Genomic DNA, 55,343 nt, shown 5'->3' with positions numbered 1-55,343 from the left:
CCGCTTGTTCTGGAAGTAGGCGATGTCACCGGCGATGTAGGCCGCGTTGCCATCGCTCTTGATGACAACGCGATCCTGGTCATCACCGTATTCGGAACTGGCGATCCACCATGCGCCATCCTTCTGGTAGAGATCGCCCGAGTCCTTGAGCTTCGTCACGGCCTGCTCCACCGCGCCGGATTCGAACAACGAGCTCTCGTTGAAGTAGACGTCGAAATCGGTGCCGAACTCGTGCAGCGACTCCCTGATCTGGGCGAACATCAGCTCGACGCCCTCGGCGCGGAACAGCTCGAGCTGCTCGGGCAGCGGCAGCGTCGGCGCTTCCGGGTGCGCGGCGACGATCTTGTCGGCGATCTCACCTATGTAGATGCCCGCGTACCCGTTCTCCGGCGTCGGCGCGCCGGTCGCGGCGGCGACCAGCGACGCGGCGAAGCGGTCGACCTGCGCGCCGTGATCGTTGAAGTAGTACTCGCGGGTGACCTCGGCGCCCTGCACCGTAAGGATCCGGCCGAGCGCGTCACCGACCGAGGCCCAGCGGGTACCGCCGAGATGCACGGGGCCGGTCGGGTTGGCCGAAACGAACTCCAGGTTGATGCGGGTTCCCGCCAGGGTCTCCGACGAGCCATAACTCGCACCGGCCGCAAGCACCTGCGCGACGATCGCACCCTGTGCGGCGGCGGCGAGCCGGATATTCAGGAAGCCGGGACCCGCCACGTCGGCGGAGTCGATGCCGTCGGTCGCGGCGAGCGCGGTGGCGAGCCAGGCGGCCAATTCGCGTGGATTGGTTCCAGCCCTCTTGCCAACCTGCATCGCTACATTCGTGGCATAGTCACCGTGTTCCGGATTACGGGGGCGCTCCACGCTGACCTCGTCGGGCAGGACCGCAGGGTCCAGTCCATGTTCGACAAGCACCTTCGCCGCAGTTGCGCGAAGGAGATCTGCAAGGTCAGCTGGAGTCACGAGTCTCTATCCTATGGTCTGGGCGGGTGTACACCTCGAGTGGGCACCGCACTGCCAGCGGATCCATCACGTCGAAAGAGCACAACGAGCAATGCCGAGCACAAGTGCCAAATCGGCCAAGGCCGTCCGGGCAGCAGGGAAGTCGTCGTCTTCGCGTAAAAAGGGCGGCGGCAAGAGCCCGCTGAACAAGAAGCGCCAGATCCCGTGGCTGGCCATCGGCGCTGCCGCGGTCATCATCGCATTGGTCGGTGTGCTCGCCTACAGCCTGGTCCCGAAGTATCGGGACAAGGCCGACCTCGAGAAGTACACGCCGACTGCCGAGCGCAAAGACCCCTCCGATCAGATCCCGGGGGTGGCCAAGCATGAGTACCCGGCCGGTCTGCACGTCTCGGAGGCCCAGCGGGTGGCCTACGACCAGAGCCCGCCGTTCGGTGGCCCGCACGACCAGGCCTGGGCGAACTGCACCGGTGTGGTGTACAGCAAGCCGATCCGGCTGGAGAACGCGGTGCATTCGCTCGAGCACGGCGCGGTGTGGATCACCTACAACCCGGACAAGGTGGATCCGGCCGGGATCGACAGCTTGAAGAAGAAGGTCGAGGGCAAGCAGCAGACCCTGATGTCGCCGTACCCCGGTCTGGCGTCGGCGGTGTCGTTGCAGTCCTGGGGCCATCGGCTGAATCTGGACAGCGCCGACGACAAGCGGGTCAACCAGTTCCTCACGGCACTTCGTGCCAATCCGTACGCCTATCCCGAAGTGGGCGCGAGCTGCTCGAACCCGTCGTTCGACGCCAATGACCCGTTGCCGTTCGATCCGACTCCGCCCGGGCCGAATGCCGTACCGATGGACGGCAAGGGCCTCGAACCCGATCAGACCGAGCTGGGTGGCGGCGCGCCGGGTATGCCCGGCGGCATTCCGGGCATACCCGGTGTCCCCAGCTTGCCCGGAGTTCCAGGTGCACCCGGTCTGCCCGGCGCGCAGATACCGACGCAGCCCGCACCCGGCCAACCGGCGACAGGCCAGTAGGTGGCCGAGGCAGGCGCCGGGCCGGGCTCGACCGCTCCCGACAGTGACGGTGGTCGCGGTCCGACCGAACAGAGTCCGACCGCGACACCCAGCGATGACAGCAATGTCGATTCGTCCGAACAAGACCCCACCACCTCCGACGACGACGATCCAACCGAAGATCCCACCATCTCCGGCGATGACGACGACGACGCAAGTTTGAGCGCACAGTTCCGCCGTCAGCGCACCGCTCTGGTGGTCATCGGCGCGATCGGCATCCTGCTGATCGGTTTCGCCGTCGGCGTCCTCGCGCGAATTCCCTTGGACCGCAACGCCGAACCCGACCCGAGCTCCGTCGATATCGGTTTCAGCCAGGACATGTCGGCCCACCATGCCCAAGCGGTCGACATGGCGGGTGTCGCGCTCATCGGCTCCACCGACAATGATGTCCGCAGGCTCGCCTACGACATCCTGACCACCCAGCAGGCCCAGCTCGGCCGAATGCAGGGCTGGCTACAGCTGTGGGGCGAGCCGATGCAGAACGCCGACGGGTATATGGGCTGGATGACCGAACCCACCGGCGGCCACGGCCACTCCGGCCCGGCAAGCACCGCGGACCACCCGATGTCCGGCCCGATGCCGACTATGCCCGGCATGGCGACCAACGCGGAGATGACGGCGCTGCGCCAAGCCACCGGACCGGCCCTGGACACGATGTTCCTGCAACTGATGTTGCGCCACCACCAGGGCGGCATGTCGATGATCCAGTACGCGGCCCAGCACGCCGAGACCACAGCCGTGCGCAGCTTCGCGAGCACCATGGAAACAACCCAGCGCGGCGAAGCCCAGCTGATGACCACCATGCTCGCCACCCGCGGCGCGCCCCCTCTCCCAGTGACCTGAAAGGCGATACGCGTCGGTCCGCCCGCGAAACCACCCGGCCCGGCGCGCTTTTTGGCGGACAGCGGCCGATGCGATACGCTTGCCCCGCCCGATCGACCGCCCTAACCGGCGCCGACCGAGAACTATTCCGCCCTCGTAGCTCAGGGGATAGAGCGTCTGCCTCCGGAGCAGAAGGCCGCAGGTTCGATTCCTGCCGAGGGCACCTACGAAAAGGCTCCGAACAGCGCATCCGCTGTCGGGGCCTTTTTCGCATCGAGATTTACGATGCCCGCCGAGCCCGACGTCATCTCCTGATCGACGTGCACGGCATCATCCTGCATTTTCGCCGCCCGTGGCTCCGCCGCCCTGAGGCCATCCGCACGCGGTCGCTTGCCATCATCGCGTGCGTTGTTCGGTTTCATTCGCCGGTCCCGGAGTGCCGTAATCTTCGACGCGGGCCGGGGGTTGAGCGGAGGATGGGACGATGACATATCCGCCGAGCGGACAGCCGCCGCACGGACCATCACAGTACGCAGAACAGCAAGGTCAGCAAGGGGATTCGCAGGGTCAGCCACAGCTGGGGCACCCTCCCTACGGGTACCCGCCGCAGGGTGGCTACGGGTACGCCGCCGCGCAGCAGCCGGATAACCCGCCGCCGCCGAAGAAGAAGCGGACCGGCCTGTTCATCGGACTGGGGGTATCGGTGTTGATCATCGCGGGCGGGATCGCCGCGGGCGCGGTGCTGACGGTGCAGGGTAAGACGCCGTTGTCCTCCGATGAAAAGAAGATCGAGGTGGCAATCCACGACTTCTACGACACGCTCGGCAAGGATGGTTTCCGCGGCGCGGCGAGCAAGGCCTGCACCGCGGACCGGGCCGAGTTCGACTCGCTGACCGAGGAGCAGAAGCAGGCTTTCGATACGGCCGAGGTTTCGGTGACCATCGATAAGATCGAGGACATCGTGGTCACCGGAGACAAGGCGACAGCGCACATCGTCGGGAACCTCACCCTGTCGATCCCCGGCGAGACACCCAACACCGACGACAGCACCAACGAGCACCTGCAAAAGGAAGACGGTAAGTGGAGGGTCTGTTCCGCGGACGCGGGCAAGAACTGATCGCGGACCGCCTATGAGTTGCTGCGGTCCATCTCGCAGAACCCTGCTCGCCGCCATCGGTCTTTCCGCGATACTGCCCGCGACCGGCCTGGTCCGGTCGAGTTCGGCTCGGGCGCAGCCGAATTCGCTGATCGCCACGGATCTGGAGGTGGTCACGATCACCGACCGGTCGGTGATCGTGACCTGGACGACGATGGCGCAGGATCCAGCGGGGCGACCGGTACCGGCGGACTCCGACGCCGAAGTCCGCATCGGCCCCGCCGACTCCCCGCGGGCTCCGGTCGCTGTCTACGCCGACGCCGAGCCGACCCCATTCCACTACGCGGAAATCGACGGCCTCGAACCGGGACGCGGCTACCGATTCGAGGCGTGGTCGAACGGCGTGCGCGCGAGGCCTGCTCTCACATTGACCACGCTGACACCGGGAAGCCCCGAATTCACCGGCGAATTCACCACCTTGGTTCCGCCACCCGGCCGTCCGCTGCGCACCATCGCGCTCGCCAACGATGTGCACTACGGCGAGGAGGTCAGCGGCCTGGTCATCGACGACCTGCCGCCCGGATTCCGGCAGGAGTCGGACCTGCCGCCGTACCCGGAGGTCATGCTCGCGGCGCTGCTCGACGATCTGCGTCACCCCGACCGCAGCGCCGAACGGTTGATTATCGCGGGCGACCTGACCAGCGAGGCGACAGCGGCGCAATCGCGAGCCGTGCGCACCCACCTGGACGGGTGGGGCGCGTTGGGTCACGACTATCTCGTCGCCCGCGGCAACCACGATAGGCCTCACCTCGGTGCCGAGTATCAATCCTGCGCACCCGCGGCCGCCGATCATCGCGACTGCTGGGCCGACCAATTCACCCCTCGCCAGCAACTCGTCGAGCACGAGGTCGGCGGGCTACGGCTGATCGGCCTGGATACCAGCGAACTCGACGGCGCGGGTGGCAGCATCGAACGCCCACAATTCGATCACCTCGCCGAACTCTTACGCGCCGATCCGCACCGGCCCACGCTGGTGTTCGGCCACCATCCGGTGACCATCGAGTCGGGGCTCACCAACACCGCAGGACCCGCATTCGTGCTCAACCGCCCCGACAGCGCCGAACTGCAATCGCTCTACGAGCGAGCACCCGGCGTGTTTCTTCAGCACAGCGGCCATACTCACCGCAACAGGCGCACCCGCCCCGACGCGGCGTGCGCGGTCGAATTCCTCGAAGTGGCTGCGGTGAAAGAATATCCGGGCGGCTACAGCCTGCTGCGAATGTACGAGGGCGGGTACATGGTGAATTTCTACAAGACCCGCACACCGGCCGCCAAGCGCTGGAGCGCTACGACCAGAGCCGAGTATTTCGGCCTGCTACCGGATTACACGCTCGGCACCTGCGCCGATCGCAATCACGTTGTGCTGCGCGATTTCTCGGGGCTCGGATAAACGGCCCGATTCGAGCCGACCTTTTCGAGCGACCTGCAAGCAGTCGCTAGCCGACCCTTTCGAGCGACCTGCAAGCAGTCGCTAGCCGACCCTTTCGAGCGACCTGCAAGCAGTCGCTAGCGATCGCCGCGCATGGCAACCGCAGCAGGACCGATACCATCTGCGCACGTCCGACGCGGTATGTTGCTTAGGTAAGCCTCATCATAGGTAGGCGGACCTTGTTCGCTCGGAAGGACAGATCAATGGTGTCGGTCAGATGGAAATCGGTTTCGGTAATGCTCGCGGTCGCGGTCGCGGCACTCGGCATTACGGCCTGCTCGAATTCCTCGGACGACACCAACGAGATCACGGTCTACAACGCGCAGCACGAATCGCTCACCAAGGAGTGGGTGGACGCGTTCACCAAGCAGACCGGCATCAAGGTCACGCTGCGCCAGGGCGGTGACACGGCACTTGGCAACCAACTGATCGCCGAGGGCGCCGCCTCCCCCGCCGACCTCTTCCTGACCGAGAACTCCCCCGCCATGGCGCTGGTGGAGAACGCGGGCCTGTTCGCCGACGTCGACAAGCCGACCCTCGATCAGGTGCCAGCACAGTTCCGCCCTTCCACCGGTAAGTGGACCGGAATCGCCGCCCGCTCTACGGTTTTCGTCTACAACAAGGACAAGGTGGCGGCCGACCAGCTGCCCGCGTCGCTGCTGGATCTGGCACAGCCGCAATGGAAGGGCCGTTGGGGCGCCGGCGTGTCCGGCGCCGACTTCCAAGCCATCGTCGCGGGTCTACTCGCGCTGAAAGGTGAGGACACCACGCGCGCCTGGCTCAAAGGCATGAAGGAGAACGCGACCGCGTTCCAGAACAACGTCGTCACCATGAAGGCGGTCGACTCCGGCCAGCCCGACGGCGGCGTGATCTACCACTACTACTGGTACCGCGACCAGGCCAACACCAAGGAGAGCAGCGCCAACACCGCACTGCACTACTTCAAGCACCAGGACCCGGGCGCGTTTCTCAGCGTGTCCGGTGGCGGCGTGCTGAAGTCGAGCAAGAAGCAGGAATCGGCGCAGAAGTTCCTGGCCTTCATCACCGCGAAGTCCGGGCAGGAAATCCTGCGCGACGGCACCTCCATGGAGTACCCGGTGGGCAGTGATATCGCGGCCAACCCGGCACTGCCGCCGCTCGCCGACCTACAGGCTCCCGCCATCGATCCGAGCAAGCTCGACGCCAAGAAGGTGACCGAGCTGATGACCGAGGCAGGTCTGCTCTGATGCACGCTGTGGGGCGTCGCCCGTCCTCGAGCTGCGCATGGCCGGAGCGAAGGCGGAGGTACGCCTAACCGTGGCTGTTCGGACCGCTGTCGTTGCGTCCCGGGTCGGCAGACCAGGGCCTCTCGTCGCGACCGTCGCCGTGCTACTTGTCGCGGCGACGTTCGTGCCGCTCGGTTACATCGTGTCGACGATCTTCTCCACCGGCCTCGATCAGGCCGCGCAGTTGGTATTCCGGCCCAGAGTCGGTGAGCTGCTGCGCAATACGGCCGGACTGGTGGTCTGCACCGTGCCGATCTGTGTGGTGCTCGGCGTCGGACTCGCCTGGGTGGTCGAGCGCACGGCGGTACCGGGCGCGGCATGGTGGGGTCCGGTACTCGCCGCACCCCTCGCCGTGCCCGCATTCGTGAACAGCTACGGCTGGGTCAGCGTTTTCCCGACGATGCACGGACTGTCGGCCGGTGTCGTCATCTCGACCATGTCCTATTTTCCCCTGGTGTATCTGCCCGCGGCGGCGACACTGCGCCGCCTGGATCCATCGGTGGAGGAATCCGCGCGTGCGCTGGGTTCCGGCCCGGTCGCCGTGTTCCTGCGCATTGTGCTTCCGCAATTGCGGCTGGCGATTCTCGGTGGCGGGCTGTTGATTTCGCTGCACCTGCTCGCCGAATACGGCGCTTTCGTGATGGTCAGGTTCGATACCTTCACCACCGCGATTTTCGAGCAGTACCAATCCAGTTTCGCCGGTCCGGCGGGCAGCATGCTCGCCGGTGTGCTCGTGCTGTGCTGCCTGGTATTGCTCGCCGGAGAGGCGGGCGCACGCGGTAATGCGCGCTACGCGAGGATCGGCAGCGGAGCACCGCGCGCCGCGACTCGGGTTCGACTGGGACTCGGCACAATTCCGGTGCTCGCCGCGCTAACAGCGGTCACCGTTGGCGCGCTCGGAGTGCCGCTGTGGACGATCGGGCGCTGGCTGCGCCTCGGCGGTGCGAAGGTGTGGGATCTCGGCGAAATCACCCAGGCGCTCGGGCAGACCGTCGCACTCGCCGCGATGGCCGCCCTGATCACCACCCTCTGCGCGTTCCCGGTGGCCTGGATCGCGGTCCGCTCCACCTCCGCGTTCGCCCGAATCATCGAGGGCGCCAACTACATCACCAGTTCGCTGCCCGGTATCGTGATCGCGCTTGCCATGGTGACAGTCACCATCCGGTGGGCACCGCCGCTCTATCAGACCGTGGCCATGGTGGTGGCCGCGTACGTGCTGATGTTCTTGCCTCGGGCGCTGGTCAGCGTGCGGGCCGGATTGGCACAGGTGCCGATCGGACTGGAGGAAGTGTCTCGCTCGCTCGGGCAGTCCGGTGTTGTCACCTTCCTGCGAGTGACGTTGCGGCTCACCGCACCTGCCGCCGCGTCCGCGGGCGCGCTCGTGTTCGTGGCCGTCGCGACCGAGCTGACCGCGACATTGCTCTTGGCGCCCAGCGGAACTCGGACACTCGCCATGCGTTTCTGGTCGCTGTCGGGCGAATTGGACTATGCGGCCGCCGCGCCCTACGCACTGATCATGATCGTCGCCGCGGTCCCGGTGACGTATCTGCTGTTCACCCAATCCAGGAAGGCGGCGGGAGTATGAGCCGACTTTTCGTGGACGACGTCGCGAAGACGTTCGGCCACACCCAGGTTCTCGGTGGAATCACCCTGGAGGTTCCCGACGGCAGTTCTACCGCGGTGGTCGGCTCGTCCGGCTGCGGCAAGACGACCCTGCTCCGTGTGATCGCGGGTTTCGAGTCACCGGATGCCGGATCGGTGTCCATCGGCTCGGAAACCGTTGCCCGTGAACGATTCTCAGTGCCGCCCCAGCGACGCAATATTGGATATGTCGCGCAAGACGGCGCACTGTTTCCGCATCTGACCGTCGGCCAGAACATCGCGTACGGCCTGCGCAGCGGGTTGCGCGGGTTGCGCGGCAGCAAGCACCGGGTCGGCGAACTGCTGGAGATGGTGTCGCTCGACCCGTCCTACGCCGACCGCAGGCCGCACCAGCTCTCCGGCGGTCAGCAGCAGCGTGTCGCGCTGGCCCGAGCGCTGGCCCGCAAGCCCAAGGTGATGCTGCTCGACGAACCGTTCAGTGCGCTGGACGCGGGCCTACGAGTCACCACCAGGCAGGCCGTGGCCGAGACACTGCGCGCGGCGGGCATGACGAGCATCCTGGTCACCCACGATCAGGAAGAGGCGCTCTGCTTCGCCGAGCAGGTCGCGGTGATGCGAGAGGGCCGGTTCACCCAGGTCGGCGCGCCCGAGCAGGTCTACGGCGCGCCTACCGACCTGTTCACCGCGCGCTTTCTCGGTGACTACCTATTGCTCGACGCGATCGTCGACGCGGAGGTCGCCAAGTGCGTGCTCGGGCGTGTCCCGGTGCAGAAGTCCGCGCCGTCCGGCCCGGTGACCATCATGATTCGCCCGGAACAGCTTGTGGCCCACGTGGTTTCGGATACCGAACAGAGCAGCGGCGTGGTGGATGAGGTGGAGTTCCGCGGAGCCGACGTGATGCTGACCATCGCATTGGACGGTGACACCGACCCGGTGCGGGTGCGCCGAGCGAGTGTCGCGGCGCCGACCAAGGGCCAGCGTGTTCGCCTCGATGTGCTCGGCGCGGCGGTTGCCTACGAGCCAGTGGAATCCTGAACCGGGAGAGAAGCTCGGCTCGGTGATGGCGTTCACCGAGCCGAGCACCCAGGCAGCACCCTGACTGCTCAGAGCGAGCGGCGGGAATTGAACCCGCGTAAACGGCTTTGCAGACCGTTGCCTCAACCACTCAGCCACGCCCGCCTCGCATTGAATAGTGCCGTTTCGGGTCGGGCCCGCACACCCTTGAGCTCGAGCTGATTCCAACTCCCGGCGCCGCGAGCGCCGAGCCCCTGCCGGATGTGGCGGGATGGCGGCCGCCCGCATGGAATGATCGAGATCATGTCTCGGCCACGCCCACTTCCGCTCGACCCGATCGAGGAGGCCCATCGTCAGTGGGTCGGCCACGGCTGGGGTGATGTCGCCGACGGTATGGCCGCCGTGACCTCTCTCGTGCGGGCCCAGCAAATCGTGATGGCACGGGTCGACGAAGCATTGAAACCGACCGGTTTGACCTTCTCGCGCTACGAACTTCTGATGCTGTTGAACTTCAGCAAAACCGGCGGACTGCCGATGGCCAAGGCGAGCGCGCGCCTGCAAGTGCACCCGACGAGCGTCACCAATACCGTCGATCGACTGGAGGCTGCGCAGCTTGTCGAGCGGGTGCCACACCCCAGCGATCGACGCGCAACGCTGATCGAAATCACTGACGCCGGAAGAGAATTGGTCGCCAAGGCGACCGAGCAACTCAACGCGAAGGTGTTCGCGCTTCCCGGCCTCGCGCCGGATCGACTGCACACGCTGTTGCAGTTGCTCGCGGAGTTCCGCCATGCCGCGGGCGATTTCGACACCGGCGGCGAACCGGCCCGCTGGACGGCGAACGATCACTGACGTTCGCGGGCGAACTGGTCGGTCGATAGCTCAACTGGACGAACGCCCCGTAACGGTCCGGCATCCAACTAGCGAATTCCCAGCCATGTCGCCTTGGCAGCGGCGCGGAAAAGGTTCACCATAGAGCCATGGTGCTGGTCTTGGGGGTATCAGCGGGCGCTGGAGGCGCGCGCGCGATGCTGACACATTCCGATCAGCCACATCTCCCCCCGATCGATCGCTGCCAAGTGCCGCGACGCGCCGGTGGCGGCGTCGACGAACCCGTTTTCGAGGCAATTCGCCAGATGAGCGGTTCCGCGGAACGACGCGACGAGCTGATCACCGGAACCGCCGTAACCTGCCGCTGCCCACTGCACGCCGATTCCATCCGTGCCACCGCAGGCCGCATCAGGCTCACCATCATCGACGAACCACTTGCCCAGCTGCGGTATCTGCGCTTCACCGGTCTGCTTCCCGACTCCGGTTCGGTGATCCTCTACGACCTCGGCAGCTCCGGCCTGACCATCACCCACGCCGACTGCCGGACCGACACCATCCTGTCCAGCAAACGCAGCACGGTGCTCGGTGGTGACGGCTACGACGCACTGCTGCGCTGGCAATTGGCCCGCGGCAGCGTACTCACTGACAAACTGACCAGCCGCAGGCATCGCGAAGCCCTGAGCAGCACCCGGGTGATCACCGCGATGGACCCCACCACTGGCGGCCGTGCCGTTGTCACCCGCAGTGACCTCGCCGAACTGTGCGCGGCGAGTATCCATCATTCGGCATCGTTCGTCCGCCAGCTCATCGAGGAAACCGGTGTCCAGCCCGAGGCGATGGTCCTGCTCGGCGGCTGCACCCGCAACCCGAACATCCGCGACGTGCTCGGCGAGATGACCGACCTCCCGATCCTCTACGACTCCGAACCCGAATATGTCTCTGCCCGGGGCGCCGTTCTACTGGCCGCCGAACGCCCCAAAGGCGACCTTCGCATGGCCCGAATCCGAACGGGCGCAACCCTGCCCAGCCTCACCTCCGGCACCATCGGCCGCAGAAAACTCATCGCCGCGGTAGCGGTCACCGCAGCACTCGGCGCGACCATCGCCGGATTGCTTGCCGTGAACAAGAATTCGGCGCAGTCACCCGGCGGGGGGACCGCGCCGACTCCCGTAGAGGTCGCGGGCATTCCGGCAGCGCCTTTCCGCTGAGCTCAGCGGTTGGTGAACTTCGCGGGCCGCTTTTCGACGAAGGCCGACATGCCTTCCTTCTGGTCCTCGATCGCGAAGAGCGAGTGGAAGACTCGGCGTTCGAAGCGCAACCCCTCGGCGAGAGTGGTTTCGAAGGATCGGTTTACGGATTCCTTGGCGATCATGGTGACCGGCAACGACATCGAGGCGATGGTTTCGGCGACCTCGAGTGCGGTGGTGAGCAGGTCGGCGGCGGGCACGATGCGGGAGACCAGGCCAGCACGCTCGGCTTCTTCGGCATCCATGTTGCGTCCGGTGAGCACCAGGTCCATAGCCTTGGCTTTGCCGACCGCGCGGGTCAGGCGCTGCGAACCACCGATGCCCGGGATGACGCCGAGCTTGATCTCCGGCTGGCCGAACTTGGCATTGTCGGCGGCGAGCAGGATGTCGCAGATCATGGCCAGCTCACAACCACCACCGAGCGCATACCCCGCGACAGCGGCGATGGTGGGCTTGCGGAACGCGGCCAGCCGATCCCAGCGCGCGAAGTAGTCGTTCATGAACATGTCCATGTACGACTTGGGCTGCATCTCCTTGATGTCGGCACCCGCCGCGAAAGCCCGCTCCGAGCCGGTGATAACTACCGCACCGATCTCGTCGTCGCGCTCCAACTCGTCGAGCGCCCTGATGACATCGTCGAGAACCTGCGCATTCAGCGCATTGAGCGCCTTCGGACGGTTCAGCGTGATCCAGCCGACTCGGCCCTTGCGCTCCAGCAGAATCGTCTCGAAGTCCGGCCCTTGCACCCGGCCGTCACCCCCCACAGAATCGCTTCGCGATGCATCCATTTTCAGGCACCCTCTTGGTCGGATCGATTACGGATATCGGTGACGATAGCCGAGAAGTCCTTCCCGGCCTCGACCTGGTTGAACCGGGTGTAGATCTCGGCCGCCAGCGTGCCGAGCTGTCCGTCGACGCCGTTGTCGCGCAAGGCGTTCGCGGCGAGGCCCAGGTCCTTGGTCATCAGGGCGGTGGCGAAACCGGGCTGGTAGTCGTTGTTGGCGGGGCTGGTGGGGACCGGGCCGGGGACCGGACAGTAGCTGGTCAGTGCCCAACTCTGGCCCGAGGCGGTGGAGACGACGTCGAAGAACGACTGGTGGCTCAGGCCCAGTTTTTCGCCGAGTACCAGAGCCTCGGACAAGCCGATCATCGAGATGCCGAGCAGCATGTTGTTGCAGACCTTGGCGGCCTGGCCGACGCCGGGGCCACCGCAGTGCACGACCTTGCCGCCCATGACCTCCAACAGCGCAAGCGCGTCGGCGAAATCCTCGGCGCTGCCGCCGACCATAAAGGTCAGCGTGCCTGCCGCCGCGCCCGCGACACCGCCGGAGACCGGGGCGTCGAGCGCGCGGTGGCCCGCGCCGACGGCGAGTGCGGCGGCGGCTTTGGCGTCGGCGACGTCGATGGTCGAGGAATCGATGAACAGCGTGCCGGGTGCGGCGGCCGGGAGCAGATCCGCGTAGACCTCGAGGACCAGCTTGCCGTTGGGCAGCATGGTGATCACGACATCACGGTCGGCGGCGGCCGCTGCGGCAGTATCCACCACGGTGGCGCCGTCTCGGCGGGCCTGTGCCTGCGCGGTGGGGACCGGGTCGAAGGCGACGACGTCGTGGCCCGCCCGCACGAGGTTGGCGGCCATGGGACCGCCCATATGGCCGAGGCCGAGGAAGCCGATCTTTTTACTCACTGCTGACCCTCCGGAATCGTCGAACCCAGTTCGTACTCGCCCAATTCGGCGAAGTACGCGTCGATCTGCGCCGCGGTGACATCGGCGAGCGTCGCAGGCGACCACTGTGGGTCGCGGTCTTTGTCGATGACCTGTGCGCGGATGCCCTCGACCAGATCATGCGATGCCAGCGACGCGACCGATACCCGGTATTCCTCGTTCAGCACCGCTTCGAGGCTCGTCGCACTGCGGGCGTATCGCAGTGAGCGCAACGTAACCTTCAGTGCTACAGGCGATTTGCCGAGTACATCGGCGGCCGCCTTGGCCGCGGTCGGCGAATCGCTCGCCTGTAAGCGGGCGACGATCTCCTCGACCGAATCCGCGCTGTAGCAGGCGTCGATCCAGTCCTGATCGGCAACCAACTCGGATTCCGGTGCTTCGGTGGCGAATTTGGCGATCGCGATCTCCGCGGTCTCCGAGCGCAGCGTCTCCAGCAGTGCCGGAATACTTTCCGAGGGCACGTAGTAATCGGCGAAGCCGGTGGCGATGGCATCGCCCGCGCCCATCCGCGCGGTTGTCAGCGCGACGTGCGTGCCGATCTCGCCAGGGGTGCGGGCAAGCAGGTAGGTGCCGCCCACGTCGGGGATGAAGCCGATGCCGACCTCTGGCATGCCGATCTTGGAGCGTTCGGTGACGATGCGATGGCTGCCGTGTCCGGAAATGCCGACGCCGCCGCCCATGACGATGCCGTCCATGACGACGACGTAGGGCTTGGCGTAGCGGCCGATCAACGCGTTGAGAAGGTATTCGTCGCGCCAGAAGGCGGCCGTCGCGCTGGTCTCAGCGTCGCCGCCTGCCTTCGCGTCATGGTGGATGGCGACGATATCGCCACCCGCGCACAGCCCGCGCTCCCCCGCGCCGGTGACGACGACAGTGCGTACCTCGTCGTCCTCGGCCCACTCCCGCAATGCGCGCAACATGGCAAGCGCCATCTCATGATTGAGTGCGTTGATAGCTTTGGGCCGGTTCAGCGTGATCAGGCCGAGGCCGTCGCGCTTGTCGATCAGGATGTCGGGTTCAGTTTCGGTCATGCCGCTCCTACCACCGCGCGGGCGACAACCACCCGCATGATTTCGTTGGTTCCCTCGAGAATTTGATGCACCCGCAGATCGCGGACGAGCTTCTCGATACCGTATTCGGCCAGGTAGCCGTAGCCACCGTGCAGTTGAAGCGCCTTGTTGGCCACCTCGAAACCGGCATCGGTCGCGAATCGCTTCGCCATGGCGCACAACTCGACTTTGTCGTCGGCGTCCGCGTCCAAGGCGGCCGCGGCCCGCCACAGCAGGGTGCGCGCGGCCTCCAACGAGGTGCGCATATCGGCGAGCTCGAACTGCAATGCCGTGTTATCCAGCAGTCGGGCGCCGAATGCCTTGCGCTGGCCCATGTAGGCGACCGTCTTGTCCAGCGCCGCTTGACCTCCGCCGAGCGAGCAGGCGGCGATGTTCACCCGTCCGCCGTTGAGCCCGTTCATCGCGATCCGAAAACCGTTGCCCTCCATGCCGAGCCGGTTCGCGGCGGGCACCCTGACGTTGTCCAGGATCACCTGGCGGGTGGGCTGCGCGTTCCAGCCCATCTTTCTCTCGTTGGCGCCGAAGGAGATTCCCGGTGTGTCCGCGGCGACGATGAAGGCCGAGATACCGCTGGCACCCGAATCCCCGGTGCGCGCCATCACCACATACACGTCGGTGCTGCCCGCGCCGGAGATGAATTGCTTGACCCCCGTGAGCAAGTAGTCCTCGCCGTCGCGAACCGCCTTGGTGCTCAAGGCCGCCGCGTCGGATCCGACGCCCGGCTCGGTCAGCGCGTAGCTGCCGAGCCATTCCATCGAGGTGAGCCGGGGCAGCCAGTGGTTGCGCTGCTGCTCGTTGCCGTAGCTGTCGATCATCCACGCGACCATGTTGTGGATGGAGATGTAGGCCGCGATGGACGGGCAGCCGGTGGACAACTGCTCGAAGATGCGCACGGCGTCGAGCCTGCGCAGGCCCGAGCCACCCACCTCCTCACTCACGTAGATGCCGCCCATGCCGAGCGAGCCGGCCTTGCGCACCACATCGACCGGGAAGTGTTTCTGCTCATCCCATTCGAGGGCGTTCGGGGCGAGTAGCTCGTCGGCAAAGGAGCGGGCAGTGTCGCTGATCGCCCGTTCGTCGTCGTCGAGTGTGAACATGGCCTCAGTCCATCGTCGGGATCACGAAGGCGTTGCTCTCCTTGAGACCGGAGGGCCAACGCTGCGTCACCGTCTTGGTCTTGGTGTAGAAGCGGATCGAGTCCGGGCCGTGCTGGTTCAGGTCGCCGAAGCCGGAGCGCTTCCAGCCGCCGAAGGTGTAGTAGGCGATCGGGACCGGGATCGGGACATTGATGCCGACCATGCCGACCTGGACACGGGCGGAGAAGTCACGCGCGGTGTCACCGTCGCGGGTGAAAATCGCTACGCCATTGCCGTATTCGTGCTCGTTGGCCAGGCGCAGACCCTCTTCGTAGTCCTTGGCGCGCACCACGGTCACCACCGGGCCGAAGATCTCTTCCTGGTAGATCCGCATCTCCGGAGTGACCTTGTCGAACAGGGTCGCGCCGACGAAGTAGCCGTTCTCGCCGCCTTCCACGGTCAGACCACGACCGTCGACGACCAGCTCCGCTCCCTCTTCGATGCCGATCTCGACGTAGCTGTTCACCCGATTCACACCGTCCTGTCCGACCAGCGGGCCGAGGTCGGCGCCGGGGTCGTCGGAGCGACCGATATTGAGCTTGTGCACGCGCTCGGTGAGCTTGGCGACCAGCCGATCCGCGGTCTCCTCGCCGACCGGCACGGCGACCGAGATGGCCATGCAGCGTTCGCCCGCGGAACCGTAACCGGCGCCGATCAATTGGTCGGCGACATCGTCGAGGTCGGCGTCGGGCATCACGATCGCGTGGTTCTTCGCGCCACCGAAGCACTGCGCGCGCTTGCCATTCGCGGTCGCGGTCTCGTAGATATATTGCGCGATCGGCGTGGAACCGACGAAACCGACAGCCTTGACCCTCGAGTCGTGCAACAACGCGTCGACGGCTTCCTTATCGCCGTTGACCACGTTGAACACACCGGCGGGCAGCCCAGCCTCGAGGAACAGCTCGGCCAGCCGCAGCGGCACCGACGGATCACGCTCGGAAGGCTTGAGTATGAACGCGTTTCCGCACGCGAGCGCCGGACCGGCCTTCCACAACGGGATCATGGCCGGGAAGTTGAACGGGGTGATGCCCGCGACGACACCGAGCGGCTGGCGCATCGAATAAACGTCGATACCGGTACCAGCGCCCTCGGTGTACTCGCCCTTGAGCAGGTGCGGAATACCGGTGGCGAACTCGATCACCTCGAGGCCGCGCTGGATGTCGCCTTTGGCGTCCGGAATGGTCTTGCCGTGCTCGCTCGACAGCAGCGCGGCCAACGAATCCATCTCGTCCTGCACCAGACTCAGGAACCTCATCAACACCCGCGCCCGCTTCTGCGGATTGAACGCGGCCCACACCAACTGCGCCTCGGCGGCATTCGCGACAACCGCCTCGACCTCCGACTTACTCGCCAGCGGCACCCGCGCCTGCACCTCGCCGATATTCGGATCGAAGACATCGCCGAACTTGCCGGAGGTGCCGGTGACGTGCTTTCCGCCGATGAAGTGTGTGAGCTCGCGAACCATGCCAGTCCTCAGGGGTCGACGGGAGCGCGGAATCCCGCGCTAGATTTATGGTCATCCTATAGTTGGATGTCCAAGTAAATCCATCGCGTCGACAGAGATGTGGCATACGCCACTATTGGAAGGCCGAGGTCAGGCCGAAACACCCAGGTCAACGCTCTGAGCGCCGCCCGAGGTTCGAGGTGTCACGTCGAAATCCGGGCGTACGTCCGACCCGAGCCGGGTAGCCGGACCGGGCATATCGGGCAGTGACCAGGTACGGTTTGACGTCGACAGGTCCCGCTCGGGCGAGTCGCAGACCTTCATGTTGAAGCTACTCGAGGACGTCATGATCAAGCTCTTCTCCGCTGCCCTGCTGACCGCGACCGCGGCCGTCGCCATCCAGGTCCTGCCCGCCGCGCCCGCACAGGCGAAGTCCCCCACCTGCGCCAAGGCCATCGAGCTCATCAACGCCGCGATCGACATCAGCGGCGACTCCCTCGACGATGCCACCCAGCAAGCATTGTCCGAAAGGTTGTCGGGCATAGCGGTCCTGGCCGTCGGCGAGGAAAAGGACGCGATCACCGGCTACGCCAACGCGTTGGTCGATGAGAACATCACCGACCTGGATTCCGCCACCGACGAACTCAACCGCGTCTGCGCCTGAACCGTCGGCATTGCGACGCACTCAGGCGATCCGGACGCCGCATTAAACGCTCGATCGCGAATTCGCCATTGAAGATCAAGAGCGCCACTCTGCGGCGTATTGCCATTACTGGTCAGCCGCTCGCCGTTGCTCCAATTCGGCCCTGATCAGCGCGCGGGCCGATTCACCGGAGACCGATTGCCTGGCAAGCCTCTCGAAGGTTCGCGCATAGGCCGCAACCTCACGTGGCTGCGTGATCGTCTGTTCGGCACTGATGCCCTCAACCATCACCACACGGTCATCGAACATAATGAAGTTAGGGGCCGTCAGCGGCGGCAGAGCACGAGCCGGGATGATTCCGAAGGCCACACGCGGCAACCCCGTTACCGCAAGTAGCCTGTCCAACTGCCCGGCCATTACACCGTCGTCGCCCACCGTGGTTGACAGGACTTGCTCAGCGATGACGATCTGGAACTTGCGTTTGCCCTTGTAGAGGAACTGCTGCCGTTGTAGCCGCTGGGCTACACCTTCGTCCACGTCGTCGGGTACATTTTCGAATTCGACCACATCCCGCAGGATCGCTTCGGCATACTCTGCTGTTTGCAGGATTCCTGGGACGATGGTCGGCTGGTACATCCGCGTCAGCGTCGCCTTTTCGGCAAGCTTCACCGAGACTTGTTGCCGCCGTTTGGTGCCCGAACTGAGTATGCGCCGCCATTCGATATAGGCGACGTCGACATTGTTCAGCGTCGCAATCAGGTCAGCAAGTTGATCGTTCGCGTCGGCGTGCTCACAGTAGGTTCGCAGGTCGGCTACCGATGGACTCCTGATGCCGCGCTCGAATCGAGAAACCTTCGACTCGTGCCAGCCCGCTATGGAGGCGAGCTGGCGCGCTGTCAATCCAGCGTGTCGGCGAATCTCACGGAGTCGTTGCCCCAGCGATTCCCGTGCTTCGTGGACGCTATCGGTCACGGCCTGGCGTGCACGATGCTGAACTCTACGAACGGTGTTGCAAACTCCCAAAGCCGTTGTTTCACGGTTCGACAGTATTCCGCAATCCCGGGGTCGGTAGTACTGACCGGGTCTGCGGGCTTGCCATCCTCGTCGGATACGTTGAACACCACCAGTTGCCCATCGAACAACCACCAGTCGTCATGTGGAACCTCGTCGGCGACGAGATCCCTTGGCACATAACGAATATCATCACCTGCGTCAACGTTGTAATGGGTCACCGACAGTAGCCACCGCTGGTAATCGGTGAGCGGGATCGTAACCACACGAACCCGACTCATCACGACGCCCCGCGCAGCAGTCTCGCGCACAAGAGCTCGCCATTCCGGCGACGGATCGGGTAGCTCAGGCTCACCGTCCAGAAATCGGCGAAGCGGCTCGGACTCGTACGGCTCCGCATACGAGTCCTTGACCTCGAGATGGAACGCTTCACGCTGGCATTTACGGAACAGGTCAGGCCAGGGGTCGCCTTGCCGCAGTTGCACCGTAAAACGTCCTCTCCGTCTTTGGGGTTTCGATGGCCGTCTCATCCTCGGCCAAGTCCAGTTTGCCGAGCGTTTCGGGATCGGCAATCGGTCGACCCCCGAGGGTGAAAGTACCGCGTCCTGTGTCCGTCATGGATGCACCGACGAACGTACCCTGCTCAGCGAAACCAAGTAGCAGGTGCGGGATTTCAATGATTTCAGGTCGGTCGGTCCTCCATCCCTGAATGAGGTAACTGCCCTGGTCGGTGGCGTACAGGGACGGGCATCCGCTCCGATCCGAGCCGCCCTTACCGAGGAAATGTATGCGCATGGTCGCGATCCTCTCTCACTGAGTGCCGCGTTCGGCAGGCACTGCATTGATGTTCCCTCGAGTCGGCATGTTCCGACGTTGATTCGGTTCATCACGGCAAGTAGTGGCAAGTCCGTAGACCACGCTGAGTGCTGATCCTTAGCGTCATGGACGGCGCTTGGGGTCGGTGCCGGTCAACCCGGTCCCGAGCTGCCAACCAACACCGATACCAGGGAGTAACCGTGTCACTTACCGAGACACAGGCGAAGGTCTTGGCCGCACTGGCGGGACTGCCACCTACCAAGGCACTGACGGTGAATCAACTGTGCAGCAGAACAGGTTTCGCCGCATCGACCGTGCGGGCCATACTGGGTTCGCATTCGTATATCGGGCTTGCTACCGGCTCTCGCACAAGCCCGATCGAGTGGCGAATAACGGGTCGTGGCCGAGCGGTGCTCAGCGCGCCGCCTTACCGGAATTTTCTGTCGCATCGAGCCGACAGCACGAACGAGGCGAAACAATGAGGGCACGGCCGACCGCGATCGGATACCTCCGCCGCGATGTCTCCGGCATCGCACAGGAGTGGGATGAGATTCAGATTCGTAGTGTCGCAAAGCGACTCGGGTACGACCTCGCCAAGACCGTGGTTTTCGGACGCGAGACCGACCGTCCAGAGTGTCGTCTGCTGAACGTCATTCGAGCCGTGGATGCCGACGCGGTGATTGTGCCGAGCGCCGAGCATTTCGACGGCTCGATACCGGATCCATTGGTGCAGGCGTGCGACGTGGTTACGGTTTCGCCGGAGAACACCTACGCGAGATGGCCTTTACCGATCCTCGGCTTGCACGTGGACAACGCATGAACGAAACATCAAGGCGCAGATTATGTTCCGAGATCAAAGCGGATACCGCTGCGCAGCAGCGCGGTGGCGGACAGTCCGAATGTGTGGTGGAAGGTTTCGCTGAAGTGGGACGGTGTGGCGAAACCGGCGTCGGTCGCGCTTCGGGTGAGATCGTGGCCCGTCGCGGCGTCCCGGAGTGTGTGGATGATGCGGGCCCACTGCTGATAGCGGCGGAATGTGGTGCCACATTGCTGGGCGAATAGGCGGAGGAAGTGGGAGGTGGACAGGTCCAGTTCGGCGGCGGTCGTTTCGGCGCGGAACGTGCGATTCGGGTTCCGGCGGATTTCGGCGGTGACCCACTCGATTCGCGGATCGGTGGCCGGTGCGGGACCGGTGATCGCAGTAGCGAAGATTTGTTCCGGATCCACGTCGTGTCCACGACACTGCTCGACGAGCTCCGCTTCCCGTCGATGGCCGAGACCGTACGGCCCGGTGGTAGTCGTCATCTCCTGCGCGATCGCTACGGCGGGCGCGCTTGCGAGATCGACGAACAGCAGCAGGATCCACCGACCGGGGGCGTTGACGCGGTGCACCGCGCGGGCCGGCGCGAACGAGCTGCCGGTGCGGATCTCTCCGTGTGCGGCGGTCTCCAGGACGAACGGTCCGTCCAGGCCAACGCTGAGCACCGCGACGGAGGTGGAATGCGGGTCGACGCCGAGTTCCGGCCCGATGTAGCCGACGTGCCCCGGCCGCAGCCACACCACCGGCGATCGTGCCGGACCGCATATTTCCGAAAGCGCACCCGCGGTCACACCTGCCAGGGTATCGGTACGCGGCCCGGAACACGGCGGCCGACGAGGAGCACAACGAGCCGGGAGGGCCCCATCATGCGAGGAAAGATCCCACTGCGCGTCCGGATCCTGGACGCACTCACGACCCAGCCCGACTGGGATTCGATCACCCCGGACCAGGTCATCGCAGTACGCGAAGCACAGAACCGCAAGCGCCGGTCCGCGCTCGGCGGACTCGTCACCGGATCGGCCGATCGTGGCGCACGAATCACCTCACACGCACTCGATCTCCCGGGGCGTCAGCTGAACGTCCGCGTGTACCGGCCCGAGCGGGGAGGTTCGGCGCTGCCACTGATCGTCGCGTTCCACGGCGGCGGATTCATCGGCGGAGCCGCGGACCAGGACGACTGGCTCCTCAGTCACCTGGCGGCCAACTGCCCGGCCGTGGTCGCCTCGGTCGACTATCGGCTGGCACCTGAGCACCCCATACCCGCACCCGTCGAGGACGCCTATGCCGCCGTATCGCGCCTGATCGAGCTGGCCGCGGAGTGGGGAGCCGATTCCACTCGGATCGCCATGCTCGGTTCCAGCGCGGGAGCTTCGCTCGCGGCTCTCACCGCGATCAGGGCGGACGAACTCGGATTGTCGGTGCGCGCCCAGGTGCTGATCAATCCGCAGCTCGACTGGACCGACCACGCCTTCCAGTACCCCTCGTTCACCGAGAACGCGGACAGCCCAACCGCAACACCGGCCAATTGCCGCGCCGTGCGACGCATCGCGGTGCCTGCATCGTTCGACCCCCGTGTGATTTCACCGTTGCAGACCGACAACCTCGCGGGACTCGCCCCTGCCCTCATCCAATCCGCGGGTCTGGATCCACTGGAAGACCAGGCTCCGGCCTACGCCGACCGCCTGCGACAGGCGGGAGTCGAAGCGACGCTGACCCGCTACCCCGAAGCCGTGCATGCCTTCCTGAGCATGCCGGGCCTGGTCCCCGCGGCCCGTCCCGCACGCGCCGAGATCCTCGCCTACCTGCGCGACCACCTGCGTGCGACCGGGCCGCAGTCTCACGGTTCTTCGCGCAGCTCCACCACCGTGCCGGGGTGCGCGAGCGATGCCACCTTGATCGGGCCGCCCTTGGCTTGATCGATGAGCTGGCCCTGCCAGGCCACCAAGCAGGAGGCGATCTCGCTGTTGTAGGCGCGAGTGAGGATCGGGGCGATCGCCTTCGCGAAGTCGCCCTCCGCGCTGATCAGCTGATCCCGGTACGGTCCGTAGTACGGCAGAATTGCGTGCAGCACAACGGCTTCGACGCCCTGAACCTGCGAGATGAACGGATCGAGCAGCGGCTGATATTGCGTAATGATCGGGGCGATCTCGGCGAGGACCGGGCCTGCCAGTTGCAGAATCGGTTGATAGACAGAGCCGAGCGCGAAAGCTTCTGAGGAAAATGGACCGGCGAGCGGTGCCAGTCCGATGAGGGAGGCCAGACCGCCTTGCTGCTTCGGGGCGGGCCAGCCGAGTGGGCACGCGGGCTGGGTTGCCGCGGGTACGGCGGCGAACGGGTCGGCGGCGCCGGGTGCACCGGCGCCCAGCGGGATCGAGCCGTTCGGAGCTGATGCACCAGGGGACGCGGAGGCGTCAGTGCCCAGCAAGGTCGATCGGCCGGGCGATGCCACGCCCGTTCCAGGCACTGCCCCACCCGCGCCAGATGCCGCCGCTCCCTGCGCCGCGGAGGCGTCCGGGTTGATCGCCGAGGATGCGGGGATACCGGTACCGCCCAGCGGCACTGATACGGCAGGGCCCGCACCGCCCGATGCCGGTGGCACGGTAGGAGCTGTCTGCGGTGCGCCACCGGACACCGGAGCCCGGACAACCGCCGGTGCTTGGTCTGCCGAGGCCTGACCTGGCTCGATCGACTGCGCGGCGGCGTGCTCCTGCGTAATCACCGCGGTGGCAACCTCGTCGTCCTGTTCGACGGTCAGCACAGTGACCGCGACGGCACTGCTGATCACGGTCAACGCGGCCACCGCGCGGATGACACCGGCGAGGACCGGTCTGGTCGTCGTGCGGGAATTCATCGGGCCGTACTCCTTACTCATGTGGAATTCGTCGTTACGGCAGGCGGTATCGGCGCGACAAGCGACGTCCGCGCGCCAGGCGACGTCGCTGCCACCGGCGGTCATCGAGCGGCGGGCGGCGACGGTGCCGCGGGTGGTATCGGCGCAGGCGGTGTCGGAGCCGAAGGTGGTATCGGCGCAGGCGGTGCGGGTGCGGCCGGGCGATTCGAGGCCGCCGCGTCAGGTTCGAAGACACCCTCCAGATGCCATACACCGGTAAAGCTGTTGAATGGCCCGCCGACGATCAGGCTGGTCCACTGCAACGTGAACTCGTGGGTGCCCGGGTCATAGCTTCCTGTCGCGGAAGGTCCCTGCGCGGCATCGGATTTCGGCCGGTCGAACCACTGCTCGGCAACCCAGTCCCAGACCTGCTGGACCTGCTCCGCACCTGCGACCTGCGTGCCCTGCTTCTCCGGCGGCTTCGGCGCCCCCTGGTTGAACTCCTGGTCATTCCACGATGCCGCCCAGGAGGACAGGTCCGCAGTCAACTTGTCGCCGTCGCGCACCACAGTCGGCGGTGGTACTTGCCGCTGCGTCTGCGGATCGACCGGATTGGTGGAGATACCGAACTCCACGGCGAAGAATCTGGTCGGCTCGGTAATCGACGCAGACAGCGAATTTCCCTGTGCGAACCCCGGCTTCGGCTCACTCTGATACCCACCGATGCGCAGACCGCCCGCGGTGCCAGGCTCGAGCAAGGTAGTCGACCCACCCTGCGCAGGCGAATCGCCATTGGGCATATATGGCCCCTTCTCCGGCGTGCCACCAGGCTGGACCATACGAAACCACGTGCCGCTCACCGCGTCCCCCACGACCGCACCCGGCGCGAGCCGCAGCAGTCCGACCAGCGGCTCCGGTCCGCTGGACGCAGGCGCACCGCCGTCATCCGTCGAGCATCCGGGCAGCACCATCGCAAGCAGCGCAAGCACGGCCACCGCGATTATCTTGCGCGCCTTCATCTCCGGACACCTCCCGCTCGACTTCCAGGCACACTGGATCCGAACCGCGACTGCGCAGCCAGGAAGGTTCCAACACTCACCGCGCATCACCTCTCAACCTGGAAGGCTGCCTCGGCCAACCGGATCCAACTGCGGCCGTAACCACGGCATCTCGCATCGATGCGGCGACGATCGGCGATTCCACGGTGAGGCAGGTGCCTGCACTCATCTCGCACCAGCGCTCGATCCTGTCGAGGAATACGGTGAACCAACTCGTATCGGGCCGATCCGAGTCGGTGGAGTTCCAATGCTGTGCGGTCATTTCGACGCACCTTCCTGACTGTTCGAATCCGTCTGCGTGTTCGCTCGGCCAGGTTCGCGCCGTGTTGGTGCGCGGACTCCAGCTACGGCCACGGCGAGGACCGCGATGCCCGGCAAAAGGAAGAACCAACCCATACCGCGAAAGGCGGTGAATCCGAGTGGGTTCGTCGAATTGTTCAGTGCGACTACGGCATCGAAGTTAGTGACGTTGTCGTTCATGGCGCCGATGAGGGCGGCGAAGCGTGAAGTCATCGGCTGCCAGCGGGTTTCGAGTGCGGCGATGCCCGGTAGGTCTGCCCCTGGGTGGGCGGCGCGGACTGCGGCGGTGTACTTGCTGTTCAGCTCGCCGTCGGCGGCGACAAGAGTTACAAAGTAGCCCTGGACTTTTCGTACTTCGTCGTGGGTGAGGATCGGCCGGAATCCGTCGATGAGCGGTTGCGCCGCCGGTGCGGCCGGGAACACTCCGCCGAGGACAGGGACGGTGATCAGCGCGAATCCGGCGAGCGCTGCGGTCGAGCGCCACACCGGAGCCCTATTGCCTGACCGGGCCCGCCGGAAACCGAGCACTCCTGCGCCGATCAGCACCAGGCCGGGCAACGCGAGCAACCATGGCAACGTGCCGAACGGCGGTATCGCGGAGAGTTTTTCGTAGTTGTCCCGGTTGGTGTCGATCGCATCGATCATCTCGGACATGTCCGATCGAATGCTGGGGTAGTCGCGGACGAATTGCTCGATGCGCTCGGAGCGCGCCGGTTCTTGACCCGCCGACTGGAGCGCGAGCACGTTGGTTCTCGCGTCGTCGAGCACCTGGAGATCGGTGCGGTAGTCAGCGATGCTCGAGGACCTCACGTAGGGCGCGAATGCGCCGATCATCGCCTCCCCCTTGACCGCCCTCGGGAACATGCCCGTCCCGATCGGCGCGATGACCAGCAGCGCGCCGATCACGATGAGCACGACAAACGGCCACCGCGACGCCGGAGCAGGCGGCGGTGGCTCGCGATACGAGACGTAGTCCGCATAGGCGGGCAGTCCGGAGGTCCGCGACACCGTCATGTTCGTTTCCAGCCTGCGATGCGTTCGGCATTGAAGAACACACCCGTGGCCGCCACGGCAAGCACGAGCAGCCCCGGCACCAGCCACGGCGGAGTGCGTTGTCCGAGTCGAACTTCGATCGTCTCGGTGGCGAGGACGGGATCGGGGGCGGCCGAACCATTCGGTGGCACCGCACCAGCACCCGGCCGCGCTGCATCACCGTCCGAAGCGACGGACGGCGAACCCGGTGCCGGAATGCCCGGTCCCGAAGCAGCCGACCCAGAAGCACCCGGTGCCGAACCCACGGCGCCCGAAACGTCCGGCCCCGAACCAACAGCACCCGAACCTGGCGCGACAGCACCCGGCACGGGCACCTGCGCCGCTGCCGGTGCGACTTGTGGAACCGCACCACGGTACCGACCCGCCAAGTGCCACAGCCCGGTGAAGTTGTTGAACGGCCCGCCGACGATCTGGCTGGTCCATTCGATGACGAAATTCCCGGCACCGTCGATGCTGCCGCTGATCGGGCTGGTCTTGCCGGGGAGGCCGCCGCCGGGTTTGGGCGAGCCCTGGTTGAATACCTGATTGTTCCAGGTCACGCCCAGGCTGCTCAGGTCTCCGGATAGCGTCCCGCCGTCGGTGAACAGCTGCGGAACACCGGTGCCGCCGCCGGTCTGCGGGTCGGAGGGATTGGTCGCGGTCGCGAAGTCGACGCCATAGAAACGGACGGGGGTGGTCACCCGCCCGGACTGCGCGTTGCCCGCGCCGTCGAATGCCGCCGCGGGCTGCGGCTGATAGCTGCCGCTGACAAGGCCGCCGTCGCTACCCGCGGAGAGCGGGGTGACAGTCTGATCGCTGCACCGTGAGTCGCTGTTCTGTAGGTAGGGGCCGCCCGCGTCACCGGTCGGCAGGATCATCCGAAAGAAGCTGCCCGATACCGAGCCGTTCGCGCAGACACCGGGAGCGAGCGCGAACAGGCCGTTGAGCGGTGCCGGATCCGCGTGCGCGAACGGTGCCGCGACCGCCGAAAGGCCGAGGGCGGCGAGCGCGGCGGTGAGCCGATATGTTGTCCGTCCCATGGGTTTCGTCCTTCGAATTCGATGCGGGAAAGGCCCGGTTTCTCCGGCGCAGCTCCCCCCATCGGAACTCGAGCGGGACCGAATGTCGCCGATTGCGGTCACGGTGAACCGAACCTCTGAGGAAAACGTCCCGCCGACGCTCATCGGCCCCCCTTGCACACATCGTCGACCTCCCGACGGATCGGCCTCTGCCGCAGCACTTCCGGTCTCGGCCCGGCTCAGTACCCGCACGACCGACACACACGGCGCTACGCGGAGTTTGTCTGGCACTGTGACCGCCATCACCGTAGGATTAGTTTGACGTCCTAGTATCGGGCGCCAAAAGAACCCGACGGAGGACCACCGTGGCCGAGAGCACCGCGCTTCACACGCCGACCAACCCCGTCCGATTCGTGACGTCCGCCGCCCTGTTCGACGGGCACGACGCGGCGATCAACATCATGCGGCGCATCCTGCAATCGCAGGGCGCCGAGGTGATTCATCTCGGCCACAACCGGGCGGTACACGAGGTCGTCGCCGCGGTGGTCGAGGAAGACGTGCAGGGTGTCGCGGTCAGCTCCTACCAGGGCGGGCACATCGAGTACTTCGAGTATCTGGCCGCCGCGCTACGCGAGGCCGGGGCCGGGCATGTGCGGATCTACGGCGGTGGCGGCGGCGTGATCGTCGCCGAGGAGATCGCCCGCCTGGCCGAATCCGGCGTCACGATCTTCTCGCCGGAGGACGGACAGCGACTCGGTCTGCCGGGCATGATCAACGAACTGATCCGCACGTGCGATGTCGATCTGTCGACCGATCCGCGGTCGATCGATGCGGTGCTCGCGGGCGAACGAACAGCGCTGGCCAGGGTCATCACCTGTCTGCAACAGGACACCCTCTCCCCCGTCGACCGTGAAACTCTGACCGCGGCGGCGGCCGCGCGGTCGGTGCCGGTACTGGGTATCACCGGCACCGGCGGCTCCGGAAAGTCGTCTCTCACCGATGAATTGGTGCGTCGACTGCGCTCGGATCAGCAGGACAAGGTCCGCGTCGCGATCCTCGCCGTCGATCCGACCCGACGCCGCGGCGGTGGCGCACTGCTGGGTGACCGCATCCGAATGAACGCCCTGGACGGCGACCACATCTTCTTCCGGTCACTGGCCACGCGCGGCAATCACGAACTGCCGCAGAACATCGACGTCATCATCGCGGCCTGCCGAGCCGCCGGATACGACCTGGTGATTCTGGAAACACCGGGCATCGGTCAGGGCGACGCGGCGATGGTCGACCACGTGGACGTGTCGATGTATGTGATGACACCGGAATTCGGTGCGGCCTCCCAACTCGAGAAGATCGACATGCTGGATTTCGCGGATGTGGTAGCGGTCAACAAGTTCGAGCGCCGCGGCGGCGCCGACGCGCTGCGCGATGTATCGCGCCAGCTGCTGCGCAATCGCGAGGCGTTCGGATCGAGTCCGGAGGATATGCCGGTATTCGGCACCAGCGCGGCGACTTTCAACGACGATGGCGTGACCGCGCTGTACCAGCATCTGATGGGACAACTCGGCGAGCACGGCCTGCGGCTGGAACCCGGCGCGCTACCCAAGGTCCAGACCCGGGCTTCCACCCGATTTGCCCAGATCATCCCGCCCGCCCGGGTGCGCTACCTCGCCGAGATCGCCGAGACGGTGCGCACCTACCATGCCGACACCGCGCAGCAGATGGCTGCGGCGCAGCGAGTTCAGCGCGTCGAGCAGGTACTCGCGGAACTCCCCGACAACATGCCGGTGGCCGAATTGCTCGATCGCGCGCGCTCGGAACTGAGTACCGAGAACGCGGCACTGCTCGCCGACTGGCCCGCGACCGCCGAGAGCTATCGGGGCGCGGAGCAGGTGGTGCGGGTGCGTGATCGCGAGATCCATACTCCGCTACGCCGGGAATCACTGTCGGGCAGCAGCATTGCGCGGGTAGCACTGCCGCGCTACACCGATCACGGTGAGCTGCTGCGCTTCCTGCGATCGGAGAACCTGCCCGGCCGCTTCCCGTTCACCGCGGGTGTGTTCGCATTCAAACGCGACAACGAGGATCCGGCCCGGATGTTCGCGGGCGAGGGCGATCCGTTCCGCACCAACCAGCGGTTCAAGGTACTTTCCGAACATGCCGAGGCGACAAGGCTTTCCACCGCATTCGACTCGGTGACTCTCTACGGTCGCGATCCCGACGAACGCCCCGACGTCTACGGCAAGGTCGGCACCTCTGGGGTGTCGATTGCCTCTGTCGACGATATGCGGGCCCTGTACGACGGATTCGATCTCACCGCACCGACCACCTCGGTGTCGATGACCATCAACGGACCCGCACCGACCATCCTCGCCTTCTTCCTCAATACCGCGATCGACCAAGCACTGGAACGGTTCTCGACCACCGAGGGCCGCCGACCCAGCGCGGCCGAGGCCGCCGACATCCGGGCCGAGACGCTCGCCACGGTGCGCGGCACGGTGCAGGCCGACATCCTCAAAGAAGACCAGGGCCAGAACACCTGCATCTTCTCCACCGAATTCAGCCTGCGCATGATGGCCGATATTCAGGAGTGGTTCGTGCGCAACGAAGTTCGCAACTTCTACTCGGTCTCGATCTCCGGCTATCACATCGCCGAGGCGGGCGCGAACCCCATCAGCCAGCTGGCCTTCACCCTCGCCAACGGTTTCACCTATGTGGAGTCCTATCTCGCGCGCGGCATGCGGATCGACGAGTTCGCGCCGAACCTGTCGTTCTTCTTCTCCAATGGCATGGACCCGGAGTATTCGGTGATCGGCCGTGTCGCACGGCGCATTTGGGCTGTGGCCATGCGCGACAAGTACGGCGCCGACGACCGCTCGCAAAGGCTGAAGTACCACATTCAGACCTCCGGCCGGTCACTGCACGCGCAGGAGATGAACTTCAACGACATCCGCACCACGCTGCAGGCTCTCATCGCCATCTACGACAACTGCAACAGCCTGCACACCAACGCCTACGACGAGGCGGTCACCACCCCCACCGAGGAATCGGTGCGTCGCGCGCTGGCGATCCAGTTGATCATCAACCGCGAGTGGGGCCTCGCGATGAATGAAAACCCACTCCAGGGCAGCTTCATCATCGACGAGCTCACCGAACTGGTCGAAGAGGCGGTGCTGACGGAGTTCGAGCGGATCAGCGAGCGCGGCGGTGTGCTCGGCGCCATGGAGACCGGCTACCAGCGCGGCCGTATCCAGGACGAATCCATGCTCTACGAGCGCCGCAAGCACGACGGCTCGCTCCCGATCGTCGGTGTCAACACCTTCCGCAACCCGAACGGCGAACCGCACCGTGAACTCGTACTGGCCCGCGGTACCGAGACGGAAAAGAAGTCCCAGCTCGACCGCGTCCGCGAATTCCAGCACCGCCATCGCGACGAGGCCCACGACGCCCTTGCCCGCCTGGACGCCGTGGCCCGCACCGACGGCAACATCTTCGATGTCCTGATGGACGCGGCCAGGGTCTGCACGCTGCAACAGATCACCGACACCTTCTTCACCGTCGGCGGTCAGTACCGCCGCAACGTCTGAACCCGCACACAGTTTCCTTGCGGCCTAAGGCAGCTGAGCGGCAACGGCTACACGGAAGTCTTGGACGCGCGCGCCAGCAGTACCGCACCGACGATGAGAACTATTGCGCCGACGGCCAATACCGCGCCCGCCGCGCCGACGGCGCCGTCGGTCAGCTGCCATACCGCTTCCGCGGCGGACAGTGCGACGGCCGCACCGCCACCGATGACGAGCACTGCCGAGCGCTGCGCCGCATACAACGCGAAGCACGCGATGGCCACCATGGCGGTGAGCAGGTAGGCCGAGGTCAGATCAGTGTCTCCGGTGAGCTGAGCGCCGACCACCGAGATCAGGATCGCGATCGAGTAGCCGGCCCAGAGCTCCACGAATACGCCGATTCGGGTGAGCGCGAACCACAGTGCGCCAAGGACGAGTAGTCCAACACCGATCCACGGCTCGTCGACGTCGAACAGCACATCGAGCACGGCCGGTACCGCGCAGGCACTGAGAACAGCGCAGGTGACCAAGCCGGGCAGAGACCGGATCGCGAAGTAACCCACACCCGCCGCTACGGTGGCGACCACGGTCGCAACGGCCCACGCGGTGTCCTCGTTACCGTCACCGATTGCGGTGCCCACCGTCACGAGCAGCGACACCGCGGCCAAGGCGAACAGCACTGTCGCGAGCCGAAGACGGGCGGTGGGTCCGTCGACAGCGCCGTGGAACAACACGGAAACACCACCGGCTACCGCGATTCCACCGAAGACAAGCCCGATCGTCACCGCCGCGAAGAGGGTGGCCCGCACGATAGCCGCCAGGTCATCCCACGAGGTGGCGAGCACGAGCCCGCCGCCGCCCAAGAGCAGGCCGGCACCGATATACGCGGCGATCTCGGCGATCAGCTTGCCCGGCGGTGGCCGATTCCTGGCGTCCTCGGCAGCTAGCGCCGCCGCGACCGCGTCGAGCTGGGCCGCGGTCAACACCCCCTCGCCTACCAGCCGCTGTAAGGCCGCTGACGTCCTATGTCCTCCCTGCACCTGATCATTATCACCGCGCACGACAGGCAACCTCCGCGTTCGACGCGATCGCGTGACACCCGCAATTCGACGCCGACCCCGAGACCCGCTGGTCCGCGCAGCCGATTCCTCCCCGGGCTCGGCGGTGACGTGTGACAATCGCCGGAGCGGACGGTCGGCGTTGACGGGACGGGCACCATGGACCTCACGGGCATTCGCATCATCGATGCGCACATCCACCAGTGGGATCCGCTGGCGACGCCACGTGATTTCAGCGCCATGGCTCGGCTGTTCAAGTACCTGCCGCTGCCGATCGAGATCGCGATTCGGCTCGCGCCGCGGCGCGACCGCGAATTCGTCGGCGACCCAACTTTTTTCGCCCACCCGTACCTTCCGGCGGACTACCACGCGGATGCGGCGACGGTGCCGATCGAGGCAATCGTGCACATCGAGGTCGACTGGTCGGGTAAGGGAGCGCTGGCCGCGGCCGACGAAACCCGCTGGGTCGCCGAACTGCCCTTCGGCGGAGCCAATCCCACACTCGGCGCGATCCTCGGCCACGCGAATCCCGCGGCACCGAATTTCGCCGACCTACTCGACGCACATCGCGCCGCCTCTCCCCTGCTGCGCGGCATCCGCACCATGGTCGCCCACCACCCCGACCGAGATGTGCGGTCGTTCACCGAGAGCGAAAGCGCGCTCACCACCAAGGCATTCCTGGACGGCTTCGCAGCGCTGGCCGAGCGCGGCCTCTGCTTCGAGGCGTGGGTGTATTCGCACGCACTGCCGGATGTCACCGCGTTGGCCGCCCGCTACCCGGAAGTGCCGATCGTGCTGAACCACCTCGGCACTCCCGCAGGCATATTCGGCCCTGTCGGCAAACACACCGGTACAAACCCGAGCCTGCGCCGCGAGCTGTTCATCCGCTGGCGCGACGACCTCACCGCCCTCGCCGCGAACCCGAATGTAGTCGCGAAGGTCAGCGGTTTGATGATGCCCATTCTCGGCCACCCCGTCCCCCGACGCGGCTACCCGACCCCGGTCCCCGTACTGCTGGACCGGATCGCTCCGCTGGTGGAACACGCCCTCGACGCCTTCGGCGCCGACCGCCTACTGTGGGGCTCCAACTTCCCTGTCGACAAACCGATTACGACCATCGCCAACAGCGTGGAGGCTATGACCGCCGCAATCACCGGACACGGCGGCGGCAGGCCCGAACTCGAACAGATCTTCCGAAAAACCGCGCTGCGGGTCTACCGAATCGATTCGGATGGCCGACCGGCCGACTAGACCGTCTTGGGCCGCTGCGCCGCGAGCTGTCCTACCCGCTGACGAGGTCACAGATACTCGGCGACAACCTCGTAGACGGCAGGGTTTGCGCTTGCGACCTTCCTTGCGGCGGCTACCGACGGCAGCACCGCAGGGTTGGCTCCGGCGGCGTCGCAGGCTTCGGCGCTGTCCCAATGAGCGACGTTGACGAGTTGAAATCGGGCGTCGGGCAGTAGTGCCCGGTGCAGGCGTACGTCACGGAAACCGGGCGCTGCCCGCATGATCCGCGCACGTTCGTGCCAATTGTCGACAAATTCTTCGACCTGGTCGGCAGATATTTCGAAGACGTTGATGAAGGTGACTCCGTTGTCGGTCATGCGACCCACGTTTCCTGTTGACCGCGGGTGTTCTCAAGGACGGGTTGCCCACAGATCCGGCCGTCGGCGTTTGATGTGCACGTGGCCGGATCTGTGGGCAAAGTGTCCTTGTGGACATTCCGGCGGCTGCGCAGACTGTGCTCATGGAATCGAACGCTGGCGACGTCGTGGTGGCGATATCGGATGGCGTGATGCTGCTCGATGTCGCCGGGCCCGTCCAGGTCTTGCATTGGGCAGGCCATCACGTACGGTTCGCCTCGCCGGACGGTCGGCCGGTCCGCACCGATGTCGGTGCGCCACTCGGTGTCGAGTGCGCGATCACCGACCTCGCTGGCGGTATCGATACGCTGATCGTGCCGGGGCACGACGCGGTTCCGCCCGCGCTCACGCACTCGGTGCGTGCGGTCGCCGATGGCGTGCGGCGCATCGCGTCGGTGTGCACCGGAGCGTTGGTGTTGGCCGAAGCCGGCCTGCTCGACGGCCACCGGGCGACCACACACTGGTTGGCGTGTGCCGAACTCGCACAACGCTTTCCGCGTATCGAGGTCGATCCGGATGCCATTTACGTGCGGTCAGGGCGGTTCGTGACCTCGGCGGGAGTGACGGCCGGTATCGACATGGCGCTCGCGCTGGTGGAGGAGGACCACGGCCCCGAACTGGCGCGTTCCCTGGCGAAACACCTTGTCGTTTTCCTGCGCCGCCCCGGTGGGCAATCACAGTTCAGCGTGCGCAACAGCGTCGGAACTCCGCGGACGGACCGGCTGCGGCACGCGGTGGATTCGGTCGTGGCAGACCTGGCCGCCGACCACAGCCTGGCCGCGATGGCAACGCGCGCCACGCTCAGCGAACGCCATCTGACCCGACTGTTCCGCAAGGAGATCGGCATGTCGCCCGCCCAATATGTCGAGCAGGTGCGAGTCGAGGCCGCCCAGTCGTTGCTCGAATCGGGCGACGACGGCGTCGCCACTGTCGCGCGGCACTGCGGATTCGGCTCCGAGGAGACGATGCGGCGCACATTCCTCAAGGTGCTCGGCACCACACCGACCGACTATCGCCGTCGATTCCGCACAACATCGCACTGAATTCCACGATCCGCCAAGGAGAAGAGTATGTCGTTGTCACGTCGTGCCGCGCTGGCCGCGGGCCTCGCAGGAACTGCAATGACGGTGTCGGCGAAAACTGCGGCTGCACAACCGGATTCATTGACTGTGCCGTCGACCCCGCTTGCGGCAAAGGCGAATGAACTCATCGCTCGGACAATGGCGGCGCACCTGCGCAATCACAGCGTGCGCGGCTTCCTTTTCGGCAGGGCCATCGCAGCACAGCAAGGTGCCGATTACGACGAGGAGTTGATGTTCCTGATCTGCGCCCTGCACGACATCGGCTTGTCCGACATCGCCAACGGGGACCAGCGATTCGAAATCGACGGAGCGGACTACGCCGCGGTGTTCCTGGAGGAAAACGGCGTCACCGATTCGCGAGTCGATACCGTCTGGGATGCCATCGCCGCGCACACCTCGGGCTTCAGCGACTCCCCGGTCTATCGCCGCCGCCGTCCGGCAGCGGTCTGGATCGCCGTGGAAGGCATCGGACTCGACGTCGGAGGCAGCCCGGCGGACCTGCCGCCTGGCTACGCCGACCGAGTGCACGCGGCCTACCCACGGCTCGGAGGCACCCGCGCGCTCACCAACTCCATCGAAGCCCAAGCACTCGCCAATCCACGCAAGGCATTCACCGCCACGCTGGCAGGGGAGATCGTCCACCAGCGTCATCCCGAACTCCCCTACCTGACGTGGGACTCGATCCTCGACTCGAGCGGCTGGCGGGACTAGGTTGGCGACCCCATGAGCCGTACCGTGGATGGCATCGAGCACCCTGCCGTCGATATTCCGTCGTTCAGCTAGACCGCCCGAGCATCCCGGCTTTTGTCGGTGTCGATCGTTACGATCTGCCGCATGAAAGCAACCGGCACCTTTTCCGTGGCCTCCTTCGTCCCGACCGATGTAGTACCCGACCCGGCCATCACCACCGCACTCCCTGTCGGCGTCGCACACATCACGAAGGAATTCGACGGCGAGATCAAGGGGCGCTCGGCAACCCTGTTCACCGCCGCATTCGACCAAGCCACCGGCGCTGGCACCTACGTGGCGATGGAGTCCTTCGAAGGCTCCCTCAATGGCGCCGAGGGCACCTTCAACTTCGCGCACTCGGCGACCACCATGGGCACCGACCGCGGGGCGGAGTTCTTCATCATCGTTCCGACCAGCGGCACCGGCGGCCTGGCCGGAATCAAGGGTGCCGGTGGACTGACCGTCGACGAGGACGGCACCCACCACCTCTGGTTCGACTACGAACTCGGCTGATCAGCACACGCGGTTGATCCGGTCGGTAAGGACAGCGCGAGCCGTGGCCAGGGAGGGTCCGTACCAGGTAAGGGCGCGGCCCTCGACCAAGACGAAGGGAATGCCGGGGAAGGCGTCGGGACCATCGGTTTCGGTGAAGACGTAGGGCTCGTCGGGGAGGATGGCCAGCTCGACGCCTTCGGTCAGTTCGCCGGCGGTGAGGCGTGGATAGCGGCCGGGGCGGTCCGCGTGCACCAGGTTCAGGCCGAGGCGGCGGGCGAGGTCGCCGGTGAAGGTGTCGCGGCCGACCACCATCCATGGATCGCGCCAGATGGGGATCACGGCGTTGGTGCGCTGCGTGGGCGGCGGCGGCGCCCAGGCCGATTCGGCCGCGCTGAGCCACTGCGGCACTGCGGTGCCGAGGGCAAGGGCGAACAGCCGGGTCAGCGAGGCGATGGCCTCGGGCACCGTCTCGATTCTGGTGACCCACACCGAAATTCCGGCTGCACGCAGGCGTTCGACGTCGATGCGGCGGTTCTCTTCCTGGTTGCAGAGCACCAGGTCGGGAGCCAGTTCGACAATGCGGCGGACATTCGGGTTCTTGGTGCCTCGAACCCGCTCGACGTCAAGATCGGCCGGGTGAGTGCACCAATCAGTAACCGCGACAAGGATTCCCGGACAGGTGACGGCTACGGCCTCGGTCAGCGAAGGTACGAGAGATACCACTCGCCGCACCGGCCCGGCGATGACGACCTCGACACCGAGATCATCCGCGATCGAGGTCACCGAGCGTGAGTCCGCCACCGCACTCACGCCAAGACCCGACGACATAGGACACGCATTTGCGCCGGCGGTATCGCGGGGAGCATGTTGCCCGCACCGAGTACCAGCAGGTAGAGGATCTGCGCGAGCTCTCGCACATCGGTTTCCGCATACCCGGCCTCCGTCAGGAGAGTCCGCAGGAAACCGAGCCGGGCGGCGTCGACGCGCTCCTTGGCGGTGGCCGCGACCGGGTCGTTGAGCGCCCAGGCGCGGACCGCCACCTCGACGCTCACCGGCTCGTGGTCTTCCAAGACCAGATCGATGAGTAACTCGAGCCTGTCGCGCGGACCGAGATCGGTGGCGGCTTCCACCTCGCGGATGTAGCGAGTGGTGTTCAGATCCTCGAAGTGCGCGAGCAGCGCCGTCTTGTAACCGGACATGCCGGAAAAATGGTGGTAGAAGGACCCGGTACTCAGCCCGGTCGCCGCGACCAGCTTGTCGATCGTGAGGCCCGTCGGCCCAGTGGTGCCGAGGATCACCAACCCCGATTCCAGCCATGAACTCTTGCCTGCCACATTCGTCAGCCTATAACATAATTTTTGTTCTGTTCTGTGAGACCGCACGAATCCCGCGTTTACGGAGGTCGCGATGACCGCGATAACGTCCTCGTCCGCACCGATCACCACTACATCAGCTCGATGGGCCACACCCGTCCATATCGCCGGCGCCGCGATGCTCGGCCTGATCGGACTCGCGCATCTGCTGGTGGTCCACGCCTTCGGTGGCGCGGATACGCCCGAGGAGGAGGTGATCAACGACCTTTCCGCGAGGACAACCACTTCCATGTTCGAGGGCGGACGGCAGCTCAGCGCGTTCGGCCTGAACACCGGCTACAGCGTCGCAATGGGGCTGCTTGCCATGCTTTTCGGAGCACTGGTGATCAGCGCGGTCCGCGCCGCCCCGCAGTTGATCGCCCGCTGGTCGCTGTTCAACGGGATCTGTGTCGCCGCGGCGGGCGGCGCGTTCTGGATAGCTCTGCTGTATTTCCCCGAACCGGCAGTTGCGCTATCCGGCCTGGCCACACTGTGTTTCGCTGCGGTATTCGTAGCGGGCAACCGGGTTGAGCAGCACGGTCAGCGACCCAGCTCGTCGTAGAGCACCCGCAGATCGCGCAGCCCTGCGGCGGCGATCTGCTCGTCCTCGGCGGTCATCCGCAACGCTCGCCGCAGCAGCGCTGGTTCCAAATCGTCCATGGCCGAGTGGAATTCGACCTTCGGAAGCTTCGGCAGTTCCGTGCGGTCACCGTAGGGATCATCGGACGCCGTCGGGTTCGGGTCACGTTCGATCCCGGCGATGAGCGTGTCGAGATCGAGCCCGCGCAGCGTCAGGATCTCGCGCGGGCGCTCATCGAGCCGCTCGGCGAGCAGGTAGCAGGTTGCGGCGACGTGTTTGCACGGCCAACCGGGATCCGGGCAGGTACAGGAGAAATCCAGGTCCGCGGCGGTGGTCGGTAGCAGATGCGGGCCGAGACCGGTCGGCAACGCGCCGGAAGCGATCTCGGCGAGCATCCCCGGCGCGGTGCGGATGGTGTCGATGAGCAACGCGAGTTCCTCCTCGCGCAGTGGGCGGACGGTGAATACCGCCGTGAACGGCCGAGGCTGGCTGCCCTGCACTTCCGCGGTCACCGCGCCAGGTTCGATCCGATAGCTCACCACCTGACCGGACCTGGCGTAGGTGCGGCCGCGAGCCAGCCGACCCGGCTCCGACATCGCCTCCACCGCCTCGATCAGCGCCTTGCCCCACCAGGTGTGCCCGAATGCGCCGCGACGGTTGCGCACTTCGGCCCCACCCGACACCGGGCGGCGCTTACCGTACTTGCTGTAATCGGTGTACGGGCTCAATCGCCGACCGCCTCCGCGCCGAGGCTGAACAGATCACGCAGTTCGTCGGTGCTCAGTTCGGTGATCCAGTTCTCCCCCGCCTCGACCGCGAGATCGGCGAGTTGCCGCTTTCCGTTGATCATTTCGTCGATCCGCTCCTCGATGGTGTCCACGCAGATCAACTTGCGCACCTGCACATTGCGCTGCTGACCGATGCGGAACGCGCGGTCGGTGGCCTGGTTCTCCACCGCCGGATTCCACCAGCGGTCCAGGTGCACAACGTGATTGGCTGCGGTCAGATTCAGCCCGGTGCCACCCGCCTTGAGCGACAACAACATCAAAGGCGGGCCATCGGGCTCCTGGAACCGAGTGACCATGGTGTCGCGCCGCTTCTTGGGCACACCGCCGTGCAGGAACGGGACCTCGGTGCCGAATCGCTCGACCAGATAGGGCGCGACGAGCTCGCCGAATTCGCGGAACTGGGTGAACAACAGTGCCCGCTCGCCGTCGCCGAGCACTGCGTCGAGCACGTCCTCCACCAGAGCGAGCTTGCCGGAGCGATGGTTGCCGCGGTGCAGCACACCGGAACCGTCGCCGAGGAAATGCGCGGGATGGTTGCACACCTGCTTGAGCCGGGTCAGCGCACCGAGCACAGCTCCCTTGCGCGCCATGCCCTTCGCGTCCCTCAGCTTCTCGATCATGTCGTCGACCACCGCTTGATACAGCGACGCCTGCTCCACCGTCAGGTTGGCCCGCACCGTCATTTCCAGTTTCTCCGGCAGATCACTGATCACTGTCGGATCGGTTTTCAACCGACGCAGCACGAACGGCTGGGTGATCATGCGCAGGCGGGTAACCGCGTTTTCATCGCGCTCGCGCTCGATGGGGACGGCAAACCGCGCGCGAAAGGACTGCGGTGTGCCGAGCAGCTTCGGATTCGCGTAATCCATGATCGATCGCAGCTCCTCGAGCCGGTTCTCCACCGGAGTTCCGGTGAGCGCCAGCCGGTGCCGCGCCCGCAGCGACCGTGCCGCCCGCGCCTGCCTTGTCGCGGCGTTCTTGATGTGCTGCGCTTCGTCGAGCACGATCCGATCCCAGTTCTGGCGGCCGAGTTCCTCGGCGTCGCGCGCGAGCAATGCGTAGGTCGTGATCACCAGATCCGCGTCCGCGACTGCCGCGTCCAACTCTGCGCCCACCAATCGCCCGACGCCGTGATGCACCCACACTCGCAGATCTGGCGCGAACCGCTCGGTCTCGCGCTGCCAGTTGCCCACCACAGACATCGGGCACACAAGCAGTGTCGGGCCGGGTCGGCCACTACGCCACGCGCCCGCTGTTTCGCGTTCGTGCACCAGCAACGCGAGCACCTGCACGGTCTTGCCGAGGCCCATGTCATCGGCAAGGATCGCGCCGCAACCCAATCGGCTCATGGTGGCCAGCCAGGACAGGCCGCGCTCCTGATAGGGACGCAACTGTGCCTTCAGACCGATCGGTGCGGGCACCGGTTCGGGTTCGCGGGCCTGGTCGAGCAGTTCGGCGGCCCAGCCGGTCGCGGTGATCTCGGTGATCGGCACCTTCGCGACATGGCCCGCGCCGAGCTCTCCGATCAGATCGGCGAGGGTGAGTTCGGTGTCGTCGGTGTGCGCGGCCACGTAGCGGGCCGCGGCGGCGAGCACCTTGTGGTCGGCCTGCACCCACTCGCCGCGCAGCTGCACCAGGTCCGATTTGGAGGTGATCAGCCGTTGCATCTCGGCCTTGGTCAATACGGTGTCGCCGAGCGCGAGTTCCCAACGGTAGGAGACCAGTCCGCGCATACCTACGGTGCTCTCGGCGGCGGGCACGGCACTGTCCACCCGCATGCGCATAGTGGGGGCGGAGATGTTCCAGGCTCGCGGCAGCAGCAGCCGGAAACCCTCCGCTTGCAGTGCGTGCGCACCGTGTGCGACCAGGTCGGCGACCACCTCGGTCGGCAACAACAGGTCCAACGTCCGTGGATCGCTCGGCAGGTCACGCAGCCGCGGATACGCGCGCTGCGCGAGCCCCAGCTTTTCCACCGCGATCCGGATAAGACTCGGATCACCTTGGAGTGCAACGGGATTCGGTGCCTCGCCCTCGGTTTGCAGGCACACCTCCAAGCGCCACAGTGCCACCGACTCGTCCTCGGTGCCGAGTTCGCCGTCGGGTTCGAGCAGCCGCAAAACCAACCCGGGCTCGTCGCCGGTCAGGCTCGCTCGCCAGCGTTGCAATGCCTCGGCCAGCTGGTGACTCCCACCGTCGAGTGCGACATCACCGATGAGCGCGGCCACCAGCGGATGCGTCGACTCGGCGAGATCGAACAGTTCCCTGGCGATGGGGTCGGTGAGTTCGGCGACCATGTCGTCGAGCAGCGCGCCGGGGCGACCCGCGACGCGCAACGCGGCGGGCATTGCCACGGCCAGTTCGGCAAGCCAGGCGCGCTGCCGCTCGCCGCCGACCAGCCGCCAGCGCACCCACCATTGGCCGTCGTCCCTACGCAGCTCCGGCACGATCCGCCCGGCCCGCACCCAACGTTCGATGCCGAGTGCGACATGGGCGAGGAAGCGTAGATCCCCCGAGACAGCCTCGACGGGCAACCGCTGCCGCAAAGCGGTCACCGCGGCCGCGGGCGCCATCGCGTGCGCACGCACCCGCTCGGTCGCCGACGCATCCGGTGCGGTCGCGTCCGGCCCGCCGACCAGCACCTCGGCCCGATGCCGGTATCGCGACGCCGCCAGCACGCTGCCCAATGGATCGGGCAGCGCGACGATCGGCGGGTGCTGCCAGAGCAGCAACCCGGATCCCGGCGACCACAGACCGTGCAGCATCAATCCATCCAAGCAGGTCGGTCCGACACCTCCGCCACGGCCGCCGCGCCCGTTTTCTGGATTTCTGCGCGCGGTCGGAACATACTGAGATATCTCCTGGTCGTCGTAGCCGAGTCACAGCTGAATGTCCGATGGACGGCCGAGGTATCTACAGAAAACCTCGAGATCCCTATGAAAGCGGAGGGCAGCAGCATGACGATTCTGCTCCAGGCACTCGAGCAGAGTTTCACGCCGACGACGCCGTGGGAACGACGCCAATTCACCTTCGTCAATACCGACAAGATCATCGGTATGCGACTCGACGGGCAGTGCGGAGTGTGGCTCGACCTGTCTCGTCCCGGCGAATCGCAACGCCTCGCCCGCACGCTGGATCCGCGTGATGCGATCACCTTCCTGCTCACCACCTTCGCCAAGATCGCCGAGTGCGAGGATCGCGGCGGAACGTGGCTGATCGGGCACGATGGCGCGCGCGTGGAATCCATCTCGGCGACCAGGTTCCCGCCGCGCTCCAGCGAGGTCGCCGACGACGAGTTGCTGGCTCGCGCCTGGCTGTGAGGTTGCCCGCCGCTATTTTCCTGATGGGCGAGCGATCACCGGGTTTTACCAATGTCGTTTCATATACAGACATCCGGCACCACACGTGCCGCCATTTCACGCTGGGTCCCGCCGCTGTTCACCGTGCTATCAGCGCTGATCCCCCTGTCCGGGTGCGCTGATCTCGGTGCCCTTCCCGCCGCACCCACGCCGGGTAGTCCGACAAGGGTCGAGCTAGAGCAACTGCTCGGCTCCGTGCGCGTGATCGACGCGCGCCCCCATCCCGGCGGCTACGAGCGCAGTTGCAAGTCGGGTGCGGGCTGCGTTTTCGGACAGTCATGGACCGATGACTACGACGGCCCCGGCGGGCACGACGGCTGCGATACCCGCAACAACGTCCTCGCCGCGCAGCTCACCGGGGTGAGCTTCCGGCCGGGCACCCACGATTGTGTGGTCACCGGGGGCAGTTTGAACGACCCGTACACCGGAAAGCAGATCCCCTTCCGCAAGGCGGACGCGGGCGACATCCAGATCGATCACGTCTATCCGCTGGCCGCCGCCTGGGACATGGGCGCGGTGGGGTGGCCGCTCGAGCGGCGGGTGCAATTCGCCAATGATGTCGAGGTCAACCTGCTCGCCGTCGACGGGAGAACCAACCAGTCCAAGGGCGACAGCACCCCCGGTGAATGGCTACCGCCCGCCGGCACCGGGCACTGCTTCTATGCGGGCAGGTACCTGACCGTCGCCGTCCGATACGACCTACCGGTGACCGCCGTCGACAACGCCGCGCTCAACGACATCGCCCGCGCCTGCCCCTGACGGTGGGACACCTCAGTGACCGGTCGCGACCGGTCGCTTGGGATCGTTCGACCATTGCGACCACGAACCCGGGTAAAGGGCGGCCTGCACACCCGCGACCGCGAGTGCTGCGACCTGATGTGCCGCGGTGACGCCGGATCCGCAGTACACCGCGATCGGGCCGGCGCCGAATTCGGCGAAGCGGCTGCGCAATTCGTCCGCACCACGGAACCGGCCGGCCGCGTCCAGGTTCGCCACCGTCGGCGCGCTGCGGGCGCCGGGAATATGCCCTGCCTGCGGATCGATCGGCTCCAGCTCGCCGCGGAAACGTTCACCCGCGCGCGCGTCCAGCAGCACGCCGTCCCACTTGGCCGCCGCGTCGGCGTCGATCGTCGGGAGGTGTCCCTTGCTGAGTTCGACATCGCCCGGTTCGGGATCGGGCTCGGTGCCCGAAGCGATCTCGCCACCCGCACTCCGCCAGCCGGGCAGTCCGCCGTCCAGGATCCGCACATCAGCGATACCGGCCCAGCGCAGCAGCCACCAGGCCCGCGCCGCGGCCATGCCGCCGGTCGCGTCGTAGACGACGACGGGATCGCCGGTCCGTAAACCCCAGCTACGCGCGCACTTCTCCAACTGCGTGATCTCGGGTAGCGGATGCCGCCCGCGCGCAGGAGACGGCGGCGAAGCGAGTTCGGTCTCCAAATCGACGAACACCGCGCCGGGAATATGACCGTCGAGATAATGTTGCGGGCCGTCCGGGTCACCCAATGCCCAGCGCACATCGAGCAGTCGGACCTTCTTGTCCGCCAAAGCTTCCCGTAACTCCCCTGCCGAGATAAGTACCGCGCTCATCACAGCTCCTCTTTCGAATCCGTACCCTCGAGCACCGACTTCCCCACCCTACGCACCGACCCGCAGCGGTGTCCGCGCGGATCGACAAGTACGCGACGGTCGTACCGATCCGACGCAGACTGACGGCATCCCGGTCGGAATTCAGACCAGTTTCGGAGCACTGGCAGGTGACACCCGCGGCTGGTGACGGCAGTATCCCGGAGATGTCCCAGGTTTCCCCGACGTCCGACGCGACCGAAGCAATGCCCGAGTCGACGACGCCGCACGAGCCGACCGGCCTCCCCGAATCGACCGAGCTCCGCGAGTCGGAAGGAAAGTCGGCCGAAATCGGGCTCTCGCTACCTCTCGGGGCCGGGGTGGTTACCGTGCTGGTCGGGTTCACCAGTTCGTTCGCGGTGGTGCTCAGCGGTCTGACCGCGATGGGGGCGACCTCGGCGCAGGCAGCGTCTGGGCTGCTCGCGCTGTGCGTCACCTTGGCTGTCGGCATGATGTTGCTGAGTTATCGGTATCGGACGCCGATCACGCTGGCCTGGTCGACCCCGGGAGCCGCGCTGCTCGCGAGCACCGGTGCGGTCGCGGGCGGTTGGCCCGCGGCGGTCGGCGCGTTCGCCGTCACCGGTGTGCTGATCGTCGTCACCGGGCTGTGGCAGCGGCTCGGCAAGCTGGTTGCCGCGATTCCGGTGGAGATCGCGCAGGCCATGCTCGCGGGCGTGCTTTTGCCGCTGTGCCTTGCTCCGGTCAAGGCGGTGCAGACCAGTCCAGCGGTAGTGGTGCCGGTGATCGTCGTCTGGCTCGTGCTGCAACGAGTGGCCAAGCGCTGGGCGGTCATCGCGGCGTTCGCCACCGCGGCGATCGGGGCCGGCATCAGCATCACGGTGCAGCACAAGCACCTCGACCTCGCCGCGATGACACCCACGATCGAACTGACGCTCCCGCACTGGAGTTGGCAGGCGATGATCGGGGTCGCGATCCCGCTCTACATCGTCACCATGGCCTCACAGAACATTCCTGGCACCGCTGTGATGAGCTCCTTCGGATACAAGGTGCCGTGGCGGCCGGCGATGAGCGTCACCGGCATCGGCACCATCCTCGGGGCTCTCGCGGGTGGCCACGCGATCAACCTGGCCGCGATAAGCGCCGCCCTCTCGGCGGCGCCCGCCGCACACCCCGACCCGAAACGGCGCTGGATCGCGGCCTTCACCGCGGGAGTCGTCTACCTGGTACTGGCGCTCGGCTCGGCGGCACTTGTCACCCTGATCGCCACCGCGCCGAAGGGCACACTGGAAACCGTTGCGGGCCTTGCCCTCCTCGCCACCCTGGCCGCGTCGTTGATAGGCGCCCTGAAATCGGAACAACACCGCGAAGCAGGCGTGGTCACCTTCCTGATTGCCGCGTCCGGTGTCGGCTTCCTCGGTATCGGCGCCGCCTTCTGGGCCCTGATCGCCGGACTTGTTGTCCGACAGGTGCTCACCCACCGTCCAGCTCAGGCCTGAACAATCACCGAGGCATGCCACGTCCTATTGATCCACGAACCTGACCGAATGCGCGGCTACACGCGTCCGAGGAGGGTCAGCGGGTCCTCCAGCAGACCAGCGACGGTCGCGAGGAAACGGGAGGCCAGTTCACCGTCGATCATGCGGTGATCGAAGCTGATGCCGAGGGTGGTGATCCAGCGGACGGCGAGTTCGTCACGGAACACCCACGGCCGCTTGCGGATCGAGCCGAGGCACAGGATCGCCGCCTCGCCGGGATTGACGAGCGGTACCCCGATATCGACACCGAACACCCCCACATTGGAGATGGTGAAGGTGCCGCCACGCAGATCGGTCGGGGTAGCGCTGCCCGACCTGGCGGTATCGGCCAGCCAGGCGATCTCCTGGCACAGCTCGCGCAGGCTCAGCGTCTGCGCTTCCTTGAGGTTGGGCACCATCAGGCCGCGGTCGGTGGCGACCGCGATGCCGAGGTTCACGTAATGCTTGGTGACGATCTCCTGCTTCGCCTCGTCCCAGTACGCGTTGACGGCGGGGAATTCGGCGAGGCTCGCGGTGACAGCCTTGGCGATCAGCGCGAGCGGGGTCAGCGTCAGCCCCTGGAACGATTTCGTGGTGCGCAGGTGATCGAGCAACTCCATCGACGCGGTGAAATCGAGGGTGACGAAGGTGCTCGCCTGCGGAATGGTGCGGGCGCTCGCGACCATGGCCGCGGCGGTGCGTTTGCGTACCCCGCTGACCGGGGTGCGTTCCTCCCGGGCGGCGGGCCTGACGAGGCCACCGTGCTGGTCGGTGCCGGAGTGCGGATCGGCCGTGGGAGCCGAGGCCGGAGCTGCCGTGCGCGGCTGCGACACCGGGACGTTGTCGCGCACGTCCTCGACGGTGACGGCACCGTCGGGCCCGGAACCCGCGATGTACCAGAGGTCGACACCGAGTTCACGGGCGAGCTTGCGGGCCGCGGGTGTCGCCGCGGCCCTGCCCGACTGCGGCTCCGCTTGCCCCGGACTCGTCTGCGAGGCAGGCGGTTCCACCGCGGCGGTACCGGGCCTGCGGCGACGGGAAGCCGTTTCGACCTCGGGTCCGTAGCCGACCAGTACGGTGGTCCGCCCGGTTTCGGCCGCGCCGTCCTGTGTGGCGGCCGGGCCGTCCAGGTCATGGCGCACCCGAATCAGCGGCGCCCCCACCGGCACGGTGTCTCCGGGCCGAGCGAGCAGCTCGACGACCTTCCCGGAGAACGGCGACGGCAGTGCCACCACCGCCTTGGCGGTCTCGACCTCCGCGATCGTCTGATTCAACTCCACCGTGTCGCCGATGCCCACCGACCACGACACCAAGTCGGCATCGGTGAGGCCTTCCCCGAGGTCGGGTAGCCGGAATTCCAGGATATGACCCTGATCTTCCTGCGGAGCACGATCTTCCACGTGGGCACCTCTCACTGAGCGGATGGCGTCAGGCGGCGAGCGATCGATCGACCGCCGCCAGGATGCGGTCAGGGTCGGGCAGGTGGTACTTTTCGAGCTTAGCCGGGGGGTACGGGATGTCGAACCCGCCGACGCGCAACACCGGCGCCTCCAGCTGATAGAAGCAGCGCTCGGTGATGCGCGCGGCGATTTCGGCGCCGAGACCCGCGAAAACCGGCGCCTCGTGCGCCACGACCAGTCTGCCGGTCTTGGCGACCGACTCTTCGATAGTGTCGAAGTCGATCGGTGAGAGGCTGCGCAGATCGATCACCTCGAGCGAATGTCCCTCTTCAGCGGCGATTTTCGCCGCGGACATCGCGGTCGCCACGGTGCCGCCGTACGCGACGACGGTCGCGTCGGTGCCGGACACGCAGACACGGGCCTTGTCCAGCGGCAGCTCGTCGATCGTTGCGAAGTCGACGTCGGCCTTGTCCCAGTAGCGCCGCTTGGGTTCGAAGAAGATCACCGGATCGTCCAGCGCAATCGCCTGGCGGATCATGAGATACGCGTCGGCCGGGTTGCTCGGCGTCACCACCCGCAGCCCGGCGGTGTGCGCGAAATAGGCCTCCGGCGACTCCGAATGGTGTTCCACCGAACCGATCCCGCCACCGAACGGAATGCGAATCGTGAGGGGCGCGATCACCTTTCCCGCTGTCCGATAGTGGATCTTGGCGACGTGCGAGACGATCTGATCGAACGCGGGGTAGACGAATCCGTCGAATTGGATCTCGCATACCGGCCGATAGCCACGCAGCGCCATGCCGAAAGCCGTTCCGATGATGCCGGATTCGGCGAGCGGGGTGTCGATGACGCGGTTGTCGCCGAAGTCCTTCTGCAAGGTATCGGTCACCCGAAACACGCCGCCGAGGTGGCCGATGTCCTCGCCCATCAGCACGACCTTCGGGTCGTCTTCCAGCGCTCGTCGCAGTCCGGCGTTGAGCGCGGCCGCGAAGGTGGTGATCATGAGGGGACTCCTTCCTGTTGCACGGTGGCCGCGCCGGGATCGCCGGCCAGATACCGCGCGTACTCGTTGCGCTCCTCGGCGATCAGCGGATGCGAGGTGGCGTAGACGTTTTCGAACAGTGCCATCGGCGCGGGATCCGGCATGTCGATGGTCGCCGAACGCACCTGATGGGCGACCTCGTCGGCGTGTGCGCCGACTTGTCGCTCGAATGCCTCGTCCCACAGTGCTTCTCGTTCCAGCAGCTTGCGCATCCTGTCGATCGGATCGCGGCGCTTCCACTGCTCGGTCTCGGCGGCGGAACGGTAGCGGGTGGGATCGTCGGCAGTGGTGTGCGGGCCGATCCGGTAGGTGATTGCCTCGATGAACGACGGGCCGCCGCCGGAGCGGGCCCGCGCGATCGCCTGCCTTGTCACCGCGAGCACCGCGAGTACGTCGTTGCCGTCGACCTGAAGACCGGGAATGCCGTAGCCGTAGGCACGACGCGCGATCGGAGTCGCGCTCTGCACGCGCACCGGTGAGCTGATCGCCCAGTGGTTGTTCTGGCAGAAGAACACCGTCGCCGCGGTCCAACTCGCGGCGAAGCCGAGCGCCTCGGCGATATCGCCCTGGCTCGTCGCGCCGTCGCCGAAGTACGCGATGGTCGCGATTTCCGCGCCGTCGAGGTGAGCGGCGTAGGCATAGCCGGTCGCGTGCAGCCCCTGCGAGCCGACGATGATGTTCGGGTTGGTCATGTTCACCGCGTCGGGATCCCAGCAGGAGTGCGCGACGCCGCGCCACAGCCGAGTCAGTTCGGTGGGATGGACGCCGCGACAGTAGGCGACGGCGTGCTCGCGGTAGCTGCAGAACACGTAATCGTCAGGGTGCAGAGCCCGCGCGGAGCCGACCTGAGCGGCCTCCTGGCCGATCATCGGTGCCCACAGTCCGAGTTGGCCCTGGCGTTGCAGCGCGGTTGCCTCGGTGTCGATCCTGCGGGTCACGACCAGGTCTTCGTAGAGTGCGCGCAACTGCTCGGGCCCGATGTCGGCGACAAGGGCGGCGTGTTCACGATCGAAGACGCGCCGACCGTCGGGCTGGATCAGCTGGATGGGATACGCGGGCTTGTCCGGCATCGTGATCGCCTCCTCACCACGGGCGCTGAGCGCGTGTGTCCTATATCACACAGCATGCCCCACATGTCGATCTGCGCAAGTGATCAACACGTGAGTGAGCAGAATGCCCAATTCTCGGCGGTCGATCAGTGTCATACTGCGTTGTATGTCCAGTAGAGAACCCGTCGACGCCACGTTGGACGCCACCGATGCGCGGCTACTGCTGGAGCTTGTCGCGAACCCACGCGCGACCGGCGTGGAACTGGCGACACGGCTCGGGTTGTCGCGCAATACCGTGCAGGCGCGACTATCGCGCTGGGAGGCGAGCGGGGTGCTCGGCAGCTTCGAGCGACGGGTACACGCGCGTGCGCTCGGCTACCCGCTTTCGGCCTTCGTCGCGGTCGTCGTCGATCAGCATCAGCTGGATTCCGTGGTCGAGGAACTGGCCGAAGTGCCGGAGGTGACCGAGGTGTGCGGCATGACGGGGCCGACCGATCTCACCGTCCGTGTGGTCGCGCGGGACGCGGACGACCTGTACCGGATCGCCGGACAGATCCTGAAAATCCCCGGTGTCGAACGCACCAATATGGCGCTGGTGATGCGGGAACTGGTCGGGCCTCGTACCGCTCCCCTGCTCGACCGGCTTGCCGGTTCGAGCCCCTACCCGCGCTCGGCCCTTGACCCTCGCCGGTAAAAGCCACTGCGCGATCCCGCGCTGTACGAGGTGGTCGCCGAGTTCTAGGGTGCGGGCATGGAGATTTCGGGCAAGGTCGCGATCGTGACAGGCGCGGGCGCAGGCATCGGTGCCGCGCTGGCGCAACGGCTGGTCGCGAACGGTGCACGGGTGCTGCTCGCCGACCTGGACGCGCAGGCCGCGGCGAACGTCGCCGATGCGATCGGCGACGGCGCGGTCGCGGTCGGCGGCGATGTCGCCGACGAGAAAGTCATCCAAGATCTGATCGATCGCGCAGCGGCCGAATTCGGTCCGGTAGACCTGTATTTCGCGAACGCGGGCATCGGTGGTGGACCCGGGCTCGACAGCACCGACGCGCAGTGGTCGGCGGCGCTGGAGGTCAATGTGCTCGCTCACGTGCGTGCCGCCCGCCTCCTGATGCCCGGCTGGCTGGAGCGTGGCAGCGGCTACTTCGTCAGCACGGCGTCGGCAGCGGGACTACTCACCCAGATCGGCTCCGCGCCCTATTCGGTGACCAAGCATGCAGCCGTCGGCTTCGCGGAATGGCTGTCGGTCACCTACGGGGACAAAGGGATTCGCGTCAGCTGCATATGCCCGATGGGCGTCGACACCCAACTGCTGCGCGGCGGCCTGATCCCGGAGGACGCCGCCGCTGGCGAACTCGCCATCAAGGCCGTGACCACCGCCGGTGCCGTCCTGCCCCCCGAGCAGGTCGCCGAGGCCGTACTGGCAGGCATCGACGCCGAACACTTCCTGATCCTGCCGCACCCCGAGGTCCTGAAGATGTACCGCCACAAGGGCGCCGACTACGACCGCTGGCTCGAAGGCATGCGCCGCTTCCAGGCCGCACTAGGGGCTGGTCACGCCCCGCCGGTCGACTAGAGCAATGCGAGGAACTCCGAAACCAATAGATTCCAGCACGCGGATAACCTTACGGACCGGAAGATCGGCGAGCGCAGGGCTCACGCCGCCGCGCCGGGCACTTGGAATGACCTCACCAATGGCGTAGAGGTCAGCTGCGGCTCGGGTGCTTCTGCCAGATACAGCGCGACCGCCTCCCTCAGGTTGTGCAACGCCTCATCGATTGTCTGCCCTTGGCTGGCCACATCCACCTCGAGGCATTGTGCGACATACCAGTCCTCTTCCTGATGCACCGCAGCAGTCAATACTCGCTGATCAGCCATGCGACCAGTGTCCCCCAAATATCAGTGGTGCCGACATTCGACAGTTGTTCGGATGCAGTGTCAGTCGACGAGGAGGGCCGTGGCGGCGGCGCGGATGACTTCGGGGATCTCGATGGGTTTGCGGGTCTCGGCGTCGACGTAGACGTGCACGAAGGTGCCGGTGGCCGCTAGTTCGAGGGCGTCGCCGTCCTCGCGAAAAATGGCCAGGTCGTAGGTGATGCTGGAGCGGCCGAGGCGGGCGATGCGCAGGCCGACCTGGAGTTGGTCGGGGAAGCTCAGCGAGCCCAGGTACTTGCAGGAGGTTTGGGCGACGACGCCGAGCGCGGGCAACTCACGGATATCGGTGCCGGTGGCATGGATCAGCCACGCGTTGACCGCGGTGTCGAAGTACGAGTAGTACGTCACGTTGTTCACGTGCCCGTAGTGGTCGTTATCGGCCCACCGGGTCGGCATCGGCCAGAGGACTGGATACTCCTTGGTCACCCGGCCGACGATAGCTCAGCGGGGGTCGCGCCCTGACGGTGGTCGCGCGGGCTCAGGCCGAAGTGGCGTTTGAACGCCGTACTCAGTGCGAAGGCGCTGCCGTAACCCACCTGGCGGGCAATCGATTCGATGGTGGCGTCGGACTCCGCGAGCAGGTCGGCGGCGAGTGCGAGGCGCCATTCGGTGAGGAAGGACATCGGCGGCTCCCCGACCAGGTCGGTGAAGCGGCGAGCAAGCGCGGCCCGCGATACGCCGACCGCCTCGGCCAAGCTCGCGACCGTCCAGCCGTGCGCGGGGTTGTGTTGCAGCAGCCGCAGCGCCTTGCCGACCAGCGGGTCGCTGTAGGCGTGGTACCAGGCCGGTGCGTCGTTGCGGGCGAACCACGTGCGCAGCGCGGTGATCAGCACCAGGTCGAGCAGGCGGTCGAGGACCACACTCTGGGCGGGCTCGTCCTTCATGGCCTCGTCGACGAGCATATCGAGCAGCCGGGTGTCGAGGTCGCCCCGCGACAGCACGATGACCGGCGGCAGGGCGCGCAGCAGTCGCTGGCTTGCCGCGCCGGCGGACTCGTAGGTCCCGGTGACCATCACGGTGGCGCCGTCCGCGTTGGTGCCCCATTGGCGCGTGCCGAGACTCAATGTCTCGCAAAGGATTTCGCCGTCGGGGGTCTTCGTGATGTTGCCGGGGTGGATATAGATCTGCGATTCCGTCGCGGGGTCGTCGGCGACCGTGTAGTGGTCGGGTCCGCGGAAGATCGCGATGTCACCCGCACTCAACTGCCGCGGTGCGGCGGGCTTGCCTCCCGGCTCGGTCATGACCCACGCGGTTCCTCGGATCATCGACACCACCGTCAGCGGAGCCTCGTCCTGAATACGCAGCGACCACGGCGGGTCCAACAGCGAACACATCACGAACGCACCTCTGGCGCGTGGACCTTCGAGCAGACTGGCGAGCGCATCCACACAACAACAGTAGACGAATACACATGATCATGAGCCGCTGAACTATGTCTCGTCTCGGCCGTCGCCGGTGTACTCGAACCATGACAAACAACACCGCTCACCAGCCCCTCACCCTCGTCACCGGCGGCACAGGCAAGACCGGCAGCCGCGTCGTGACCCGACTGCGGCAGGCCGGGCATTCGGTCCGAATCGGCTCCCGCACCGCCGAGATCCCGTTCGATTGGGAAGACCGCGCCACCTGGACTCCGGCACTGACCGGCATCGACGCGGTGTACATCGCCTACCAGCCCGACCTCGCAGTACCGGGCGCCCCTGCCGCCATTCGTTCGTTCGCCGCCGCGGCAAGGGCAGCGGGGGTACGCAAGCTCGTGTTGCTGTCGGGCCGCGGCGAGCCGGAGGCACTGGAATGCGAGCAGATCGTGCAGGATTGCGGCCTCGACTGGACCATCGTGCGATGCAGCTTTTTCGCCCAGAACTTCAGCGAGGGCGCCTTCACCGACTATGTGGTCGCCGGCGAGGTCGCGCTGCCCAATGGTGATGTCCCCGAGCCGTTCGTACACATCGACGACATCGCCGAGGTTGCCGTCGCGGCGCTCACCGACGACAGGCACAAGGGCGAGGTCTACGAACTGACCGGGCCGCGGGCGCTGACCTTCGCCGAAGCTGTCGCCGAGATCGCGGCGGCAACCGAACGCGAGATCGCCTACATTCCACTCTCGCGGACGGATTTTGTTGCGGCACTGACCGAATACCAGGTGCCCGCCGACGTAGTGAGCCTGCTCGACTACCTGTTCGGCACGGTGCTGGACGGCAGGAACTCCAAGACCACCGACGGTGTGCAACGCGCGCTCGGTCGGGAGTCGAAGGATTTCGCCGAATACGTGCGCGACACCGCCGCCACCGGAGTCTGGAACGCACCTGGCCAGTAGAGGCTGCGCGATCCACGCACCCGGACCATCCAGGCCGAAGCTGTCCTGGATGGTTGCGCGGGAACGGCCCCCTCGCCGAGTGCGATGATCATCGGTACCGTCGAATCGATGGCGACCTCGACGATCGACTCCTCGACTCGTATCGCTCGTGTCGCGGTATTCGTGGTGTTCGCGCTGAACGGCTTCCTGTTGGCCATGTGGGTGGTGCATATCCCGGCCATCACCGACCGCACCGGCACCTCGAAGTCGACGCTCGGCATGTTCATCCTGCTGATGGCAGGTACCGGCATCGTCGGCATGCGGGTCGCGGGACCGCTCGCGGACCGCTTCGGCAGTCGCACACTGGTCGGCGTGGCCGCGGTCATCGGTTCGCTCGCGGTGCTCGGCCCCGGCCTTGCCACCGGCCCCGTCACCCTGGCCGTCGCGCTGGCCTGCTTCGGTCTCGGCAACGGGGCGCTGGACGTGTCGATGAATACCCAAGCGGTACATGTGGAACGCGCGTATGGTCGCCCGATCATGTCGGCGTTTCACGCGCTGTTCTCCGGCGGGGGGCTCCTCGGGTCGCTGATCGGCGCGGCAACATTGCGAGCGGGCTGGGATACCCGACTGACCTTGACGCTTGCCACGATCGTCGGCTTGATCATCACCGCGGCCACGGTTGCGCGATTGCTGCGCGATACCCGTTCCGAATCGCGGATCCCGGAGCCGTCCGCCGCGACAACGCCGCACCCGGTCCTTCCCGAGGGGCGTGAGCCCGTCGACAGCCCCTCGCTCGAGTGCGCACAGACGAAGCAACCGCCCAGCCGTCCGGATCAGCGCCGAAAGGTGCTGGTGCTGGCCGCCATAGCCTTCGGCGTGCTGCTCGCGGAGGGTGTAGCCAACGACTGGAGCACGTTGCAGATGCGTGAGCATCTCGGCGTCGACCAGGCCACCGCGGCACTGGCTTTCAGCGCCTTTTCGATCACCATGACGGCGGGCCGATTCACCGCCGATCGGATCAGCGGCACGTTCGGCTCCGTCGCGCTGGTCCGCTACGGCAGCGCGCTCGCCGCGCTCGGCATCGGCCTGATCATGGCGTCGGGCTGGGTCCCCCTTTCCCTACTCGGCTGGGCCATGGCGGGACTCGGGCTGTCCGGGGTAATCCCCCAAATCTTCACCGCGGCAGGCAACCTCGGCTCCGACACTGCCGCCACCGACATGTCTCACGTGTTCAGCCTCGGCTACTTCGGCCTGCTCGCCGGTCCCGCCCTCATCGGCTGGCTCACTGCCCTCATCCCCCTGACCACCGCGATGGCGGTCCCCCTGATAGCGGTTCTACTGTGCTGCCGCTACGCCGGTGCTGTCGCTCCCCAACCGACCGGGACCCGATGATCTCGGTATGTTCGACACATGTTCGACAACAACAGAATCGAGCGCAAGATAGAACGCCTCGAACGCAAGCTCGATCTGATCATCAAACATCTCGGCATCACCGATCCGAGTGCGACGTTCGGTAATTCCGAGATCGACGAACTTATCCGGCATGGCAAGAAGATTCAGGCCATCAAGCATTATCGGGAGCTCGACCCCGGCTCGGGACTGAAAGAGGCCAAGGAAGCGGTAGAGGCTCGCGAACGCCAGATCATGTAGAGCTGATCGAACGCGGGAAAGCCCGTCTCCGCGAAACGGAAACGGGCTTTCCCGAACCCGGTGTGGCCTGAGAGAGCTTGTGCACCGGGGGATTCGACGCAGTACTACTGCTTCACCTTGCAGTGTCTCCGTCTTGGGAGTCCTACAGCGCCTTCAGTTCTTCGGTGACCGCGCCGACGGACTTCTTGGCGTCTCCGAACAGCATAGAGGTGTGCTCGGCATAGAACAGCGGGTTGTCGATACCCGCGAAGCCGCTGTTCATCGAACGCTTCAGCACGATGACGCTCTTGGCTTGGTCGACGTTGAGTACGGGCATACCGTAGATCGGGCTGCTCTTGTCCTCGCGGGCGGCGGGGTTGGTGACGTCGTTGGCGCCGATCACCAAAGCCACGTCGGTCCGGCTGAATTCGCCGTTGATGTCGTCCATTTCCTTGAGCGCGTCATAGGAAACCTCGGCCTCGGCCAGCAGCACATTCATGTGGCCGGGCATGCGGCCGGCGACCGGATGGATCGCGTACTTGACCTCGACGCCCTTGGCTTCGAGCAGCTCCGCCATTTCCTTGACGGCGTGCTGGGCCTGGGCAACGGCCATACCGTAGCCGGGAACGACGATGACCTGGTTGGCGTACGCCATCTGGATCGCGGCGTCCGCGGCGGAGGTGGCCTTGGCTGTCTTCGCTTCACCGTCACCGCCTGCGCCGGGAGCTGTTCCGCCGCCACCGAATCCACCGGCGACGATTGCCGGGATGGACCGGTTCATCGCCTTGGCCATGAGGTTGGTGAGGATGGTGCCGGACGCGCCGACGATCATGCCCGCCACGATCATCGCGGTGTTGTTCAATGCCAGACCCGCCGCGGCGGCCGACAATCCGGTCAGCGCGTTGAGCAGCGAGATGACGACCGGCATATCCGCACCGCCGATCGGCAGCACAACCATCAGACCGAGCACACCGGCGAGCACGAGCACCGCGATCATCCACAGCTGCGAGACACCGTCGTCGGTTGCGCCGAGGCCGATCACCACGGCCGCCGCGATGGCGCCGAGGAACAGCAGCAGGTTCAATGGCTGTTGCAACTTGCCGATCCCGATCGGCTTGCCCGGCAAGATTTCCTGCAGCTTGCCGAAGGCGATCAGCGAGCCCCAGAACGAGATCGAGCCGATGATCGCCGCGAACAGCGAACCGATCACGATGTGGACGGTGGGTTCCTCGCCGTGCTTGAAGTGCGAGAAGCCGTCGCTGTTGATGAATTCCGACCACGCGATGAGCGCGACCGTGCCACCACCGACACCGTTGAACGCGGCTACCAGCTGCGGCATCGCGGTCATCTTGGTGAACTTCGCCGGCGGAACGCCCAGCGCGATACCGACGACGAGACCCGCGATGATGATGATCCAGTTGTCGGTGTGGCGGATCGAAATCAGTGTCGCGACAACGGCGATGACCATGCCGACCGCGGCGATCAGGTTGCCGCGCACCGCGGTTTTCGGACCGGTCAGGCCCATCAGGCCGTAGATGAACATGCCGAAGGCCACGATGTAGAGGCCGTTGACCAGATAGGTCACATTGTCGAAGGTGTGCATCACTTGTCCGCCTTCACGGGTGCGGCCTTCTTGCCCTTGAACATCCCGAGCATGCGGTCGGTGACCACGAAACCACCGATGACGTTCAGGGTCCCGAACACGACGGCGACGAACAGGATGATCTGCGTCAGGATCGACGGATCCTGCGTGTTACCCAGTACGACAAGGGCACCGAGCACGACGATGCCGTGGATGGCGTTGGTGCCCGACATGAGTGGGGTGTGCAAGGTGTTGGGGACCTTGGAGATAACGGCGAAGCCGACGAACCCGGACAGCACCAGGATCGCGATATTCGCGAGCAGTTCGGTGTACATCAGGCTTCCACGCTTTCGCTCGTCGGTTCGCTCG

General features: G+C 66.0%; 56 protein-coding genes and 2 tRNA genes (2 of these 58 only partly in view). 27 read left to right on the top strand and 31 right to left on the bottom strand.

Going from position 1 to position 55,343, the window contains the following annotated elements; genetic code table 11:
* Positions 1-960, bottom strand: the 5' portion of a protein-coding gene (argS, locus tag ACLMAJ_RS07675; protein ID WP_412012811.1) for an arginine--tRNA ligase. It extends 693 nt beyond the left edge of the window; 960 of the gene's 1,653 nt are visible here — the first part of the coding sequence; its start codon is at positions 958-960; its stop codon lies off the left edge, out of view.
* A gap of 91 nt (positions 961-1,051) precedes the next feature.
* Between argS and ACLMAJ_RS07670 the strand changes: the two genes are divergently transcribed.
* From ACLMAJ_RS07670 to ACLMAJ_RS07660, 3 genes are all read left to right on the top strand, one after another.
* Positions 1,052-1,984, top strand: coding sequence for a DUF3105 domain-containing protein (locus ACLMAJ_RS07670; protein ID WP_412012810.1), 933 nt, complete (start codon positions 1,052-1,054; stop codon positions 1,982-1,984).
* Between the two features lie 168 nt (positions 1,985-2,152).
* A complete protein-coding gene (locus ACLMAJ_RS07665) occupies positions 2,153-2,866 on the top strand; it encodes a DUF305 domain-containing protein (RefSeq protein ID WP_412012847.1) in 714 nt (237 codons plus the stop codon).
* A 129-nt stretch (positions 2,867-2,995) separates the two neighbouring features.
* Positions 2,996-3,068, top strand: a tRNA-Arg gene (locus ACLMAJ_RS07660).
* Between the two features lies 1 nt (position 3,069).
* On the opposite strand, the gene ACLMAJ_RS07655 is transcribed toward ACLMAJ_RS07660, so the two are convergent.
* Positions 3,070-3,267 carry a hypothetical protein gene (locus tag ACLMAJ_RS07655; RefSeq protein ID WP_412012809.1) on the bottom strand — a complete coding sequence of 66 codons (198 nt, stop codon included), beginning with the start codon at positions 3,265-3,267 and terminating at the stop codon, positions 3,070-3,072.
* A 62-nt stretch (positions 3,268-3,329) separates the two neighbouring features.
* Here ACLMAJ_RS07655 and ACLMAJ_RS07650 point away from each other — a divergent pair, with 62 nt between their 5' ends.
* From ACLMAJ_RS07650 to ACLMAJ_RS07630, 5 genes are all read left to right on the top strand, one after another.
* Positions 3,330-3,962, top strand: coding sequence for an Rv0361 family membrane protein (locus tag ACLMAJ_RS07650; RefSeq protein ID WP_412012808.1), 633 nt, complete (start codon positions 3,330-3,332; stop codon positions 3,960-3,962).
* Between the two features lie 13 nt (positions 3,963-3,975).
* Entirely contained in the window at positions 3,976-5,391 is a 1,416-nt protein-coding gene (locus ACLMAJ_RS07645) for a metallophosphoesterase (protein ID WP_412012807.1), read from the top strand.
* 242 nt (positions 5,392-5,633) lie between these two features.
* Positions 5,634-6,656: an iron ABC transporter substrate-binding protein gene (locus ACLMAJ_RS07640; protein WP_412012806.1), complete on the top strand. Its 1,023-nt coding sequence runs from the start codon at positions 5,634-5,636 to the stop codon at positions 6,654-6,656.
* Positions 6,657-6,693: 37 nt separating this feature from the next.
* Positions 6,694-8,280 (top strand): ABC transporter permease, encoded by a 1,587-nt coding sequence (locus ACLMAJ_RS07635; protein ID WP_412012805.1) that lies wholly within the window; start codon positions 6,694-6,696, stop codon positions 8,278-8,280.
* Positions 8,277-9,332 carry an ABC transporter ATP-binding protein gene (locus ACLMAJ_RS07630; protein ID WP_412012804.1) on the top strand — a complete coding sequence of 352 codons (1,056 nt, stop codon included), beginning with the start codon at positions 8,277-8,279 and terminating at the stop codon, positions 9,330-9,332. The genes ACLMAJ_RS07635 and ACLMAJ_RS07630 overlap by 4 nt, the downstream gene beginning before the upstream one ends.
* Before the next feature lie 72 nt (positions 9,333-9,404).
* Here the strand turns inward: ACLMAJ_RS07630 and ACLMAJ_RS07625 are convergent.
* Positions 9,405-9,476 (bottom strand) — tRNA-Cys (locus ACLMAJ_RS07625).
* A gap of 138 nt (positions 9,477-9,614) precedes the next feature.
* Between ACLMAJ_RS07625 and ACLMAJ_RS07620 the strand changes: the two genes are divergently transcribed.
* Positions 9,615-10,163 carry a MarR family winged helix-turn-helix transcriptional regulator gene (locus tag ACLMAJ_RS07620; protein WP_412012803.1) on the top strand — a complete coding sequence of 183 codons (549 nt, stop codon included), beginning with the start codon at positions 9,615-9,617 and terminating at the stop codon, positions 10,161-10,163.
* Positions 10,164-10,291: 128 nt separating this feature from the next.
* On the top strand, positions 10,292-11,350 hold the full coding sequence (locus ACLMAJ_RS07615) for an Hsp70 family protein (protein WP_412012802.1): 1,059 nt from the start codon (positions 10,292-10,294) through the stop codon (positions 11,348-11,350).
* 2 nt (positions 11,351-11,352) lie between these two features.
* Here the strand turns inward: ACLMAJ_RS07615 and ACLMAJ_RS07610 are convergent, their stop codons facing one another.
* Genes ACLMAJ_RS07610 through ACLMAJ_RS07590 form a run of 5 tightly spaced genes read right to left on the bottom strand, consistent with a single transcriptional unit; the run spans position 11,353 to position 16,786 of the window.
* Positions 11,353-12,177, bottom strand: a complete 825-nt coding sequence (locus ACLMAJ_RS07610; protein ID WP_412012801.1) for an enoyl-CoA hydratase — start codon at positions 12,175-12,177, stop codon at positions 11,353-11,355.
* A 2-nt stretch (positions 12,178-12,179) separates the two neighbouring features.
* Entirely contained in the window at positions 12,180-13,076 is an 897-nt protein-coding gene (mmsB, locus tag ACLMAJ_RS07605) for a 3-hydroxyisobutyrate dehydrogenase (RefSeq protein WP_412012800.1), read from the bottom strand.
* Positions 13,073-14,146: an enoyl-CoA hydratase/isomerase family protein gene (locus ACLMAJ_RS07600; protein WP_412012799.1), complete on the bottom strand. Its 1,074-nt coding sequence runs from the start codon at positions 14,144-14,146 to the stop codon at positions 13,073-13,075. Before ACLMAJ_RS07600 ends, mmsB begins: the two co-directional genes overlap by 4 nt.
* A complete protein-coding gene (locus ACLMAJ_RS07595; protein WP_412012798.1) occupies positions 14,143-15,282 on the bottom strand; it encodes an acyl-CoA dehydrogenase family protein in 1,140 nt (379 codons plus the stop codon). Before ACLMAJ_RS07595 ends, ACLMAJ_RS07600 begins: the two co-directional genes overlap by 4 nt.
* 4 nt (positions 15,283-15,286) lie before the next feature.
* A complete protein-coding gene (locus ACLMAJ_RS07590; protein ID WP_412012797.1) occupies positions 15,287-16,786 on the bottom strand; it encodes a CoA-acylating methylmalonate-semialdehyde dehydrogenase in 1,500 nt (499 codons plus the stop codon).
* A gap of 301 nt (positions 16,787-17,087) precedes the next feature.
* Here ACLMAJ_RS07590 and ACLMAJ_RS07585 point away from each other — a divergent pair, with 301 nt between their 5' ends.
* The gene (locus tag ACLMAJ_RS07585; protein WP_412012796.1) at positions 17,088-17,429 is read left to right on the top strand and encodes a hypothetical protein; all 342 of its coding nucleotides are present in this window, start codon (positions 17,088-17,090) and stop codon (positions 17,427-17,429) included.
* A 105-nt stretch (positions 17,430-17,534) separates the two neighbouring features.
* Here the strand turns inward: ACLMAJ_RS07585 and ACLMAJ_RS07580 are convergent, their stop codons facing one another.
* Positions 17,535-18,380, bottom strand: a complete 846-nt coding sequence (locus ACLMAJ_RS07580; RefSeq protein WP_412012795.1) for a helix-turn-helix domain-containing protein — start codon at positions 18,378-18,380, stop codon at positions 17,535-17,537.
* Entirely contained in the window at positions 18,377-18,904 is a 528-nt protein-coding gene (locus ACLMAJ_RS07575) for a DUF6879 family protein (RefSeq protein ID WP_412012794.1), read from the bottom strand. The genes ACLMAJ_RS07580 and ACLMAJ_RS07575 overlap by 4 nt, the downstream gene beginning before the upstream one ends.
* An 809-nt stretch (positions 18,905-19,713) precedes the next feature.
* Here ACLMAJ_RS07575 and ACLMAJ_RS07570 point away from each other — a divergent pair.
* Positions 19,714-20,055 (top strand): recombinase family protein, encoded by a 342-nt coding sequence (locus tag ACLMAJ_RS07570; protein ID WP_412012793.1) that lies wholly within the window; start codon positions 19,714-19,716, stop codon positions 20,053-20,055.
* 20 nt (positions 20,056-20,075) lie between these two features.
* Here ACLMAJ_RS07570 and ACLMAJ_RS07565 read toward each other — a convergent pair whose 3' ends face one another.
* Entirely contained in the window at positions 20,076-20,846 is a 771-nt protein-coding gene (locus ACLMAJ_RS07565) for an AraC family transcriptional regulator (protein ID WP_412012792.1), read from the bottom strand.
* 75 nt (positions 20,847-20,921) lie between these two features.
* On the opposite strand from ACLMAJ_RS07565, the gene ACLMAJ_RS07560 reads away from it, so the two are divergent.
* Positions 20,922-21,971 (top strand): alpha/beta hydrolase, encoded by a 1,050-nt coding sequence (locus ACLMAJ_RS07560; RefSeq protein ID WP_412012791.1) that lies wholly within the window; start codon positions 20,922-20,924, stop codon positions 21,969-21,971.
* Here ACLMAJ_RS07560 and ACLMAJ_RS07555 read toward each other — a convergent pair.
* The 4 genes from ACLMAJ_RS07555 to ACLMAJ_RS07540 all read right to left on the bottom strand — a co-directional run bounded on the left by ACLMAJ_RS07555 (position 21,893) and on the right by ACLMAJ_RS07540 (position 26,315).
* Positions 21,893-22,906 carry a hypothetical protein gene (locus ACLMAJ_RS07555; RefSeq protein WP_412012790.1) on the bottom strand — a complete coding sequence of 338 codons (1,014 nt, stop codon included), beginning with the start codon at positions 22,904-22,906 and terminating at the stop codon, positions 21,893-21,895. The two genes, ACLMAJ_RS07560 and ACLMAJ_RS07555, sit on opposite strands and share 79 nt — an antisense overlap.
* 101 nt (positions 22,907-23,007) lie before the next feature.
* Positions 23,008-23,904 carry a hypothetical protein gene (locus ACLMAJ_RS07550; RefSeq protein ID WP_412012789.1) on the bottom strand — a complete coding sequence of 299 codons (897 nt, stop codon included), beginning with the start codon at positions 23,902-23,904 and terminating at the stop codon, positions 23,008-23,010.
* Positions 23,905-24,201: 297 nt separating this feature from the next.
* Positions 24,202-25,257 carry a hypothetical protein gene (locus ACLMAJ_RS07545; protein ID WP_412012788.1) on the bottom strand — a complete coding sequence of 352 codons (1,056 nt, stop codon included), beginning with the start codon at positions 25,255-25,257 and terminating at the stop codon, positions 24,202-24,204.
* Entirely contained in the window at positions 25,254-26,315 is a 1,062-nt protein-coding gene (locus tag ACLMAJ_RS07540) for a hypothetical protein (RefSeq protein ID WP_412012787.1), read from the bottom strand. The genes ACLMAJ_RS07545 and ACLMAJ_RS07540 overlap by 4 nt, the downstream gene beginning before the upstream one ends.
* Before the next feature lie 344 nt (positions 26,316-26,659).
* Between ACLMAJ_RS07540 and icmF the strand changes: the two genes are divergently transcribed.
* Complete coding sequence (icmF, locus tag ACLMAJ_RS07535; RefSeq protein WP_412012786.1) at positions 26,660-29,878, top strand: fused isobutyryl-CoA mutase/GTPase IcmF; 3,219 nt, start codon at positions 26,660-26,662, stop codon at positions 29,876-29,878.
* Between the two features lie 47 nt (positions 29,879-29,925).
* On the opposite strand, the gene ACLMAJ_RS07530 is transcribed toward icmF, so the two are convergent.
* Positions 29,926-30,894 (bottom strand): hypothetical protein, encoded by a 969-nt coding sequence (locus tag ACLMAJ_RS07530; protein WP_412012785.1) that lies wholly within the window; start codon positions 30,892-30,894, stop codon positions 29,926-29,928.
* 177 nt (positions 30,895-31,071) lie between these two features.
* Between ACLMAJ_RS07530 and ACLMAJ_RS07525 the strand changes: the two genes are divergently transcribed.
* Positions 31,072-32,163, top strand: a complete 1,092-nt coding sequence (locus ACLMAJ_RS07525) for an amidohydrolase family protein (RefSeq protein ID WP_412012784.1) — start codon at positions 31,072-31,074, stop codon at positions 32,161-32,163.
* Positions 32,164-32,210: 47 nt separating this feature from the next.
* Here ACLMAJ_RS07525 and ACLMAJ_RS07520 read toward each other — a convergent pair whose 3' ends face one another.
* The gene (locus ACLMAJ_RS07520; RefSeq protein WP_412012783.1) at positions 32,211-32,519 is read right to left on the bottom strand and encodes an antibiotic biosynthesis monooxygenase family protein; all 309 of its coding nucleotides are present in this window, start codon (positions 32,517-32,519) and stop codon (positions 32,211-32,213) included.
* Between the two features lie 143 nt (positions 32,520-32,662).
* Between ACLMAJ_RS07520 and ACLMAJ_RS07515 the strand changes: the two genes are divergently transcribed.
* The 3 genes from ACLMAJ_RS07515 (at position 32,663) to ACLMAJ_RS07505 (ending at position 34,882) form a co-directional block, all read left to right on the top strand.
* A complete protein-coding gene (locus ACLMAJ_RS07515; protein WP_412012782.1) occupies positions 32,663-33,601 on the top strand; it encodes a GlxA family transcriptional regulator in 939 nt (312 codons plus the stop codon).
* A 27-nt stretch (positions 33,602-33,628) separates the two neighbouring features.
* On the top strand, positions 33,629-34,351 hold the full coding sequence (locus tag ACLMAJ_RS07510) for an HD domain-containing protein (RefSeq protein ID WP_412012781.1): 723 nt from the start codon (positions 33,629-33,631) through the stop codon (positions 34,349-34,351).
* Between the two features lie 123 nt (positions 34,352-34,474).
* The gene (locus tag ACLMAJ_RS07505) at positions 34,475-34,882 is read left to right on the top strand and encodes a DUF3224 domain-containing protein (RefSeq protein WP_412012780.1); all 408 of its coding nucleotides are present in this window, start codon (positions 34,475-34,477) and stop codon (positions 34,880-34,882) included.
* On the opposite strand, the gene ACLMAJ_RS07500 is transcribed toward ACLMAJ_RS07505, so the two are convergent.
* Both ACLMAJ_RS07500 and ACLMAJ_RS07495 read right to left on the bottom strand, forming a co-directional pair.
* The gene (locus tag ACLMAJ_RS07500; protein WP_412012779.1) at positions 34,883-35,674 is read right to left on the bottom strand and encodes a helical backbone metal receptor; all 792 of its coding nucleotides are present in this window, start codon (positions 35,672-35,674) and stop codon (positions 34,883-34,885) included.
* A complete protein-coding gene (locus ACLMAJ_RS07495) occupies positions 35,671-36,198 on the bottom strand; it encodes a TetR/AcrR family transcriptional regulator (RefSeq protein ID WP_412012778.1) in 528 nt (175 codons plus the stop codon). The genes ACLMAJ_RS07500 and ACLMAJ_RS07495 overlap by 4 nt, the downstream gene beginning before the upstream one ends.
* A gap of 73 nt (positions 36,199-36,271) precedes the next feature.
* Here ACLMAJ_RS07495 and ACLMAJ_RS07490 point away from each other — a divergent pair, with 73 nt between their 5' ends.
* On the top strand, positions 36,272-36,778 hold the full coding sequence (locus ACLMAJ_RS07490) for an LIC_13387 family protein (protein ID WP_412012777.1): 507 nt from the start codon (positions 36,272-36,274) through the stop codon (positions 36,776-36,778).
* Here ACLMAJ_RS07490 and ACLMAJ_RS07485 read toward each other — a convergent pair.
* A complete protein-coding gene (locus ACLMAJ_RS07485) occupies positions 36,757-37,524 on the bottom strand; it encodes an SWIM zinc finger family protein (RefSeq protein ID WP_412012776.1) in 768 nt (255 codons plus the stop codon). The genes ACLMAJ_RS07490 and ACLMAJ_RS07485 overlap by 22 nt on opposite strands.
* The gene (locus ACLMAJ_RS07480) at positions 37,521-40,346 is read right to left on the bottom strand and encodes a DEAD/DEAH box helicase (protein ID WP_412012775.1); all 2,826 of its coding nucleotides are present in this window, start codon (positions 40,344-40,346) and stop codon (positions 37,521-37,523) included. The genes ACLMAJ_RS07485 and ACLMAJ_RS07480 overlap by 4 nt, the downstream gene beginning before the upstream one ends.
* A gap of 192 nt (positions 40,347-40,538) precedes the next feature.
* Here ACLMAJ_RS07480 and ACLMAJ_RS07475 point away from each other — a divergent pair, with 192 nt between their 5' ends.
* Both ACLMAJ_RS07475 and ACLMAJ_RS07470 read left to right on the top strand, forming a co-directional pair.
* Positions 40,539-40,901: a hypothetical protein gene (locus ACLMAJ_RS07475; RefSeq protein ID WP_412012774.1), complete on the top strand. Its 363-nt coding sequence runs from the start codon at positions 40,539-40,541 to the stop codon at positions 40,899-40,901.
* Positions 40,902-40,952: 51 nt separating this feature from the next.
* Positions 40,953-41,699: an HNH endonuclease family protein gene (locus ACLMAJ_RS07470; RefSeq protein WP_412012773.1), complete on the top strand. Its 747-nt coding sequence runs from the start codon at positions 40,953-40,955 to the stop codon at positions 41,697-41,699.
* A 12-nt stretch (positions 41,700-41,711) separates the two neighbouring features.
* On the opposite strand, the gene ACLMAJ_RS07465 is transcribed toward ACLMAJ_RS07470, so the two are convergent.
* Positions 41,712-42,530: a sulfurtransferase gene (locus tag ACLMAJ_RS07465; protein WP_412012772.1), complete on the bottom strand. Its 819-nt coding sequence runs from the start codon at positions 42,528-42,530 to the stop codon at positions 41,712-41,714.
* Positions 42,531-42,733: 203 nt separating this feature from the next.
* Here ACLMAJ_RS07465 and ACLMAJ_RS07460 point away from each other — a divergent pair, with 203 nt between their 5' ends.
* A complete protein-coding gene (locus ACLMAJ_RS07460) occupies positions 42,734-44,023 on the top strand; it encodes a benzoate/H(+) symporter BenE family transporter (protein ID WP_412012771.1) in 1,290 nt (429 codons plus the stop codon).
* 56 nt (positions 44,024-44,079) lie between these two features.
* Here the strand turns inward: ACLMAJ_RS07460 and ACLMAJ_RS07455 are convergent, their stop codons facing one another.
* Genes ACLMAJ_RS07455 through pdhA form a run of 3 tightly spaced genes read right to left on the bottom strand, consistent with a single transcriptional unit; the run spans position 44,080 to position 47,553 of the window.
* Complete coding sequence (locus ACLMAJ_RS07455) at positions 44,080-45,441, bottom strand: dihydrolipoamide acetyltransferase family protein (protein ID WP_412012770.1); 1,362 nt, start codon at positions 45,439-45,441, stop codon at positions 44,080-44,082.
* A 28-nt stretch (positions 45,442-45,469) separates the two neighbouring features.
* Positions 45,470-46,444, bottom strand: a complete 975-nt coding sequence (locus ACLMAJ_RS07450) for an alpha-ketoacid dehydrogenase subunit beta (RefSeq protein WP_412012769.1) — start codon at positions 46,442-46,444, stop codon at positions 45,470-45,472.
* Positions 46,441-47,553: a pyruvate dehydrogenase (acetyl-transferring) E1 component subunit alpha gene (gene pdhA, locus ACLMAJ_RS07445; protein ID WP_412012768.1), complete on the bottom strand. Its 1,113-nt coding sequence runs from the start codon at positions 47,551-47,553 to the stop codon at positions 46,441-46,443. Before pdhA ends, ACLMAJ_RS07450 begins: the two co-directional genes overlap by 4 nt.
* 145 nt (positions 47,554-47,698) lie before the next feature.
* On the opposite strand from pdhA, the gene ACLMAJ_RS07440 reads away from it, so the two are divergent.
* Entirely contained in the window at positions 47,699-48,226 is a 528-nt protein-coding gene (locus ACLMAJ_RS07440; protein WP_412012767.1) for an Lrp/AsnC family transcriptional regulator, read from the top strand.
* A 57-nt stretch (positions 48,227-48,283) separates the two neighbouring features.
* Positions 48,284-49,108 carry an SDR family oxidoreductase gene (locus ACLMAJ_RS07435; protein ID WP_412012766.1) on the top strand — a complete coding sequence of 275 codons (825 nt, stop codon included), beginning with the start codon at positions 48,284-48,286 and terminating at the stop codon, positions 49,106-49,108.
* A gap of 80 nt (positions 49,109-49,188) precedes the next feature.
* Here the strand turns inward: ACLMAJ_RS07435 and ACLMAJ_RS07430 are convergent, their stop codons facing one another.
* Genes ACLMAJ_RS07430 through ACLMAJ_RS07420 form a run of 3 tightly spaced genes read right to left on the bottom strand, consistent with a single transcriptional unit; the run spans position 49,189 to position 50,855 of the window.
* A complete protein-coding gene (locus ACLMAJ_RS07430) occupies positions 49,189-49,410 on the bottom strand; it encodes a type II toxin-antitoxin system HicB family antitoxin (protein WP_412012765.1) in 222 nt (73 codons plus the stop codon).
* A gap of 60 nt (positions 49,411-49,470) precedes the next feature.
* Positions 49,471-49,863 (bottom strand): acyl-CoA thioesterase, encoded by a 393-nt coding sequence (locus tag ACLMAJ_RS07425; protein WP_412012846.1) that lies wholly within the window; start codon positions 49,861-49,863, stop codon positions 49,471-49,473.
* 26 nt (positions 49,864-49,889) lie between these two features.
* Positions 49,890-50,855 carry an AraC family transcriptional regulator gene (locus ACLMAJ_RS07420; protein ID WP_412012764.1) on the bottom strand — a complete coding sequence of 322 codons (966 nt, stop codon included), beginning with the start codon at positions 50,853-50,855 and terminating at the stop codon, positions 49,890-49,892.
* 80 nt (positions 50,856-50,935) lie between these two features.
* Between ACLMAJ_RS07420 and ACLMAJ_RS07415 the strand changes: the two genes are divergently transcribed.
* The 3 genes from ACLMAJ_RS07415 (at position 50,936) to ACLMAJ_RS07405 (ending at position 53,413) form a co-directional block, all read left to right on the top strand.
* A complete protein-coding gene (locus ACLMAJ_RS07415) occupies positions 50,936-51,784 on the top strand; it encodes an SDR family oxidoreductase (RefSeq protein WP_412012763.1) in 849 nt (282 codons plus the stop codon).
* A gap of 108 nt (positions 51,785-51,892) precedes the next feature.
* A complete protein-coding gene (locus tag ACLMAJ_RS07410) occupies positions 51,893-53,155 on the top strand; it encodes an MFS transporter (RefSeq protein ID WP_412012762.1) in 1,263 nt (420 codons plus the stop codon).
* Positions 53,156-53,173: 18 nt separating this feature from the next.
* Positions 53,174-53,413: a hypothetical protein gene (locus tag ACLMAJ_RS07405; RefSeq protein WP_412012761.1), complete on the top strand. Its 240-nt coding sequence runs from the start codon at positions 53,174-53,176 to the stop codon at positions 53,411-53,413.
* Positions 53,414-53,555: 142 nt separating this feature from the next.
* Here ACLMAJ_RS07405 and ACLMAJ_RS07400 read toward each other — a convergent pair whose 3' ends face one another.
* The 3 genes in view from ACLMAJ_RS07400 to ACLMAJ_RS07390 are tightly spaced (at most 17 nt apart) and all read right to left on the bottom strand, a layout consistent with a single transcriptional unit that may run on beyond the window.
* Positions 53,556-54,977 (bottom strand): NAD(P)(+) transhydrogenase (Re/Si-specific) subunit beta, encoded by a 1,422-nt coding sequence (locus ACLMAJ_RS07400; protein WP_412012845.1) that lies wholly within the window; start codon positions 54,975-54,977, stop codon positions 53,556-53,558.
* 17 nt (positions 54,978-54,994) lie between these two features.
* A complete protein-coding gene (locus ACLMAJ_RS07395) occupies positions 54,995-55,309 on the bottom strand; it encodes an NAD(P) transhydrogenase subunit alpha part 2 (RefSeq protein WP_412012760.1) in 315 nt (104 codons plus the stop codon).
* On the bottom strand, positions 55,309-55,343 hold the end of the coding sequence (locus ACLMAJ_RS07390) for a Re/Si-specific NAD(P)(+) transhydrogenase subunit alpha (protein WP_412012759.1). 1,117 nt of this gene lie beyond the right edge of the window; the window shows 35 of its 1,152 coding nt (coding positions 1,118-1,152); the start codon falls outside the window, past its right edge; its stop codon occupies positions 55,309-55,311. The genes ACLMAJ_RS07395 and ACLMAJ_RS07390 overlap by 1 nt, the downstream gene beginning before the upstream one ends.

Origin of the sequence: Nocardia arseniciresistens (assembly GCF_046764875.1) — a bacterium.
GTDB lineage: Bacteria > Actinomycetota > Actinomycetes > Mycobacteriales > Mycobacteriaceae > Nocardia > Nocardia arseniciresistens.
This window is presented reverse-complemented; position numbering and strand designations above follow the sequence as displayed.

Bases quoted from the DNA above. Each gene is read 5' to 3' on its own strand.
- ACLMAJ_RS07670 (WP_412012810.1), top strand. From the start codon at position 1,052: ATGCCGAGCACAAGTGCCAAATCGGCCAAGGCCGTCCGGGCAGCAGGG.
- ACLMAJ_RS07655 (WP_412012809.1), bottom strand. From the start codon at position 3,267: ATGAAACCGAACAACGCACGCGATGATGGCAAGCGACCGCGTGCGGAT.
- ACLMAJ_RS07650 (WP_412012808.1), top strand. From the start codon at position 3,330: ATGACATATCCGCCGAGCGGACAGCCGCCGCACGGACCATCACAGTAC.
- ACLMAJ_RS07645 (WP_412012807.1), top strand. From the start codon at position 3,976: ATGAGTTGCTGCGGTCCATCTCGCAGAACCCTGCTCGCCGCCATCGGT.
- ACLMAJ_RS07640 (WP_412012806.1), top strand. From the start codon at position 5,634: ATGGTGTCGGTCAGATGGAAATCGGTTTCGGTAATGCTCGCGGTCGCG.
- ACLMAJ_RS07635 (WP_412012805.1), top strand. From the start codon at position 6,694: ATGGCCGGAGCGAAGGCGGAGGTACGCCTAACCGTGGCTGTTCGGACC.
- ACLMAJ_RS07630 (WP_412012804.1), top strand. From the start codon at position 8,277: ATGAGCCGACTTTTCGTGGACGACGTCGCGAAGACGTTCGGCCACACC.
- ACLMAJ_RS07620 (WP_412012803.1), top strand. From the start codon at position 9,615: ATGTCTCGGCCACGCCCACTTCCGCTCGACCCGATCGAGGAGGCCCAT.
- ACLMAJ_RS07615 (WP_412012802.1), top strand. From the start codon at position 10,292: ATGGTGCTGGTCTTGGGGGTATCAGCGGGCGCTGGAGGCGCGCGCGCG.
- ACLMAJ_RS07610 (WP_412012801.1), bottom strand. From the start codon at position 12,177: ATGGATGCATCGCGAAGCGATTCTGTGGGGGGTGACGGCCGGGTGCAA.
- ACLMAJ_RS07600 (WP_412012799.1), bottom strand. From the start codon at position 14,146: ATGACCGAAACTGAACCCGACATCCTGATCGACAAGCGCGACGGCCTC.
- ACLMAJ_RS07595 (WP_412012798.1), bottom strand. From the start codon at position 15,282: ATGTTCACACTCGACGACGACGAACGGGCGATCAGCGACACTGCCCGC.
- ACLMAJ_RS07590 (WP_412012797.1), bottom strand. From the start codon at position 16,786: ATGGTTCGCGAGCTCACACACTTCATCGGCGGAAAGCACGTCACCGGC.
- ACLMAJ_RS07585 (WP_412012796.1), top strand. From the start codon at position 17,088: ATGTTGAAGCTACTCGAGGACGTCATGATCAAGCTCTTCTCCGCTGCC.
- ACLMAJ_RS07570 (WP_412012793.1), top strand. From the start codon at position 19,714: ATGAGGGCACGGCCGACCGCGATCGGATACCTCCGCCGCGATGTCTCC.
- ACLMAJ_RS07560 (WP_412012791.1), top strand. From the start codon at position 20,922: ATGCGAGGAAAGATCCCACTGCGCGTCCGGATCCTGGACGCACTCACG.
- ACLMAJ_RS07555 (WP_412012790.1), bottom strand. From the start codon at position 22,906: ATGAATTCCCGCACGACGACCAGACCGGTCCTCGCCGGTGTCATCCGC.
- ACLMAJ_RS07550 (WP_412012789.1), bottom strand. From the start codon at position 23,904: ATGAAGGCGCGCAAGATAATCGCGGTGGCCGTGCTTGCGCTGCTTGCG.
- ACLMAJ_RS07545 (WP_412012788.1), bottom strand. From the start codon at position 25,257: ATGACGGTGTCGCGGACCTCCGGACTGCCCGCCTATGCGGACTACGTC.
- ACLMAJ_RS07540 (WP_412012787.1), bottom strand. From the start codon at position 26,315: ATGGGACGGACAACATATCGGCTCACCGCCGCGCTCGCCGCCCTCGGC.
- ACLMAJ_RS07525 (WP_412012784.1), top strand. From the start codon at position 31,072: ATGGACCTCACGGGCATTCGCATCATCGATGCGCACATCCACCAGTGG.
- ACLMAJ_RS07520 (WP_412012783.1), bottom strand. From the start codon at position 32,519: ATGACCGACAACGGAGTCACCTTCATCAACGTCTTCGAAATATCTGCC.
- ACLMAJ_RS07515 (WP_412012782.1), top strand. From the start codon at position 32,663: ATGGAATCGAACGCTGGCGACGTCGTGGTGGCGATATCGGATGGCGTG.
- ACLMAJ_RS07510 (WP_412012781.1), top strand. From the start codon at position 33,629: ATGTCGTTGTCACGTCGTGCCGCGCTGGCCGCGGGCCTCGCAGGAACT.
- ACLMAJ_RS07505 (WP_412012780.1), top strand. From the start codon at position 34,475: ATGAAAGCAACCGGCACCTTTTCCGTGGCCTCCTTCGTCCCGACCGAT.
- ACLMAJ_RS07490 (WP_412012777.1), top strand. From the start codon at position 36,272: ATGACCGCGATAACGTCCTCGTCCGCACCGATCACCACTACATCAGCT.
- ACLMAJ_RS07480 (WP_412012775.1), bottom strand. From the start codon at position 40,346: ATGCTGCACGGTCTGTGGTCGCCGGGATCCGGGTTGCTGCTCTGGCAG.
- ACLMAJ_RS07475 (WP_412012774.1), top strand. From the start codon at position 40,539: ATGACGATTCTGCTCCAGGCACTCGAGCAGAGTTTCACGCCGACGACG.
- ACLMAJ_RS07470 (WP_412012773.1), top strand. From the start codon at position 40,953: ATGTCGTTTCATATACAGACATCCGGCACCACACGTGCCGCCATTTCA.
- ACLMAJ_RS07465 (WP_412012772.1), bottom strand. From the start codon at position 42,530: ATGAGCGCGGTACTTATCTCGGCAGGGGAGTTACGGGAAGCTTTGGCG.
- ACLMAJ_RS07460 (WP_412012771.1), top strand. From the start codon at position 42,734: ATGTCCCAGGTTTCCCCGACGTCCGACGCGACCGAAGCAATGCCCGAG.
- ACLMAJ_RS07450 (WP_412012769.1), bottom strand. From the start codon at position 46,444: ATGATCACCACCTTCGCGGCCGCGCTCAACGCCGGACTGCGACGAGCG.
- pdhA (WP_412012768.1), bottom strand. From the start codon at position 47,553: ATGCCGGACAAGCCCGCGTATCCCATCCAGCTGATCCAGCCCGACGGT.
- ACLMAJ_RS07440 (WP_412012767.1), top strand. From the start codon at position 47,699: ATGTCCAGTAGAGAACCCGTCGACGCCACGTTGGACGCCACCGATGCG.
- ACLMAJ_RS07435 (WP_412012766.1), top strand. From the start codon at position 48,284: ATGGAGATTTCGGGCAAGGTCGCGATCGTGACAGGCGCGGGCGCAGGC.
- ACLMAJ_RS07430 (WP_412012765.1), bottom strand. From the start codon at position 49,410: ATGGCTGATCAGCGAGTATTGACTGCTGCGGTGCATCAGGAAGAGGAC.
- ACLMAJ_RS07425 (WP_412012846.1), bottom strand. From the start codon at position 49,863: ATGCCGACCCGGTGGGCCGATAACGACCACTACGGGCACGTGAACAAC.
- ACLMAJ_RS07415 (WP_412012763.1), top strand. From the start codon at position 50,936: ATGACAAACAACACCGCTCACCAGCCCCTCACCCTCGTCACCGGCGGC.
- ACLMAJ_RS07410 (WP_412012762.1), top strand. From the start codon at position 51,893: ATGGCGACCTCGACGATCGACTCCTCGACTCGTATCGCTCGTGTCGCG.
- ACLMAJ_RS07405 (WP_412012761.1), top strand. From the start codon at position 53,174: ATGTTCGACAACAACAGAATCGAGCGCAAGATAGAACGCCTCGAACGC.
- ACLMAJ_RS07395 (WP_412012760.1), bottom strand. From the start codon at position 55,309: ATGTACACCGAACTGCTCGCGAATATCGCGATCCTGGTGCTGTCCGGG.